40 protein-coding genes, 2 tRNA genes and 1 pseudogene (1 of these 43 only partly in view) are annotated in these 55061 nt (G+C 69.4%); 36 read left to right on the top strand and 7 right to left on the bottom strand.

What is annotated here, in order from left to right:
* Positions 1–194: 194 nt before the first annotated feature.
* A complete protein-coding gene (locus ACH4DZ_RS06305; protein ID WP_398285773.1) occupies positions 195–1124 on the top strand; it encodes an Fpg/Nei family DNA glycosylase in 930 nt (309 codons plus the stop codon).
* On the opposite strand, the pseudogene ACH4DZ_RS06300 reads toward ACH4DZ_RS06305, so the two are convergent.
* Positions 1055–2227, bottom strand: a pseudogene (locus ACH4DZ_RS06300) (GNAT family N-acetyltransferase); the annotation flags it as partial. The gene ACH4DZ_RS06305 and the pseudogene ACH4DZ_RS06300 sit on opposite strands and share 70 nt — an antisense overlap.
* Positions 2228–2413: 186 nt before the next feature.
* On the opposite strand from ACH4DZ_RS06300, the gene ACH4DZ_RS06295 reads away from it, so the two are divergent.
* Positions 2414–3595, top strand: coding sequence for a PP2C family protein-serine/threonine phosphatase (locus ACH4DZ_RS06295; protein ID WP_384813782.1), 1182 nt, complete (start codon positions 2414–2416; stop codon positions 3593–3595).
* 150 nt (positions 3596–3745) lie between these two features.
* Here ACH4DZ_RS06295 and ACH4DZ_RS06290 read toward each other — a convergent pair whose 3' ends face one another.
* Positions 3746–4939: a cation:proton antiporter gene (locus ACH4DZ_RS06290; protein WP_398285771.1), complete on the bottom strand. Its 1194-nt coding sequence runs from the start codon at positions 4937–4939 to the stop codon at positions 3746–3748.
* A gap of 291 nt (positions 4940–5230) precedes the next feature.
* On the opposite strand from ACH4DZ_RS06290, the gene ACH4DZ_RS06285 reads away from it, so the two are divergent.
* The 3 genes from ACH4DZ_RS06285 to ACH4DZ_RS06275 are packed head-to-tail and all read left to right on the top strand — an operon-like array spanning position 5231 to position 8999.
* Entirely contained in the window at positions 5231–6076 is an 846-nt protein-coding gene (locus ACH4DZ_RS06285; protein WP_398285770.1) for an ABC transporter ATP-binding protein, read from the top strand.
* Positions 6076–8526: an ABC transporter permease gene (locus ACH4DZ_RS06280; RefSeq protein WP_398285769.1), complete on the top strand. Its 2451-nt coding sequence runs from the start codon at positions 6076–6078 to the stop codon at positions 8524–8526. Before ACH4DZ_RS06285 ends, ACH4DZ_RS06280 begins: the two co-directional genes overlap by 1 nt.
* Positions 8523–8999, top strand: a complete 477-nt coding sequence (locus tag ACH4DZ_RS06275) for an HD domain-containing protein (RefSeq protein WP_398285768.1) — start codon at positions 8523–8525, stop codon at positions 8997–8999. The genes ACH4DZ_RS06280 and ACH4DZ_RS06275 overlap by 4 nt, the downstream gene beginning before the upstream one ends.
* A 120-nt stretch (positions 9000–9119) precedes the next feature.
* Here the strand turns inward: ACH4DZ_RS06275 and ACH4DZ_RS06270 are convergent, their stop codons facing one another.
* Complete coding sequence (locus ACH4DZ_RS06270; protein WP_398285767.1) at positions 9120–10292, bottom strand: acyltransferase family protein; 1173 nt, start codon at positions 10290–10292, stop codon at positions 9120–9122.
* 590 nt (positions 10293–10882) lie between these two features.
* On the opposite strand from ACH4DZ_RS06270, the gene ACH4DZ_RS06265 reads away from it, so the two are divergent.
* Together ACH4DZ_RS06265 and ACH4DZ_RS06260 are read left to right on the top strand one after the other, a co-directional pair.
* Positions 10883–11077, top strand: coding sequence for a hypothetical protein (locus ACH4DZ_RS06265; protein ID WP_107016269.1), 195 nt, complete (start codon positions 10883–10885; stop codon positions 11075–11077).
* Between the two features lie 301 nt (positions 11078–11378).
* A complete protein-coding gene (locus ACH4DZ_RS06260; protein ID WP_398286215.1) occupies positions 11379–12230 on the top strand; it encodes an alpha/beta fold hydrolase in 852 nt (283 codons plus the stop codon).
* A 111-nt stretch (positions 12231–12341) separates the two neighbouring features.
* Here the strand turns inward: ACH4DZ_RS06260 and ACH4DZ_RS06255 are convergent.
* Positions 12342–12412, bottom strand: a tRNA-Gly gene (locus tag ACH4DZ_RS06255).
* Between the two features lie 153 nt (positions 12413–12565).
* Between ACH4DZ_RS06255 and ACH4DZ_RS06250 the strand changes: the two genes are divergently transcribed.
* The 6 genes from ACH4DZ_RS06250 (at position 12566) to ACH4DZ_RS06225 (ending at position 17969) form a co-directional block, all read left to right on the top strand.
* A tRNA-Pro gene (locus tag ACH4DZ_RS06250) sits at positions 12566–12642 on the top strand.
* Between the two features lie 187 nt (positions 12643–12829).
* The gene (gene tig / locus ACH4DZ_RS06245; RefSeq protein ID WP_398285766.1) at positions 12830–14227 is read left to right on the top strand and encodes a trigger factor; all 1398 of its coding nucleotides are present in this window, start codon (positions 12830–12832) and stop codon (positions 14225–14227) included.
* A 464-nt stretch (positions 14228–14691) separates the two neighbouring features.
* Positions 14692–15297 carry an ATP-dependent Clp protease proteolytic subunit gene (locus ACH4DZ_RS06240; RefSeq protein WP_398286214.1) on the top strand — a complete coding sequence of 202 codons (606 nt, stop codon included), beginning with the start codon at positions 14692–14694 and terminating at the stop codon, positions 15295–15297.
* A 99-nt stretch (positions 15298–15396) separates the two neighbouring features.
* Complete coding sequence (locus ACH4DZ_RS06235; RefSeq protein ID WP_398285765.1) at positions 15397–16077, top strand: ATP-dependent Clp protease proteolytic subunit; 681 nt, start codon at positions 15397–15399, stop codon at positions 16075–16077.
* Positions 16078–16237: 160 nt separating this feature from the next.
* On the top strand, positions 16238–17524 hold the full coding sequence (clpX, locus tag ACH4DZ_RS06230; protein ID WP_398285764.1) for an ATP-dependent Clp protease ATP-binding subunit ClpX: 1287 nt from the start codon (positions 16238–16240) through the stop codon (positions 17522–17524).
* Positions 17525–17591: 67 nt separating this feature from the next.
* Positions 17592–17969, top strand: a complete 378-nt coding sequence (locus ACH4DZ_RS06225) for a hypothetical protein (RefSeq protein WP_398285763.1) — start codon at positions 17592–17594, stop codon at positions 17967–17969.
* Between the two features lie 92 nt (positions 17970–18061).
* Here the strand turns inward: ACH4DZ_RS06225 and ACH4DZ_RS06220 are convergent, their stop codons facing one another.
* Positions 18062–19003: a hypothetical protein gene (locus ACH4DZ_RS06220; protein ID WP_398285762.1), complete on the bottom strand. Its 942-nt coding sequence runs from the start codon at positions 19001–19003 to the stop codon at positions 18062–18064.
* A 134-nt stretch (positions 19004–19137) separates the two neighbouring features.
* On the opposite strand from ACH4DZ_RS06220, the gene ACH4DZ_RS06215 reads away from it, so the two are divergent.
* The 11 genes from ACH4DZ_RS06215 to ACH4DZ_RS06165 all read left to right on the top strand — a co-directional run bounded on the left by ACH4DZ_RS06215 (position 19138) and on the right by ACH4DZ_RS06165 (position 35237).
* Positions 19138–21768, top strand: coding sequence for a valine--tRNA ligase (locus ACH4DZ_RS06215; RefSeq protein ID WP_398285761.1), 2631 nt, complete (start codon positions 19138–19140; stop codon positions 21766–21768).
* 171 nt (positions 21769–21939) lie between these two features.
* On the top strand, positions 21940–23445 hold the full coding sequence (locus ACH4DZ_RS06210; RefSeq protein ID WP_398285760.1) for a bifunctional folylpolyglutamate synthase/dihydrofolate synthase: 1506 nt from the start codon (positions 21940–21942) through the stop codon (positions 23443–23445).
* Positions 23446–23448: 3 nt separating this feature from the next.
* Positions 23449–23793 carry a DUF4233 domain-containing protein gene (locus tag ACH4DZ_RS06205; protein ID WP_398285759.1) on the top strand — a complete coding sequence of 115 codons (345 nt, stop codon included), beginning with the start codon at positions 23449–23451 and terminating at the stop codon, positions 23791–23793.
* A 452-nt stretch (positions 23794–24245) separates the two neighbouring features.
* On the top strand, positions 24246–24659 hold the full coding sequence (gene ndk / locus ACH4DZ_RS06200) for a nucleoside-diphosphate kinase (RefSeq protein WP_107016276.1): 414 nt from the start codon (positions 24246–24248) through the stop codon (positions 24657–24659).
* Positions 24660–25029: 370 nt separating this feature from the next.
* Complete coding sequence (locus ACH4DZ_RS06195; RefSeq protein ID WP_398285758.1) at positions 25030–26049, top strand: rod shape-determining protein; 1020 nt, start codon at positions 25030–25032, stop codon at positions 26047–26049.
* Between the two features lie 232 nt (positions 26050–26281).
* Positions 26282–27226, top strand: a complete 945-nt coding sequence (gene mreC, locus ACH4DZ_RS06190; protein WP_398285757.1) for a rod shape-determining protein MreC — start codon at positions 26282–26284, stop codon at positions 27224–27226.
* A 14-nt stretch (positions 27227–27240) separates the two neighbouring features.
* On the top strand, positions 27241–27912 hold the full coding sequence (mreD, locus tag ACH4DZ_RS06185) for a rod shape-determining protein MreD (RefSeq protein WP_398285756.1): 672 nt from the start codon (positions 27241–27243) through the stop codon (positions 27910–27912).
* Positions 27909–30167, top strand: coding sequence for a penicillin-binding protein 2 (mrdA, locus tag ACH4DZ_RS06180; protein WP_398285755.1), 2259 nt, complete (start codon positions 27909–27911; stop codon positions 30165–30167). Before mreD ends, mrdA begins: the two co-directional genes overlap by 4 nt.
* Positions 30164–31363 (top strand): rod shape-determining protein RodA, encoded by a 1200-nt coding sequence (gene rodA, locus ACH4DZ_RS06175; protein ID WP_398285754.1) that lies wholly within the window; start codon positions 30164–30166, stop codon positions 31361–31363. The genes mrdA and rodA overlap by 4 nt, the downstream gene beginning before the upstream one ends.
* A 201-nt stretch (positions 31364–31564) precedes the next feature.
* Complete coding sequence (locus ACH4DZ_RS06170) at positions 31565–33079, top strand: CHAD domain-containing protein (RefSeq protein ID WP_398285753.1); 1515 nt, start codon at positions 31565–31567, stop codon at positions 33077–33079.
* Positions 33080–33275: 196 nt separating this feature from the next.
* Positions 33276–35237: a TIGR03960 family B12-binding radical SAM protein gene (locus ACH4DZ_RS06165; protein WP_398285752.1), complete on the top strand. Its 1962-nt coding sequence runs from the start codon at positions 33276–33278 to the stop codon at positions 35235–35237.
* Positions 35238–35491: 254 nt separating this feature from the next.
* Here ACH4DZ_RS06165 and ACH4DZ_RS06160 read toward each other — a convergent pair whose 3' ends face one another.
* Positions 35492–36040 (bottom strand): hypothetical protein, encoded by a 549-nt coding sequence (locus ACH4DZ_RS06160; RefSeq protein WP_398285751.1) that lies wholly within the window; start codon positions 36038–36040, stop codon positions 35492–35494.
* A gap of 180 nt (positions 36041–36220) precedes the next feature.
* Between ACH4DZ_RS06160 and ACH4DZ_RS06155 the strand changes: the two genes are divergently transcribed.
* The 11 genes from ACH4DZ_RS06155 (at position 36221) to obgE (ending at position 51569) form a co-directional block, all read left to right on the top strand.
* Complete coding sequence (locus ACH4DZ_RS06155; protein WP_398285750.1) at positions 36221–36406, top strand: hypothetical protein; 186 nt, start codon at positions 36221–36223, stop codon at positions 36404–36406.
* 275 nt (positions 36407–36681) lie between these two features.
* Complete coding sequence (locus ACH4DZ_RS06150; protein WP_398285749.1) at positions 36682–37092, top strand: hypothetical protein; 411 nt, start codon at positions 36682–36684, stop codon at positions 37090–37092.
* 753 nt (positions 37093–37845) lie between these two features.
* On the top strand, positions 37846–38577 hold the full coding sequence (locus ACH4DZ_RS06145; protein ID WP_398285748.1) for a hypothetical protein: 732 nt from the start codon (positions 37846–37848) through the stop codon (positions 38575–38577).
* Positions 38578–38630: 53 nt separating this feature from the next.
* Positions 38631–40256 (top strand): hypothetical protein, encoded by a 1626-nt coding sequence (locus ACH4DZ_RS06140; RefSeq protein WP_398285747.1) that lies wholly within the window; start codon positions 38631–38633, stop codon positions 40254–40256.
* A 322-nt stretch (positions 40257–40578) separates the two neighbouring features.
* Entirely contained in the window at positions 40579–41943 is a 1365-nt protein-coding gene (locus ACH4DZ_RS06135) for a hypothetical protein (protein ID WP_398285746.1), read from the top strand.
* A gap of 48 nt (positions 41944–41991) precedes the next feature.
* A complete protein-coding gene (locus ACH4DZ_RS06130; protein WP_398285745.1) occupies positions 41992–42807 on the top strand; it encodes a TIGR03936 family radical SAM-associated protein in 816 nt (271 codons plus the stop codon).
* A gap of 249 nt (positions 42808–43056) precedes the next feature.
* Positions 43057–47454, top strand: a complete 4398-nt coding sequence (locus ACH4DZ_RS06125; RefSeq protein WP_398285744.1) for an Rne/Rng family ribonuclease — start codon at positions 43057–43059, stop codon at positions 47452–47454.
* A 352-nt stretch (positions 47455–47806) separates the two neighbouring features.
* Positions 47807–49153, top strand: a complete 1347-nt coding sequence (locus ACH4DZ_RS06120; RefSeq protein WP_398285743.1) for a phospholipase D-like domain-containing protein — start codon at positions 47807–47809, stop codon at positions 49151–49153.
* A gap of 205 nt (positions 49154–49358) precedes the next feature.
* Complete coding sequence (rplU, locus tag ACH4DZ_RS06115; RefSeq protein WP_006374708.1) at positions 49359–49679, top strand: 50S ribosomal protein L21; 321 nt, start codon at positions 49359–49361, stop codon at positions 49677–49679.
* Positions 49680–49693: 14 nt separating this feature from the next.
* Positions 49694–49948 (top strand): 50S ribosomal protein L27, encoded by a 255-nt coding sequence (gene rpmA, locus ACH4DZ_RS06110; protein ID WP_189775945.1) that lies wholly within the window; start codon positions 49694–49696, stop codon positions 49946–49948.
* Between the two features lie 184 nt (positions 49949–50132).
* A complete protein-coding gene (obgE, locus tag ACH4DZ_RS06105; RefSeq protein WP_398285742.1) occupies positions 50133–51569 on the top strand; it encodes a GTPase ObgE in 1437 nt (478 codons plus the stop codon).
* Positions 51570–52165: 596 nt separating this feature from the next.
* Here the strand turns inward: obgE and ACH4DZ_RS06100 are convergent.
* Positions 52166–54250 carry a hypothetical protein gene (locus ACH4DZ_RS06100; RefSeq protein ID WP_398285741.1) on the bottom strand — a complete coding sequence of 695 codons (2085 nt, stop codon included), beginning with the start codon at positions 54248–54250 and terminating at the stop codon, positions 52166–52168.
* Positions 54251–54580: 330 nt separating this feature from the next.
* Here ACH4DZ_RS06100 and proB point away from each other — a divergent pair, with 330 nt between their 5' ends.
* Positions 54581–55061 carry the 5' end (the start) of a glutamate 5-kinase gene (gene proB / locus ACH4DZ_RS06095; RefSeq protein ID WP_398285740.1) on the top strand. The gene runs 674 nt beyond the window's last position, so the window shows 481 of its 1155 coding nt (coding positions 1–481); its start codon is at positions 54581–54583; its stop codon lies beyond the right edge, outside the window.

The following is a 55061-nucleotide window of genomic DNA, read 5'->3' as shown; positions in this document are numbered from 1 at the left end:
CCGGGCCCCCCCCCGGCGGGGTTTGCCCCCCCCGGGCGGGGCGGGGGGCCCCCCCCCCCCCCCCCCCCGGGGGGGGGGCCCCCCCCCCCCCGGGGGGGGGGGGGGGGGCCCCCCCCGCGACAAGCCCCCACCGAACCCGCAGCCGAACGGGGGTCTGGGGCGCAGCCCCAGTTTCGGAACCCTTGGAGGACCCCGTGCCGGAGGGGCATACCATCCACCGGCTGGCCGAGGACTACCTCGGCGGATTCGGTGGCCGCAAGGCCCACGTGACCAGCCCCCAGGGCAAGTTCGCGGACGCCGCGGCCCTCCTGGACGGCACGGCCCTCACCACGGCCGAGGCCCACGGAAAACACCTCTTCCTCCGCTTCGAGACGGACGACTGGATCCACATCCACCTCGGCCTCTTCGGCAAGGTGAACTTCGGCGCGGCCCCCGCGCTCCCACCCACCGACACGGTCCGCCTGCGGCTCAGGAACGACACCGCCTACGTGGACCTCCGCGGCCCCACCACCTGCACCCTCGTCGCGGACGCGGAGAAGCAGGCGATACACGACCGACTGGGCCCCGACCCGCTGCGCGAGGACGCCGAGCCGGCCCGCGCGTACGAGCGCGTCTCCCGCAGCCGCACGACGATCGCCGCCCTGCTCATGGACCAGAAGGTCATCGCGGGCGTGGGGAACGTCTACCGCGCGGAGGTCCTCTTCCGGCACGGCATCGACCCGTACCGGCCGGGCCGGGACATCACGCGCGGCGAGTGGGACGCGATGTGGGCGGACCTGGTGGCGCTCATGCGCGAGGGGGTCCGCAACAACCGGATCGACACGGTCCGGCCGGAGCACGAGCCGGAGGCGATGGGCCGCCCGCCGCGCAAGGACGACCACGGCGGCGAGGTCTACGTGTACCGCAGGGCCACCCTGCCCTGCCTCGTCTGCGGCGGCGGGATCCGCACCGCAGGTCTCGCCGCCCGCAACCTCTTCTGGTGCCCCACCTGTCAGAAGCCGTGCGGCAGCCAGGGTGCCACGACGGAGGCGAAGCCGAGCGAGGCCTCCGCGAGGGCGCCCCGGCGCAGTTCCCGCACCCGTCCCGCCGCGGCCAGCGAGGCGAGGGACACCCCGCCGAGATAGGCCGCCCCCAAGTCCCGTACGGACAGGCCGATGTCGGCCGTCTCGGTGGTCCGCGCGCAGGACGCGCCCTTCGCGTCGCCGGAGAGCCGCCAACGCCCCTCGTTCCAGGGGCAGAAGGCGTCCTCGACCTCGAACACCACGTCCACCGGCGCCTGGTACGTCCGGGCCTCCAGCGCCGCGCCGACCTCGACGAGCCGCACATGGAGCGAGTCGCGCGGGGCCAGGTCGCACCGCCGGGTGTCGGAGACGAGGTGCTGCCAGGCGTCGTCGAGAGGCCTGTTCCACACCTTCACCTTCGACGTCAGGTCGATGCCGAAGAGGTGCTGCCACAGCGCCGCGTACGCGGCCGGGTCCAGCGCCTCCAGATCGCGCAGCTCGATCGTGCCCTTCGGCCCGGCCGCGTCCCAGTCCGGCTTGATGAAGTAGCGCGCGTAGCCGAGGACTTCGTCGCCCCGCTGCGCGAGCACGCACTGCAGGGGCGAGGAGCCCTTGCGGTCGCTCTCCGGGTCGAGCAGCGCCAGCCGCTCCCAGCCGGGCCGCCGCGCCAGCATCCCGGGCCGGACCGCCACATGCCGCGCGTACACCGCCTCGCAGGCTTCGGGCACACCCGGCGCGTCCGGCTTCACCAGCCGCAGCCGTACGTCGTCCGTGCCGTCCGGCACCGACAGCCGCACCCGGTCCGTGTCTATCTCGGCACGCAGTTGCTGGGTCGCGATGCCGTAGCCGAAACGCCCGTAGATGGCCGGTTCCGACGCCGTCAGGGCGGCGAGGGGCTCACCCCAGGACCGTACGTCGTCCAGTTGGCGACGCATCATCGAGGTGAGCACCCCGCGCCTGCGGTGCGTCGAGGCGACGCTCACCATCGTGACGCCGGCGGTCGGTACGGACGCCCCGCCCGGCACCGTGAGCCGGAAGCTGAAGGCGCCCGCCGTGCCCGCGCACTCGTCACCGTCCCAGACCCCGAGGGAACGGTCGTGCTCCGTGAGGTCGCTCCACAGAGCGCGCTCCTCGGCCGATTCCGCGACCCCGCCGAACGCGAGCTCCAGTTTCCCGTACCACGCGTCCCAGTCGGCGGGGGTCAGCGCGCGCAAGTCTGTCGTCATGTCCCCATGCCTACCAGGGCAATCCGGGATGAGCGAGCGGATTTCTCCCAGGTGGGCGGTGCCGGGTCCCCATCCGGCCGTACGCTCTGCGATGACCGGGCTTCCCTGTGACTTCCGTCCCCGGACGGGGGACAAGTGGGACCTCCCGTGCCAAGCACCTGGTCCGATGGATAGGGTCCCGAACTAATGGCAGCAGGACGAGAGCGGCGCGCAGAAGCCGATACGTTCACGGCCCGGTTGAAGAAGCAGGTACACCGGGTCCGCACAGGGCTGCGCAGATCCGCCGTCGACTACTTCCGCGGCGACGGTTCGGACTGGGTCGCGCTCGCCGGGCTTCTGCTGACCATTCCCGTGATCGCCTTCGTCACACTCATGAACTCCGTCTGGTGCTCGCCGGCGATGCTCGTCCTGCCGATCGTCGCGGGCGGCCTGCTGCTGCGCCCCTCCAGCCTGCTCAGTCTCTACGCCGCCGCCGCCACCGCGCTGATCGTGGAGTCCGTGCGGCTGGGCCCCTATACCGAGGGCCCCTCCCGGGTGACGCCCGGAATCGTGCTCGTGGTCGCCGCGTGCGGGTTCTTCGGGCTGCTGATCGCCCAGTTCCGCAGCCGGGTCGGGGTGCCGTGGCGGCGCGGCGGAACGATGCTGTTCGACCTGCGCGAGCGGATCCGGGTGCAGAGCAAGCTGCCGAAACTGCCGATGGGCTGGCACCGGGAGATGGCGCTGCGGCCGGCCGGCGGCCAGTCGTTCTCCGGCGACTTCGTCGTCGCGGCCCGCACGAACGGCGGGCGCACCCTGGAGGTCGTCCTCACCGACGTCTCCGGCAAGGGCATGGACGCGGGATCGCGTGCGCTGCTCCTGTCCGGCGCGTTCGGGGGCCTGCTGGGGTCCCTGCCGCCGCACGCCTTCCTGCCCGCGGCGAACGGCTATCTGCTCCGCCAGGACTGGGACGAGGGCTTCGCCACCTCGATCCACCTGGTCCTCGACCTGGACTCGGGCGACTACGAACTCTTCTCCGCCGGACATCCGCCGGGCCTTCAGCTCAGCGCGGGCAACGGCCGCTGGGAGGAGAAGGTCGCGGAAGGACCGCTGCTCGGGGTGTACGGCGGGGCGCAGTTCGACTCCGTGAAGGGATCGCTGCGCCCCGGCGACGTACTCATGCTGTTCACGGACGGCCTGGTGGAGACGTCCGAGCGGGACATCGTCGAGGGCATAGACCGCCTGACCGGGGAAGCCGACCGGTATGTGGCGGGCGGCTTCCACGGGGCGGCCTGGCATCTGATCGAAGCGGTCGCGAAGGACGTGAACGACGACAGGGCGCTGCTGCTGATCTGCCGCGAGGGCGCCACGACGGGGCCCGCGACGCTCTGAAGTCCTTCCGTCCGCCACCCGGTGGGGGCGGGCCGCGCAGTTCCCCGCGCCCCTCTCAGGGGCGCGGGGAACTGCGCACCGGGGGTTAGGGGGCGGAGCCCCCAGTTAGTGACGGGGAGGGTAGGGGCGGCGGGGGCGAGGAAAAGCCCCTCAACCGACCGGCGCGGACTCCCGCGGCTCAGCGGCCCGCTCGGCGGCCCGCTCGGCCCTGCCCCCAGGCAGAACCCGGGCCAGCCACCCCGACCGCCCCGCGGCCAACGGCCCCAGCACGGCCAGCACCAGCACATACCCCGCGATGAACGGCGACAGCCGCTCGTCGAGCCCCGCCACCGCCGCCATCGTCGCGAGGATCAACGCGAACTCCCCCCGAGCGAGCAGCGTGGTCGAGATGTTCGCGGCGGGCCCGGGCCCGAACCCGTAGATCCGCGCGGCCCCCAGCCCCGCCAGCACGTTCATGACCAGCGTCACAGCGACCGCCGCCAGTACCGGCCACAGCACGGTCGGCAGATCCCCCGGGTCGATGGACAGCCCGAACGCGAAGAAGAACATCGCCCCGAAGGCGTCCCGCAGCGGATGCACCAGCTTGAGGATCCGCGGACCCGACGTCGTGCTGCCGAGCATCAGACCGACCATGAACGCCCCGATCGCGTCCGCCACCCCGAACCACTCCGAGACCCCCGCCATGAACACGGCCGCACCGAGGAAGGAGATGACGAGCAGCTCGTCGTCCCTGGTGTCGAAGAGCCGCCCCACGATCCGCGTACCGAAGCGCGCGGCGAGCGCCAGCAGCAGCAGGAAGGCGAAGGCCTTGCCGCCGTCCAGGACCGCCGAGCCGAGGGAGTCGGCGCCGGACAGGATCGGCTGGAGGGCCGCCAGATAGAGGGCGAGGAAGATGTCCTCGACGACGATGATGCCGAGGATCGGCTTGGTCTCGGCGTTGCCGAGCCGCCCCGTGTCGACCAGCACCTTCGTGACGATCGCCGACGAGGAGATGCCGAGCACACCGGCGAGCACCAGCGCTTCGGACGTCCCCCAGCCGAGGGCGAAGCCGAAGCCCAGGCCTGCGCCGACGTTCAGGGCGAGGTAGGTCCCTCCGGAGAGCGCCATCCGGCGCCCGCCCGCCTTGAGGTCGTCCAGGTGGAATTCGAGGCCGAGGTAGAAGAGCAGCAGCACCAGGCCGAGCGCGGAGAGCATCTCCATCTCGTGCGGGTCGGAGACGAGCACGAAGCCGGGGGTGTGGGGGCCGAGGAGTATCCCGGCCAGGATGAAGAGGGGGATGGTGGGGAGCCCGATCCGGGCACCCACGCGGGCGAGAACGGCGGCGGCCAGAAAGGCACCGCCCATGGCGATCAGAAGCTCTGCGTGTCCGATGGGCCCGTTCCTCCTTGGTCGAGGGGGTGGTCGGCTGAACAAGACAAGTGGGTCAAGGCAAGTGGGTCAAGAGAACGTCAAGAAAGCGTCAGTACTTAGTTTACCAAACGATTAAGGGGTGCCGACAAGGGTGGGGTTCTCCCCACCCGGACCCGGCGGCCGTCCTCATGGTCCCGAGTGGTCCCGGATCCGTAGCGTCGAGGCATCGGTGGCGATCGCCGCGACGAGCGGGACACGACGGACGACGAAGGGGCGGACCCGGCCATGGGGCTGCGCAAAAAGCGGTACGAGGACCGGGACGCCGTACCCGGCGTGGCCGGTCACCCGGCGAGCGCGGCCGGCCCGGCGGGCGACCAGGCCGTCGAACTCCGGGGCGTCCGGCGCCGGTACGGCCGCGGCTCCTCGGCGGTCCACGCCCTGCGCGGCATCGACCTGGCCCTCCCGCGCGGCAGCTTCACCGCCGTCATGGGACCCTCGGGCTCGGGCAAGTCCACGTTCCTGCAGTGCGCGGCCGGCCTCGACCGGCCGGACGCGGGGACCGTCCGCCTCGGCGGCACCGAGATCACGGGCATGAGCGAGAACAAGCTGACGGCACTGCGGCGCTCCCGCCTCGGATTCGTCTTCCAGGCGTTCAACCTGCTGCCGTCCCTGACCGTCGAGCAGAACGTCGTGCTGCCCATGCGCCTCGCGGGCCACCGGCCGGACCGGCGCAGGGCGGCCGACGTACTGCGCCAGGTCGGCCTCGACGGGCTGGGGCGGCGACGCCCCGGGCAGCTCTCCGGCGGGCAGCAGCAGCGCGTCGCCATCGCCCGCGCCCTGGTCACCAGGCCCGACGTCGTCTTCGCGGACGAACCCACCGGCGCCCTCGACACGACCACCGCCGCCGAGGTGCTCGGACTGCTCCGGCAGGCCGTGGACGGACAGGCCGCCACCGTCGTCATGGTCACCCACGACCCGACGGCCGCCGCCTGGGCCGACCGCGTGCTCTTCCTCGCCGACGGCTCGATCACCGACCACCTCGAAGGTGCCTCGGCCGACCGGATCGCCGCCCGCATGACCGCCCTGGCGGCCCCCGCCCGCATCCACTCCGGCACGCGAGCGGCAGCCTGATGTTCGTGCCCAACGGGCTCGCCCGTGCCGCCGTCCGCTTCAAGCCCGCCGCGTTCGTGGGGACGTTCGTCGCACTCGCGATGGCCGCGCTGATCGTCTCGGCCTGCGGCATCCTCCTGGAGACCGGCCTGCGCGCCTCGGTCCCGCCCGTGCGTTACGCCGGCGCCCCCGTGGTCGCCGCAGCCGACCAGCGCGCCCACCTCGTGACCGGCCACGGCGAGGACCGCGAGGACGACCCCGTCCCGGTCCCGGACCGGGCCCGCCTCGACGACTCGCTGGTCGCGAAGGCCCGCTCGGTGCCCGGCGCCCGTACCGCGGTGCCGGACGTGACCTTCCCCGTGCGGACGCGTACGGGGGAGCCGGTCACCGCGCACGGCTGGGGCTCCACCGCCTTCACCGGCGAACGGCTGACGGCGGGCCGGGCTCCCCTGCACGGCGAAGTGGTCCTCACGAAGGGCACGGTGGGCGAGCGCGTCACCCTCACGACCGCCGACGGCCCCCGCACCTTCCGCGTCTCCGGCCTGGCCGGTACGGGCGAGCCCACGGCGTGGTTCTCCGACACCGAAGCCGTACGCGTCTCCGGGCACCCCGGCCGCATCGACGCCGTCGCCGTCCTGCCGAAGGACGGAACCTCCGCCGACACCCTCAAGTCCCAGGTGGCGCACGCCCTCGGGAACCGCGCGCAGGTGCACACCGGCGACGACCGCGGAGCCCTGGAGGACTCCTCCCTCGCCGAGGCCAAGGAGATGCTCATCGCCCTCGGCGGCTCCTTCGGCGGTGTCGCCGCGACGGTCGCCGTCTTCACGGCCATGGGCACGGTCGCCCTGTCGGTGGCCCAGCGCGCCCGCGAGTTCGCCCTGCTGCGCGCCATCGGGACGACCCCGCGCCAGATCCGCCGCTCCGTCGCCACCGAGACCCTGCTGGTGGCGCCCCTCGCGGGCCTGCTGGGCTGTCTGCCCGGAATCGCCCTGGCCAGCTGGTGGTTCGGGCAGCTCAGGGACAAGGGCGCCGTCCCGGAGGCCGTCGGTCTGTCCGTCTCCTGGATCCCGCTGCTGTCGGCCGTCGGTACGGTCCTGGTGGCGGCGCTGGTCGCGGGTTACGCCGCCGCCCGGCGCCCCGCCCGTACCAAGCCGGGGCAGGCGCTCGTCGAGGCCTCGGTGGAACGGCTGCGCCCGGGCTGGATCCGTACCCCGCTGGGGATCGCGGCGGCCGTCGGAGGCGCGGTCTGCGCGGGCTTCGCCGCCTCGCTGACCGGCGAGGAAGCGGCCAACGCGGCGCTGGGCATCGTGATGCTGTTCATGCTTGCCGTGGCCCTGCTGGGCCCGCTGGTCGCCCGCGCCTGCGCCGCCCTGTTCGGGCTCCCGCTGCGCGGAGCGGGAGCGTCCGCGTCGCTCGCCGCCGCCAACTCCCGTACCAACGCCCGCCGGATGGCCTCCGCGATCACCCCGATCGTCCTCGCGATGGCCTTCTCGTCCGTCCTCGTCTTCATGCACACCAGCGAGGAGCGGGTCACCCGGCAGCAGCAGCGGGACGGCATCGTGGCCGACCACATCGTGACGTCCGGGACGGGCCTCGCCCCCGACGCCGTACGCAAGGCCGCCGGCGCCCCCGAAGTCACCGCGGCCGTGGGCCTTCTGAGAACAGAGGTGCTGTTCCGGGCGAACGGAATGCTCGACTCGGCCTCCACCCAGGGGGTCACGGGCACGCCCCGCGACCTGGCCCGCGTGCAGGACCTGAAGGTGGAGAAGGGCGCCCTGTCCCTCCGACGGGGCGAGGTCGCGCTCGACGCCTCCCTCGCCGCGAACGCCGGCGTCAGCGCGGGCGACCGCATCGAACTGCGCCTGCCCGACGGCACGAAGACCTCGCCGCGCGTCGTGGCCACGTACGGGCGGGGCATGGGCCTGTCCCAGGTCACCATGGCCCACGCCGACCTCGCGACCCACGTCACCTCCGCCTTCGCCACCGAGGTGTGGACGAAGGGCGGGACCGCCGACGGCCTGGCGACGGCTGCGGGGAGGACGGGCACGGTCCTGGCCCGTGGCGACTACACCGCCGCACGGTCCCTCGACCTCGAACTGAACGAGTGGGCGAACACCGTCATGGCGGCCGTCCTCGGCGGCTTCGCGGCCGTCGCCGCCGCCAACACCCTGGTGATGACCGTGCTCGACCGCCGCCGGGAACTGGGCACCCTGCGGCTCATCGGCTCCACCCGCCGCCAGGTGATGCGCATGATCCGCTGGGAGGCGCTGCTCGTCGCACTGGCCGGCATCACCCTCGGCACGGCCATCGCGCTGGCCACCCTCGTCCCGATGATGAAGGGCCTGACGGGCCAGGCACCGTACATACCGCCGCTGGTGTACGGATCGTTCGTGGCGGCCGTGGTGATCCTCGGGCTGACGGCGGTGACCGTACCGGCCAGGGCGGCGCTACGGGGCACACTCGACGCATGACCGACAACGAGCGCCGCCCGCCGCTGACCCTCACCGAGGTCGAGGCCCTGGCGCGCAACGCGCACGCCGCCCAGACGGACAAGGCGGGCCGCCCGTACGCCGAGCACCTGCGGGCGGTGGCCGAGGGGGTACGCGACCGCGGCGGCGACGAGGACCAGATCGCCGCCGCCTGGCTGCACGACTCCGTGGAGGACGACGCACTCTCCGAGGACTGGCTGCGCGGGGCCGCGCTGTCCGCGCGTACGAAGGCGATCGTGCTGGCCGTCACCAAGCGGCCGGGCGAGTCCCCGCAGGCGTACGCCGCCCGCATCCTGGCCACGCCCGGCGCCCTCCTGGTGAAGGAGTCGGACCTGGCCCACAACACCAACCCGGCCAGACTCGCATCCCTGGACCCCCCGACCCGCACCCGCCTGAAGGAAAAGTACAAAAAAATGCACGACCTCCTGACCCCACCACAGCCCCCACATGCCTGAAACACACCCCGCAGGATGCCTTTCAGGGGCGCGGGGAACGGCGCGGCCAGCCACGTCCGGCCCGCGGGCTGAGTCGACACCCCGGGCCGGCAGGCCACAGGCCCTGTTCGGGCCAACCCGTCAGGACTTGGCCCGCTCGCGGGCGAGCTCCGTGGCGTCCCGCCGAAACGCCCACTCCATCTTCGGCTCCATCGCGAAGCGAAACACCCGCTGCACCACAGGCGTGCACAGCGCCGTGATGACCGCCGCCGCGAAGACGGACACGAGAACCTCCCCGACCGGATGGTTCAGCCAGGTGTAGTCGTCGTACCAGCCCCAGAAACGGGAACCCTTGGCGAGGAAGCCGTGCAGCAGATAGCCGTACAGCGTGCCCGCGCCGAGAACCGTGAACCACATCTTGCGGCGCGGCACCCACGCGAAGAAGCACGACGTGAGCACCATCGAGCAACCGAACATCGCGAGCGTCATCACGACACCGGCCCACCAGGGCGCACCCAGCTCCTGGGCACTGTCACGGTGGTAGAACCAGGCCGAGTTCATCCGCGGCCCCGCCCAGTACGCGAAGGCCAGCGTGATCGCGAGGACCGGCACCGACAGGATCCGGACCTCGCGGCGCCGCATCATCTGGAAGTGCTCGGGCTTCATGAACAGACCCACGACGAAGAACGGCAGGAACTGCAGGACCCGTTGGAGGTCCAGGTCGTCGCCGATGTCGGGGGAGACGGAGGCGAGGACGGCGATGGCGAGCGCGAGCGGTACGGGCCAGCGCACGACCTTCCACAGCGGCACGGTCATCCGCCACACGAACAGCGCGACCAGGAACCAGGTGAGATACCAGGGGTCCAGCAGACTGATCGGATGGCTCGGATCGTCGTCGGCCCACCTCTTGAAGAGGGAGTACGCCACCTCGAAGAGGACGTACGGCACGACGACACCCGTGATCAGCCGGCGCAGCCGGTCGGGGCGCATGTCGAAACTGCGGGAGAAGTAGCCGGAGATGATGATGAAGGCCGGCATGTGGAAGGTGTAGACGACCATGTAGAGCGCCTCGGCGGCGCGGCTGTGGTCGGTCAGCGGTTCCCAGGCGTGACCCATCGCGACGAAGACGATCGCGAGGTACTTGGCGTTGTCGAAGAACGCGTCACGCTGCTTGCCGGGTCTGACGTCCGGCGCGGCGGCGGCGCCCGCGTGCGGCGTTCCCGGTGGTCGCGGGCTGGGTACTCCTGGGGCCGGTGACTGTGCCGGTGGGAGTGGAGCCCTCTGTTGGCCGTGCGGACGGAGCGAGTTCGTCACAGACCCTCCCACCAGGAGCCGGGGGAGACGATCCGCGACCTCGCCGCACATGCGGGGGACGAGGCGGCGTAGGACATCTGAAGCACCCTAGCGTTGTCTGTGGGATTCCGTAAAACCCCTGAGTCGATTCCTGCTTATCGTCCCTCGGGTACCCAGGATTTGGTGAAGTTGACAGGGCAACGACTATGGCGAGCGCCACATTCGGCATGGGCGTTACGTCCTGATTCGTCATGACTAAACGTCGCATACCACCCGCGGGCGACTCTGGTGAAATGTCCGATCGAGTCGGCTTTAACGCCCTGTTGATGCCCCGCCCGGCAGGGTGCGGGTGTGGCTGTGCCGACAATTCGAATTACCTGCGAACAGGTTGTGTGCGCAGATGTGTGGGCATGGAAACGATCTTTCTGAATTTCCCGTGAGAGGGATACCTCGAATTGCCGTGCGGGGCACGGCCGTTCGCGCCGGTGACCGATGGATGCCCCACCAGCCGCATACGGCGGCCCTGTTGGTGGCACGATGGTTCTGGCGGGGGTGTGCGGGGTTGCACCTCCGGGCCGGGAGAGCGGACCGACCGTAGGGTGTGATCAGTTGTGGCCATTTCGCTGTCAGTGGTGCTGCTGTTGGCGATCGTCCTGGTGGTGTTGATCCGGGGTGGATCGATCAAGGCGGGGCCGGCGGTAGTCGCCGTGCTCTTCGGCTTCTTCCTTGCCTCCACGGGCATGGCGGACGACATCCAGCGCTTCCTCAACTCGATAGCGGAGACCATCAACTCGATCCAGTTCTGAGCGGCGTCCGGGCCCGGCGATCCATGGGCGCGCGGCGCGGGAGCGGACGTGACGGGGCTGCCCGGACCCGTTGCCCGGCGGAGCCCGCGCACGGCCGGCCCGCCGACGACCCCGAAACCGGCCCCTCGCCTTCGCTACTGCCACCGCTTCTGCCACTCCCACTCTCACTGCCACTGCCACTGCCACTGCCGCGGTCGTGCTCGCGCCCCCGCATCGGGTGCCCGGTGGGGGCGCAAGGGAATTCAGCGCGAAGGAGCACACCGGCGTGTACGGGACGGACCGGATGGATGAGACGGACCGGATGGACGGGGTGGACGGGAGGGCGACCGCCTGGCGGTTGCGTGAGAGCTGGGACAGCCCGATCGGGACCCTCCGCTGGGACCGCCTCGGACCCGGGAACGGCCCCCCGGTGGTGCTGCTGCACGGCACCCCGTTCTCGTCGTACGTATGGCACGAGATCGCTCCCGCACTGGCCGCCGAGGGACACCGGGTCCATGTCTGGGACATGCCGGGCTACGGCAGCTCCGCGAAGAGGGAAGGCCAGGACGTCTCACTGAAGGCCCAGGGAGAGGTGTTCGCCGGTCTGCTCGACCTCTGGGGGCTCACGAGTCCCTCGGTGATCGCGCACGACTTCGGAGGCTGCGTCTCCCTCCGCGCGCATCTGCTCCACGGGGCCGGTTACCGGCGCCTCGCGCTGGTCGACCCGGTCGCGCTCGCGCCCTGGGGCTCGCCCTTCTTCCGTCTGGTCGCCGGGCACGCCGACGTTTTCGGACAGCTCCCGCCCCCGCTGCACGAGGCACTGGTCCGTGAGTACGTCAGCTCCGCGAGCCATCGCGGACTGCGGCCCGACGTGCTGGCCGGACTGGTCGCCCCCTGGACGGGAGAGGCCGGGCAGGCGGCCTTCTACCGCCAGATCGCCCAGGCCGACCAGGCCCACACCGACGAGATCCAGGGCCTGTACCCCTCGATGGACCTGCCGGTCACCGTCTGCTGGGGCGCGCGGGACACCTGGATCCCACCCGCCAAGGGCGAGGAACTGGCCTCCCTGATCCCCGGCGCCCGCCTGCGCACGATCCCGGACGCCGGCCACCTCGTACCCCTGGACGCCCCGGCCCGGCTCCTCGCGGCCCTGCTCACGTTCCTCGGCGACTGACCGCCGATCAACCGGCGGCTGACCGGCGATCAAGCAGCGACCGGCCGGCGACCGGAAACGCGTCAGGGCCAGGCGGAGGAATGAACCTCCGGCCTGGCCCTGAACCGTGAGAGCGGGCGACGGGAATCGAACCCGCGTAGCTAGTTTGGAAGACTAGTGCTCTACCATTGAGCTACGCCCGCACAGCACGCACCGCAGGTCAGTGACCCGCGGCACTGAAGCATCGTAGCGGGTCGCACCCCCTCGCCGCACACCCCGTTCCGGTGGGCGGCGACGCCCCGGGAAATGCGGGCGTGGCACGGTCCGCGGGCATGTACCCTACGTGTCGCACCAGACGGGGTGTGGCGCAGCTTGGTAGCGCGTCCGCTTTGGGAGCGGAAGGCCGTGGGTTCAAATCCCGCCACCCCGACCACCGTGCCGGACCACCGGCGAGATCACCTTTTTGGGGCGTGTACCGCCTGCGGCTAGTATGCAAACTGCGCGCCCGTGTGTCTGCATTTTTACGTCCCTCAAGGGCCGCCAGTCCGCTGAGGCTCCGCCGTATCCGGCGGAGACCGTCAGTAGAACCCAAAGAAGTCAGCCCCCAAGGAGACCGAACCGTGAAGAGCGCCGTGGAGACCCTGAACCCGACCCGGGTTCGGCTCAGCATCGAGGTGCCCTTCGAGGAGCTCAAGGACAGCCTCGACGCGGCGTACAAGAAGATCAACCAGCAGGTCACGGTGAAGGGGTTCCGGAAGGGCAAGATTCCGGCTCGTGTCATCGACCAGCGGTTCGGCCGCGGTGCGGTTCTTGAGGAAGCGGTCAACGACGCGCTTCCGAAGTTCTACACCGAAGCGGTCAACGAAGCCGAGCTGAACGTCCTCGGCCAGCCCGAGGTCGACATCACGGATCTGAAGGACGGCGAGACGCTGAACTTCACCGCCGAGGTCGACGTGCGCCCGACGATCGAGATCCCGGACTACTCCGGCATCGAGGTCGAGGTCGACGCCGTCGAGGTCGGCGAGGAGGACATCGACAAGGCCGTCGAGGAGCTGCGCGAGCGCTTCGCCTCGACCGCCCCCGTCGAGCGTGCCGCCGAGGAGGGTGACGTCGTCACCCTCGACCTGGAGGCCAAGGTCGACGGCGAGGTCCTGGAGGACGGCGTCGCGAGCGGCGTCTCCTACACCATCGGCTCCGGTGAGCTGCTGGACGGCATCGACGAGGCCGTGAAGGGCCTGGAGGCCGGTGGCGAGGCCACCTTCGCCTCCGAGCTCAAGGGCGGCTCGGCGGCCGGCAAGGAGTCCGAGGTCACCGTCAAGGTCACCCAGGTCGCCAAGCGCGAGCTGCCCGAGCTGGACGACGACTTCGCGCAGCTCGCGTCGGAGTTCGACACCCTCGAAGAGCTGCGCGCCGACAGCCGCAAGCGCCTTGAGAACATGAAGCAGTACGACCAGGCCACGCAGGCCCAGGAGCGAGTCCTGGAGAAGCTGCTTGAGCTCGTCGAGGTGCCCGTCCCCGAGAAGCTTCTTGAGGACGAGATCAACACCCGCAAGCACAACCTGGAGCACCACCAGCTCGGCCAGATGGGCCTCGACCTCGAAAAGTACCTGGAGATCCAGGGCAAGACGGCCGAGGAGTTCGACGCCGAGACCAAGGAAGCGGCGGTCAAGGGCATCAAGACGCAGTTCGTCCTGGACGAGCTCGTCAACAAGGAGAAGCTGAACGTCAACCAGGAGGAGCTCACCGAGCACCTCATGCGGCGTGCCGCCTCTTCGAACATGTCTCCCGACCAGTTCGCCCAGCAGGTCGTCGAGGGCGGCCAGGTTCCGCTGCTGGTCGGCGAGGTCGCCCGCGGCAAGGCTCTCGCCGTGGTCGTCGAGGCCGCCACCGTCAAGGACACGAACGGCGAGGTCGTGGACCTCGACGACGAGGACGAGGACGAGACCTCCACGGAGGCCTCTGCCGAGGAAGCGGCCGAGGCCGCCTCCGAGGCCGCCCCGGAGAAGACCGAGGCCTGACCGCCTCGCAGTACGCGCTACGGGCCCCCAGGACACGTCCTGGGGGCCCGTAGCCCCTTCCTGACCCGCGACCCGTACCGGCGCGCCCTCCCAGGGGCCCGAGGGCCCCTCCAGGGGCGCGGGGAACTGCGCGGCCGACCCACCACGACCCGCACCCGCCGTTCCACCGCCGGAGGCAGACGCGTCCGCGGCCCGGCGGGGGTGGGCCGCGCAGTTCCCCGCGCCCCTTACGGGGCTGCCCGTAACCCCTGCTCACCCAGCGGAGCGCATGCGCTCACAGCGAACAGTTCCTTCTGCGGGATTCCCCGGAGGGACCCGCGCGTTAGGGTCCATGAGTACGAGGGCAGGGGAGTCCCCGGAGCCGTCCGACACGGCACGCACACGGGGTCCCACGCCCCCAGCAGAAGACGTGTAGACGGCCCGGCGCCGTCGTAAGACGAGCAGGTGGATACGTGACGAATCTGATGCCCACAGCCGCCGGCGACCCCATCGGTGGTGGCCTCGGCGACCAGGTCTACAACCGGCTGCTCGGCGAGCGGATCATCTTCCTCGGCCAGGCGGTCGACGACGACATCGCCAACAAGATCACCGCACAGTTGCTGCTCCTTGCCTCCGACCCGGAGAAGGACATCTTCCTCTACATCAACAGCCCCGGCGGCTCGATCACCGCCGGCATGGCGATCTACGACACCATGCAGTACATCAAGAACGACGTGGTGACGATCGCGATGGGCATGGCGGCCTCCATGGGCCAGTTCCTGCTGAGCGCGGGCACTCCGGGCAAGCGCTTCGCGCTGCCGAACGCGGAGATCCTGATCCACCAGCCCTCGGCCGGTCTCGCCGGTTCCGCGTCGGACATCAAGATCCACGCCGAGCGGCTGCTGCACACCAAGAAGCGGATGGCGGAACTGACCTCGTTCCACACCGGCCAGACGGTGGAGCAGGTCACCCGTGACTCGGACCGGGACCGCTGGTTCGACCCGGTCGAGGCCAAGCAGTACGGCCTCATCGACGACATCATGCCCACCGCTGCCGCGATGCCGGGCGGCGGCGGCACCGGGGCGGCGTAGGGCGGCCTGTCGCCGACCGGTGCCGGCGCAGGCCGGCACCAGCCCCTCCGAGCCCCCAGCCGACCGCCCCAGCCCTTATCAGGCTCTTCAGGAGACACAGTGAACGACTTCCCCGGCAGCGGGATCCACACCCGCGCGCAGGCCGAGTACACGGGTCCTCGCGCGGAGTCCCGCTACGTCATCCCGCGCTTCGTCGAGCGCACCTCGCAGGGCGTGCGTGAGTACGACCCGTACGCGAAGCTGTTCGAGGAGCGCGTGATCTTCCTCGGCGTGCAGATCGACGACGCCTCCGCCAACGACGTCATGGCGCAGCTGCTGTGCCTGGAGTCGATGGACCCCGACCGTGACATCTCGGTCTACATCAACAGCCCCGGTGGCTCCTTCACGGCGCTCACCGCGATCTACGACACGATGCAGTTCGTGAAGCCGGACGTCCAGACTGTTTGCATGGGTCAGGCCGCCTCGGCCGCCGCGATCCTCCTGGCGGCCGGTACGCCGGGCAAGCGCATGGCACTTCCGAACGCGCGCGTGCTGATCCACCAGCCCTACAGCGAGACCGGCCGCGGCCAGGTGTCGGACCTTGAGATCGCCGCCAACGAGATCCTCCGGATGCGCGGTCAGCTGGAAGACATGCTGGCCAAGCACTCGACGACGCCGATCGAGAAGATCCGCGAGGACATCGAGCGCGACAAGATCCTCACGGCCGAGGACGCCCTCGCGTACGGCCTGATCGACCAGATCATCTCGACCCGGAAGATGAACAACGCCGCGGTCGCGTGACGCATCGCTGTATCGTCTGCCGCTCCTTGACGCGGTTCACGACAAAGTGAACCGCGCCAAGGGGGGCCCGAACGGAGGGCTAGGCAAGGTACCGTCGGACATAAGGCAGCACCAGGAGCCGCTGGACCTAGGCGTCTCCCAGGCGAAGGGGAAGCACACCGTGGCACGCATCGGTGACGGCGGCGATCTGCTCAAGTGCTCGTTCTGTGGCAAGAGCCAGAAGCAGGTCAAGAAGCTCATCGCAGGCCCTGGTGTGTACATCTGCGACGAGTGCATCGATCTCTGCAACGAGATCATCGAGGAAGAGCTCGCGGAGACGAGCGAGGTGCGCTGGGAGGAACTTCCCAAACCTCGCGAGATCTACGAGTTCCTTGAGGGTTACGTCGTAGGCCAGGAGTCAGCCAAGAAGGCCCTCTCGGTCGCGGTGTACAACCACTACAAGCGGGTCCAGGCCGGCGAGCACAGCGCGGGTCAGAACCGCGAGGACGCCATCGAGTTGGCGAAGTCCAACATCCTCCTGCTCGGCCCCACGGGCTCGGGCAAGACGCTGCTCGCCCAGACGCTGGCCCGCATGCTGAACGTCCCGTTCGCCATCGCGGACGCGACGGCGCTGACGGAGGCGGGGTACGTCGGCGAGGACGTCGAGAACATTCTGCTGAAGCTGATCCAGGCGGCGGACTACGACGTCAAGAAGGCCGAGACCGGCATCATCTACATCGACGAGATCGACAAGGTGGCTCGTAAGAGCGAGAACCCGTCGATCACGCGAGACGTGTCGGGCGAGGGCGTCCAGCAGGCCCTGCTCAAGATCCTGGAGGGCACCACGGCCTCCGTGCCTCCGCAGGGCGGACGCAAGCACCCCCACCAGGAGTTCATCCAGATCGACACGACGAACGTCCTGTTCATCGTGGGCGGTGCCTTCGCGGGTCTGGAGAAGCTCGTCGAGTCCCGTGCGGGTGCCAAGGGCATCGGCTTCGGCGCGACGATCCGCTCCAAGAAGGAACTTGAGGCCAAGGACCGCTTCGAGGACGTCATGCCCGAGGACCTGGTGAAGTTCGGGATGATCCCCGAGTTCATCGGCCGCCTCCCGGTCATCACCTCGGTCCACAACCTCGACCGCGAGGCCCTCCTCCAGATCCTGGTGGAGCCGCGCAACGCCCTGGTGAAGCAGTACCAGAAGCTGTTCGAACTGGACGGCGTGGAGCTGGACTTCGAGCGCGAGGCCCTCGAAGCCATCGCGGACCAGGCCATCCTCCGCCAGACCGGCGCGCGCGGCCTGCGCGCCATCATGGAAGAGGTCCTCCAGGCGGTGATGTACGAGGTCCCGTCCCGCAAGGACGTGGCCCGGGTCGTCATCACCTCGGAGGTGGTCCGCTCGAACGTGAACCCGACACTCATCCCGCGGGACGCCCGGGGCCGGGGACCGGGCGAGCAGAAGACGGCGTAGCACTTTTGCGCATGTGAGGCTAAGGGCGCTCGGCGAGTTTCGGCGGGCGCCCTTAGCCATTTTCCTCGTGGATCAAGCCAATGGCATTTCATCAGCCTTGGCATGTGCACGTCCCGTGATCTACTTGCTTGCTGCAAGACAGACCATCTTGCGGTATGTGAAAACGGGAGGAAAGAACGTGAAACTCAAGCGTGCCTTAACGGCATTGGGTGTGGCTGTCGCGGCTGGGGTTGTGCCCATGGTGATGGCTGTCCCCGCCCAGGCGGATCAGGTCGACTGTGTCAATTACCTGAGCTCCAAGGGCTACACCATCGGTTCGGGCGTCCGGACAGCGTGTAGTTACGACACTTGGGCCACTAAGCCGTTCTGTGAGGCCAAGCTGGCTTCTCTGGGGATCACCAACACGTCGCACATAATTGAGGCGTGCAACAGAGCGAACAACTGATGGCTGCCTAAACCCGTCAACAGCTCTGTGCTGACGGCTGAGTGCGGCGAAGGGGCCCGGGGCGACGGCCCCTTCGCCGTTGTACGCGTCGGTCAGATCTTGACGCGGACCTCCTTGCGGAACTTGGCCGTCAGCTCCGCGGCGGTCTGGAGGTCGGCGCCCTTGCCCGCCATGGCGTTGGCCATGTCGATGTTGATGATGACGCCGAGCGTGCTGTGGTCGCCCCAGATGCACACCGGCATGCTGATCGAGGACGGACCGGAGGCCGCGTCACCCGTGGCGTCGTCGTTCGTGATCTTGGTTTCCTGGCACTTCAGGACCGCGCCGTCGAGACCGCTGGGCGAGTAGCTCTTGGGACTGCCGACGACCTCGCCCTCGTCCGCGCCGTCCTTCTCGGAGCCTTCCTTCATGTCGACGAACATGGCGTCGACGACCTTTTCCGGGTCGTCGATCTCGCCGTACACGCCCATGAACTGGATCATCTGCAGGGCGAGCGGATTGTTCTCGTCTCCGGCCTGGTAGCCCGCGTTGACGTCCTTGGCGCCCTTGACGCCGTGCTTCTCGGCCTTCTTGATGTCGCTCTCGTCGAAGCCGCCGCTGTCGGCCGACTTGCTCTTCTTGTACTCGGTGAGCACCGTCGCCGGCGTCGTCAGTTTGTGCGGGCCGTCGTCGGCGACGTCCGCGCCCCCGCCGCTGCCGCCGATGATGAAGTACGCGCCCACCGCGATCGCGGCCACGACCGCCACCGCGCCGACGATCAGGCCCGTCTTCTTCTTGCCCCCGCCGGGCGCCGGCGGCATCGGGGCTCCGTAAGGGGCGCCGGGCGGCTGCTGGCCGTAGCCGGGCTGCTGCTGCGGGACTCCGGGAGGGGCCTGCTGGGGGTACCCGTAGCCGGGCTGCGGCGGGGGAGCCTGCTGCGGGTAGCCGTAACCGGGCTGGGGGGCCTGCGGCTGCTGGCCGTAAGGACCCGGCTGACCGTACGGTCCGGGCTGCTGCGGCTGCCCGCCGTACGGGCCCGGCTGGTTGTAGCTCATCTGGGTTCCCCTCCAGGTACTTATGTGTTCCGAACATCCTCACCCAGGCCGGGGGGCGCCGGAGCCGCGGGGGCCGCACCGTTACCAACTAATCGAGTTTCGGAGCAAGCCTGTGACACCTCTAAACTGAGGGAGTGACCGAGAACGCTCAGCAGCAGCCCACAGCGCCCACCTCCGAACTGCCGACCCAGTACGCGCCGGCCGAGGTAGAGGGGAAGCTGTACGAGCGCTGGGTCGAACGGGGTTACTTCGCCGCCGACGCGAACAGCGAAAAGCCGCCGTACACCATCGTCATCCCGCCGCCGAACGTCACCGGGTCCCTGCACCTCGGGCACGCCTTCCAGCACACGCTCATGGACGCCCTGACCCGCCGCAAGCGCATGCAGGGGTACGAGGCGCTGTGGCTGCCCGGCATGGACCACGCCGGTATCGCCACCCAGAACAAGGTCGAGCAGCAGCTCGCCGAGGAGGGCAGGTCGCGGCAGGACCTCGGGCGCGAGGAGTTCGTCGAGCGCGTCTGGCAGTGGAAAGAGGAGTACGGCGGCAAGATCCTGGGCCAGATGCGCCGGCTCGGGGACGGTGTGGACTGGGACCGCGAGCGGTTCACCATGGACGAAGGGCTTTCCAAGGCCGTCCAGACCATCTTCAAGAAGCTGTACGACGACGAGCTGATCTACCGCGCCGAGCGGATCATCAACTGGTGTCCCCGCTGTCTGACGGCCATCTCCGACATCGAGGTGAACTACCAGGAGGACGACGGCGAACTCGTCTCCATCAAGTACGGCGAAGGTGACGAGACCCTCGTCGTCGCCACCACGCGCGCCGAGACCATGCTCGGTGACACCGCTGTCGCCGTTCACCCCGACGACGAGCGCTACCGCCACCTCGTCGGCAAGCGCATCAAGCTCCCGCTGACCGACCGCACCATCCCGGTCGTCGCGGACAGCCACGTCGACCCCGAGTTCGGCACGGGCGCCGTCAAGGTCACCCCCGCCCACGACCCGAACGACTTCGCCATCGGCCGGCGCCACGGCCTGGAGTCGCTCACGATCATGGACGAGCGGGCGGTCATCACGGTCCACGGCCCCTTCGAGGGACTCGACCGCTACGAGGCCCGTTCCGCCGTCGTCGCCGCACTGCGCTCGCAGGGCCGGATCGTCGCCGAGAAGCGTCCGTACGTCCACAGCGTCGGGCACTGCTCGCGCTGCGGCACCACCATCGAGCCGCGGCAGTCCCTGCAGTGGTGGGTCAGGGTCGGCCCGCTCGCGCAGGCCGCCGGGGACGCGGTCCGCGACGGCCGGGTGAAGATCCACCCCGAGGACATGTCGAAGCGGTACTTCGACTGGGTCGACAACCTCAACGACTGGAACATCTCGCGTCAGCTCTGGTGGGGCCACCGCATCCCGATCTGGTACGGCCCGAACGGCGAGACGGTCTGCGTCGGCCCCGACGAGCAGCCGCCCGGCACGGAGGCCGAGGGGTGGAAGCAGGACACGGACGTCCTCGACACCTGGTTCTCGTCCGGCCTGTGGCCGTTCTCCACGCTCGGCTGGCCCGAACAGACCCCGGACCTCAAGAAGTTCTACCCGACCGACGTCCTGCTCACGGGCCACGACATCATCTTCTTCTGGGTCGCCCGGATGATGATGTTCGGTCTCTACGCGATGGACGGCGAGGCCCCCTTCAAGACCATCGCGCTGACCGGTCTGGTCCGCGACGAGCGCGGCAAGAAGATGTCGAAGTCGTTCGGCAACGTCGTCGACCCGCTCGACTGGATGGACAAGTACGGCTCGGACGCCGTCCGCTTCACCCTGGCGAAGGGCGCCAACCCCGGTACGGACGTGCCCATCGGCGAGGACTGGGTCCAGGCGGCCCGTAACTTCGCCAACAAGATCTGGAACGCGACGCGGTTCGCGCTGATGAACGGCGCGACGGTCGAGGGGCCGCTGCCGGACGCGTCCGCGATGTCGGCGACGGACCGGTGGATCCTGTCCCGCCTCAACGAGACCGTCGCGGAAGTCGACGCGTTCTACGAGGACTTCCAGTTCGCGAAGCTCTCCGACGCGCTGTACCACTTCGCGTGGGACGAGGTCTTCGACTGGTACGTCGAGCTGTCGAAGACGACGTTCATGGCGGGCGGGGCCGCGGCCGATGTCAGCAAGCGGGTCCTCGGCGAGGTCCTGGACGTCACACTGCGGCTGCTGCACCCGGTCGTGCCGTTCGTCACGGAGACGCTGTGGACGACCCTCACGGGCGGTGAGTCGGTCGTGATCGCCGACTGGCCCGTGGACAGCGGTTTCCGGGACGCCGGTGCGGAGCGGGAGATCGAGGCGCTGCAGCAGGTCATCACGGAGGTCCGTCGCTTCCGTGCCGACCAGGGGCTGCAGCCGGGGCAGCGGGTGCCGGCGAGGCTGAGCCTCGACGGGACCGCTTTCGCTCCGCACGAGGCCGCCATCCGGCAGCTGTTGCGGCTGCAGCCGGAGGGGGACGACTTCTCCGCGACGGCGACACTGCCGGTCGCCGGGGCGTCCGTCGCGCTCGATCTGTCCGGCACGATCGATGTGGCGGCCGAGCGGAAGCGGCTCGCGAAGGACCTGGCTGCCGCGGAGAAGGAGAAGGTCGCGGCCAACGCCAAGCTCGGTAATGAGGCGTTCCTTGCGAAGGCTCCGGACCAGGTGGTCGACAAGATCCGGGGGCGGCTTGCGAAGGCCGACGAGGACATCTTGCGGCTTTCGGCCCAGCTGGACGCGTTGCCACAGGCGTAGCTGTTCTTGAGGGCCCTGGGACCTTGATGGTTCCGGGGCCCTCGTGCGTTCGTCTTCGGCTGCGGGCCGGTGGGGGCCGTTCGCGCAGTTCCCCGCGCCCCTGAAGAGGGCTGGTCGCGCAGTTCCCCGCGCCCCTGAAAGCCCGGGTCGCGGGCTCCGTAGACTGGGGGTGTGAGTGAGCTTCCGCAGGACAGCAGTGGGTCCGATCCGTTCGATGCGATCGTCGAGGCCGAGACGGAGCGCGATCCCGACCTCGCCGTGATCGAGGCCGGCAGCCGCACCCTGCGTACACAGGGCCCGGCGCCGCAGTCCGACATCCCCGGGCGCCCGGACGACCCGGAGGCCGACAAGGCGCTGCGCCAGGTCGAGACCGAGCTCGCCACGCGGTGGGGCGAGACCAAGCTGGAGCCGTCCGTGGCCCGGATCTCCGCGCTCATGGACGTACTGGGGGAGCCGCAGCGCGCGTACCCCTCGATCCACATCACGGGAACGAACGGCAAGACGTCCACCGCCCGCATGATCGAGGCCCTGCTCGGCGCCTTCGAACTGCGCACCGGCCGGTACACCTCGCCCCACGTCCAGTCGATCACCGAGCGGATCAGCCTGGACGGGGCGGCGATCCCGGCCGAGCGGTTCGTGGAGACGTACCAGGACATCAAGCCGTACGTCGAGATGGTCGACGCGGCCCAGGAGTTCCGCCTCTCCTTCTTCGAGGTGCTCACGGGCATGGCGTACGCGGCCTTCGCGGACGCGCCCGTCGACGTGGCCGTCGTGGAGGTCGGGATGGGCGGCAGCTGGGACGCCACCAACGTGATCGACGGGGATGTCGCCGTGGTGACCCCCATCGACCTGGACCACACGGACCGGCTCGGGAACACCCCGGGGGAGATCGCCAAGGAGAAGGCCGGGATCGTCAAGCAGGGCGCGACGGTCATCCTGGCCCAGCAGCCCGTCGACGCCGCGCAGGTGCTCCTGAAGAAAGCCGTCGAGGTCGATGCCACCGTGGCCCGCGAAGGGCTTGAGTTCGGCGTGATCAGCCGGCAGGTCGCGGTCGGCGGGCAGCTGCTGACGCTGCGCGGTCTCGGCGGGGAGTACGAAGCGGTGTACATCCCGCTGCACGGGGCGTACCAGGCACACAACGCGGCCGTGGCGCTCGCCGCCGTGGAGGCGTTCTTCGGCGTCGGGTCCCAGCGGCCCGAGGCGCTCGACATCGACACGGTCCGCAAGGCGTTCGCGTCGGTGACCTCGCCGGGACGGCTGGAGATCGTGCGCAAGTCGCCGACCGTCGTACTGGACGCCGCGCACAACCCGGCGGGCGCCCGCGCCACCGCCGAGGCGGTGCAGGAGGTCTTCGACTTCAGCCGGCTGATCGGCGTCGTCGGGGCGAGCGGCGACAAGAACGTACGGGGGGTGCTCGAAGCCTTCGAGCCGATCTTCACCGAGGTCGTCGTGACACAGAACTCCAGCCATCGCGCGATGGACGCGGACGAGCTGGCGGGGATCGCCGTCGAGGTGTTCGGGGACGACCGCGTGCAGGTCGAGCCCCGGCTGGACGACGCGCTGGAGGCCGCGATCACGCTGGCCGAGGAAGAGGCCGAGTACGCGGGCGGCGGCGTCCTCGTGACCGGTTCCGTCATCACGGTCGGCGAGGCCCGGCTGCTGCTGGGAAGGGGCTGAGGCGTGCGGACGCTCTGTGCTTCGACGCTGATCGGTGAGTTCTTCGTGATCGGGTTCGCCGGACTCGTGGCGATGAAGGATCCCGATCTGTCCATGGCCACGGTCTGGACGGTGTGCGGGATCGCGATGGTGCTGTGTCTGCTCCTGTGCGGGGTGATCACGCGGCCGGGGGGTGTCCAGCTGGGCTGGGCGCTGCAGGTGCTGCTGATCGCGAGTGGGTTCGTGGTGCCGGTGATGTTCTTCCTCGGTGTGGTCTTCGCGGCGCTGTGGTGGGCTTCGGTGCACTACGGGCGGAAGGTGGAGGAGGCGAAGGCGCGGTTTGCTGCGCAGGCGGGGGTGGGTGGGTAGTTCGGGGTTCCGTCCTTTCCTCGGGGTGGCCCCGGGGCCCCTTCTGTCCTCAGGCGCCGGACGGGCTTGATCGTTGCGGGTGTGTTCGTCGGGTGCGGGGTCGGTGGGGGCTGGTCGCGCAGTTCCCCGCGCCCCTGAAAGCTGGGGCTTCGCCCCTGGGCGCCGGCGGGCTGGATTGCTCGGGTGCGGGGTCGGTGGGGGCTGGTCGCGGAGTTCCCCGCGTCCCTGAAAGACGGGGCTGCGCCCCTGCCTTTCGGCGCGGTCGGTGTGGCGTGCGGCCCGGTTGCGTGCCTGCTTTTCAGCCTGTCCGGCGTTTGAGGACGAGCGCGGCAGCGCGAACGGTGCGTACGGGTCGGGGGCGGAGCCCGTGAACGGGGGCGGGGGCGGAGCCCCCAGGGACACGCCCTGTAGCCTCTTCATCCGCACATCTGTGACCTGAAGGAGCCACCACTGTGAGCCAGCGCACCCTCGTCCTTCTCAAGCCCGACGCGGTCCGTCGCGGCCTGACCGGCGAGATCATCAGCCGTATCGAGCGCAAGGCCGGCTGGCAGATCACCGCGCTGGAACTGCGCACGCTGGACCAGGAGACGCTGGAGCAGCACTACGGCGAGCACAAGGGCAAGCCCTTCTACGAGCCGCTGGTCACCTTCATGGCCTCCGGCCCGGTCGTGGCGCTGGTCGTCGAGGGCGAGCGCGTCATCGAGGGCGTACGGGCGCTCGCGGGTCCGACCGACCCGATCGCCGCCGCCCCGGGCTCCATCCGTGGTGACTTCGGTGTGATCGTCCGCGAGAACCTGATCCACGCCTCGGACTCCGAGGAGTCCTCCGAGCGCGAGCTGAAGATCTTCTTCCCCGGTCTGGCGTAACCGTCCGACCGGCCGGGGCCGCCTCGCCCGGCGGCGGCCCGGGCCGCGGTGAAAATCTTGTGAAGCGAAATGCCCCTGAAGCTTTGTCAGGCAGGTAGCGTCTGACCTGCGGCCCACCCACAATGGGGCGCACAATGACGGCCGTCTGCGGGCATATGCGTGCCGATCGGGGGAACGCGTTCCCCCGATGGCCCGTCTCCAGAAGCGAGGCGGCGCGTCATCTGCTGACAATGGCGAAGACCCTCGCGCAGTGTTCGTGCAGGCGAGACTACGATGGAAGTCTTCACGTCACAGCGCTCACCCTCGCCATCCTGAAAAGCCATCAAAAGCTCCACTTGGGAAGGCCAGACGAATCCTGATGGGGAACTCAATGTCGTTCATCGGCCGTGACATGGCTGTCGACCTCGGGACCGCCAACACGCTGGTGTACGTCAGGGGTCGCGGGATCGTACTCAACGAGCCGTCCGTCGTCGCGATCAACACCAACACCGGTGGCATCCTCGCGGTCGGCGCGGAAGCGAAGAAGATGATCGGGCGGACGCCGGGCAACATCGTTGCCGTACGGCCGCTGAAGGACGGTGTCATCGCCGACTTCGAGATCACCGAGCGCATGCTCCGCTACTTCATCCTGAAGATCCACAAGCGGCGCTACCTCGCCCGCCCCCGCGTCGTCGTCTGCGTGCCCTCGGGCATCACGGGCGTCGAGCGCCGTGCCGTCATCGAGGCCTCGTCCCAGGCCGGCGCCCGCCAGGTGCACATCATCGAGGAGCCCATGGCCGCCGCCATCGGCTCCGGCCTGCCGGTCCACGAGGCCACGGGCAACATGGTGGTGGACATCGGCGGCGGCACCACCGAGGTCGCGGTCATCTCGCTCGGCGGAATCGTCACGGCACAGTCCATCCGGGTCGCCGGCGACGAGCTGGACAACGCGATCATCCAGCACATCAAGAAGGAGTACTCGCTCCTCCTCGGTGAGCGGACGGCCGAGCAGATCAAGCTCACGATCGGTTCCGCGTACGACCTCGACAATGACGAACACACCGAAATCCGCGGCCGGGACCTGGTCTCCGGCCTTCCGAAGACCGTCGTGATCTCGGCGGCCGAAGTCCGCAAGGCGATCGAGGAGCCGGTCAACGCGATCGTCGACGCCGTCAAGACCACCCTCGACAAGTGCCCGCCGGAGCTGTCCGGCGACGTCATGGACCGCGGGATCGTGCTCACCGGCGGTGGCGCCCTGCTGCGCGGCCTCGACGAGCGGCTGCGGCGCGAGACGGGCATGCCGATCCACATCGCCGAGGACCCGCTGGACAGCGTGGCGCTCGGGGCCGGCAAGTGCGTGGAGGAGTTCGAGGCGCTCCAGCAGGTGCTGGACGCCCAGCCGCGCAGATGACGTAACTCTTCGATTCCGCCGTACGAGATGATCCCTTCTCGTACGGCGGATCGTTGATATCGAGGCATAAGCTCCCCCATAACACCGCGGGTTCCGCCCGATCGGGCGCCGAACGGGTGCTCAACCGGATGCTCCGGGGTTCCTTCGGGGTTCCCGGAGTTCGTCAGGACCCCCGGGAACCTGTTGAGTGAGCCATACATGAATTCCGACGAGGAAGGCACGGCCGTCGCACGTGAGGGACACACGAGAGAGCCGGCTGCTCCTGGTGCTGCTGATCGCCATCGCGTTCGCCTTGATCACGGTGGACATCCGCGGGGGTGAGGACTCCCCGGTCGACGGTGCCCGCCGTGGCGCCGCCACGGTCTTCGGCCCGATCGAGGACGGGGTGTCGACCGCCGTCGACCCCGTCGGCAACGCGATCCAGGCCGTGAGGGACTCCGGTGACCGCCACGACCGCGTCACGCGACTGGAGCGGGACAACGCCGAGTTGAAGGCGAAACTGGGCAGCGACGACCGCAACCGCAGCCGCGGCGCGCAACTCGACAAGATGCTCAAGACGGCGGGCGCCGGTCAGTACGGCATCAAGGGCGCCGAGGTCATCGCCATAGGAGCGGCCCAGGGCTTCTCCTGGACCGTCACCATCGACGTCGGCGCGAACGACGGCATCAAGCGCGACATGACCGTCCTCAACGGAGACGGACTGGTCGGGCGCGTCACCACGGTCGGCCCCGGCACCGCCACGGTGCTGCTCGCCAACGACCCCGACTTCACGGTCGGTACGCGCATGGAGTCCACCGACGAACTCGGCTTCGCCTCCGGACAGGGCGACCGCCCGCTGCGCGTGGAACTGCTCAACGGCAAGGCCAAGATCAAGAAGGGCGACCGGCTGATCACCTTCGGCTCCCAGGCCGACAAGCCGTTCGTCCCCGGCGTGCCCGTCGGCCTGGTCTCCCGCGTCGACCCGTCCGGCGGCGACCTGACCCGCACGATCTACGTCACGCCGTTCGTGTCCTTCTCCAAGCTCGACATCGTCGGTGTCGTCGTCCAGGCCCCGCGCAAGGACCCGCGCGACGAGGTGCTGCCGCCCAAACCCAAGCCAACGCCCACGCCGACCGTGACCGTGACGGTCACGCCCTCGGCCGACGCGCCCGCCGACGGCCTGCAGCAAGAGCAGTAGGAGCTGACTTCCCCATGCGCTTCAACCGAATGCTGCTCTCCGCCACGCTGGTGATCGTCGCCCTGGTGATCCAGGTCAGCGTCCTCGCCCGCCTGCATCTGCCGGGTGCCGTACCGGACCTCCTGCTGCTCACCGTCCTCGGCCTCGCCCTGGTCTACGGCCACGTCGGAGGCGCCCTCGTCGGCTTCGGCGCGGGCCTGCTCGCCGACCTGGCCCCGCCCGCCGACCACGCGGCCGGCCGCTACGCCCTCGTGCTGTGCGTCATCGGCTACCTCGCCGGACTCGCCAAGCCCGAGAACGGCCAGCTCAAGTCCGCCACGGGCCCCATGGCCGTGGTCGTGGCCGCCTCGATCGGCTCCACCCTCCTGTACGCGGGAGTGGGCGCCCTCGTCGGCGACACCGCCGCCCGCCATGTGGGCCTCGGCGGCCTGCTGTTCACGGCCGCCCTGTACGACCTGCTGCTCGCCCCGTTCGTGGTCCCCGGCATCATGGCCCTGGCCCGGCGCGCCGAGAACGATCCGCTCGCCGACACCGGCGGCCCGGGCAAGTCGACCGACGTCGCCGCGGGCTGGATCAGCTCGGGCACGGGCCTGCGCATCGGCAGCCAGCGCGGCGGACTGAGAGTGAAGGCCGCCAGGGCACGGATGGCCCGCGCGGGACGCATCAAGGGGGTCAAGCGACTGTGACCAATATTCCTGAGACCGGCCGGACCCCGCGGGTCCAGATCCGGCTCATCGTCATCCAGATCCTCGTCCTGTCCCTCCTCGGCACCCTCGGCGGACGCCTCTGGTACCTCCAGATCCGCAACGGCGACGAGTACGCCAAGGAGGCGTCCGGCAACCACGTCCAGCAGGTCGTCAGCCCCGCCGTGCGCGGCTCGATCCTGGACGCCCGGGGCGTACCGATCGCCGACAACGAGACCCGGCTCGTGGTCTCCGCCTCCCGGACCGACCTGCTGAAGATGAAGGACGACGGCGACGCCGTCCTCGCCAAGCTCGCGGACGTCCTCGGCATGAAGGCCGCGGACGTACGGGACAAGGTCCGGCTGTGCGACGCCAAGACGCCGCAGCCCTGCTGGAACGGCTCGCCCTACCAGCCGATCCCCATCACCGACGAGGCCACCCCCAAGCAGGCACTGCAGATCCGCGAGCGCGCCGAGGACTTCCCCGGCATCACCGCGGAGCCGCAGGCCGTGCGCCGCTACGCCGCCCCCGGCAAGGCCAACACCGCCCAGGTCCTCGGCTACCTCTCGCCCGTCACCGACGAGGAGATCACGAAGGCCGAGAACACCGACTCGCCGTATCTGCGCTCCGACCAGGTCGGCCGCTCCGGCCTGGAGCGCCAGTACGACAAGCAGTTGCGCGGCAAGGCCGGCGTCACCCGCTACGAGGTCGACAACCTCGGCCGGGTCATCGGCCAGGCCGAGAGCGACGAGGCCCAGCCCGGCGCGAACGTCGTCACCAGCATCGACTCCCGCGTCCAGCGCGTCGCCGAGTACGAGCTGAACGCGGCGATGAAGGTCGCCCGTACCGAGTTCGACAAGAACACCGGGGAGAACTACAAGGCCGACTCCGGGGCGGTCGTCGTCATGGAGAACAAGACCGGCCGGGTCGTGTCCATGGCGTCCAACCCGTCCTACGACCCGAACGCCTGGGTCGGCGGAATCTCCGGCAAGGACTACACACAGCTCACCGGCAAGGCCTCCAACTACCCGCTCCTGAACCGCGCCATCCAGGGCCAGTCGGCCCCCGGCTCGGTCTTCAAGGTCATCTCGACGGCCGCCGCCATAAAGGCCGGCTACTCCTTCAACGGCCCCTACCAGTGCGGCGCCTCGTACTCCATCGGCGGTCAGGTCTTCAAGAACTACGAGTCCAAGGGGTACGGCCCGATCAGCCTCGGCCGCGCCCTGGAGGTCTCCTGCGACACCGTCTTCTACGGCCTCTCCCACGCGGAGTGGAAGAAGGACGGCGGCATCAAGCCGAACAAGAACGCCAAGGACTGGTTCTACACGACGGCCCACCAGTTCGGCCTCGGCAAGGAGACCGGCATCGACCTGCCGAACGAGGTCACCGGCCGCGTCCCCGACCGCCAGTGGAAGTCGGACTACTGGAAGGCCAACAAGGACGCCTGGTGCAAGTACGGCAAGAAGGGCGGCTCGTACGCCCAGCAGATCGCGTACGAGAACTGCCTCGAAGGCAACCGGATGCGCGCCGGTGACTCCGTCAACTACTCGATCGGCCAGGGCGACACCCTCGTCACCCCGATACAGATGGCGACGATCTACGGGGCCATCGCCAACGGCGGCACGATGTACGACCCGACCGTCGGCAAGGCGATCGTCAGCGCGGACGGCAGGAGCGTCCAGGAGATCGAGCCGAAGGCGCACGGCAAGCTGCCGATGACGAAGAAGACCCGCGACGAGATAGACGGTGCCCTCGCGGGAGTCGCGACCCGCGGATCGGCCGCCTGGCGGTTCGGCGGCTGGCCGCAGGACGAGATCCCGATGCACGCCAAGACGGGTACGGCCGAGGTCTACGGCAAGCAGACGACCTCGTGGTTCGCCACCTACACCAAGGACTACACGGTCGTCATGACCATTTCCCAGGGTGGTACGGGTTCCGGCGCCTCGGGCCCCGCCGTGCGCAAGATCTACAACGCGCTGTACGGGGTCTCCGAGGACGGCAAGATCGACAAGAAGAAGGCGCTGCTCTCCACACCGCAGAAGAACCTGCCGAAGGTCGAGAAGGACGGGTCGATCGACTCCCCGAAGGCCGAGGTGTACCCGCCCAAGGCGGACGAGCAGGCCACCGAGGAAGGGCAGCAGCAGGTGGCGGGCGACAACCCGGCCGCCACCGTGCCGAACACCGGCACCGGTACCAACCGGGACACCCGCAGGCGCTCGGCGCGCCGCTCGAAGAAGAGGCGGAGGTCGCTCGTATGACCGGCGGAAGCGGCTTCTCCGTCTCCGGATACGGGCCCGAGCGGGCCAGTTGGACGCGGGTGTTCGCCCGTGACTCACTGGCCCGCAGGCTCGACTGGCCGATACTGTTCGCGGCCATCGCGCTCTCCCTCATCGGCGCGGCCCTCGTCTACTCGGCGACCCGCAACCGCACCGAGCTGAACCAGGGCGACCCGTACTACTTCCTGTTCCGGCATCTGCTCAACACGGGCATCGGCTTCGGCCTGATGATCGGCACGGTCTGGCTCGGCCACCGCACCCTGCGCACGGCCGTACCGATCCTGTACGGGCTCTCCGTCTTCCTGGTCCTGCTGGTGCTGACCCCGCTCGGCGCGACCGTCAACGGCGCCCACGCGTGGATCATCGTCGGCGGCGGCTTCTCGCTCCAGCCCTCCGAGTTCGTGAAGGTCACGATCATCCTGGGCATGGCGATGCTGCTCGCGGCCCGGGTCGACGCGGGCGACAAACCGCACCCCGACCACCGCACGGTCCTCCAGGCGCTCGGCCTGGCCGTCGTCCCGATACTGATCGTCCTGCTCATGCCCGACCTCGGTTCGGTCATGGTCATGGTCATCATCGTGCTCGGTGTGCTGCTCGCGTCCGGCGCCTCCAACCGCTGGATCTTCGGTCTGATCGGGGCCGGCGCGCTCGGGGCGGTCGCGGTCTGGCAGCTCAAGATCCTCGACGAGTACCAGATCGCCCGCTTCGCCGCGTTCGCCAACCCCGCGCTGGACCCGGCGGGCGTCGGCTACAACACCAACCAGGCGCGGATCGCGATCGGCTCCGGTGGGCTGTTCGGCACCGGCCTCGGCAAGGGCTCGCAGACCACCGGGCAGTTCGTGCCCGAGCAGCAGACCGACTTCGTCTTCACGGTCGCGGGCGAGGAGCTGGGCTTCGTCGGCGCCGGGCTCATCCTGATCCTGCTGGGCGTCGTCCTGTGGCGGGCCTGCCGGATCGCCCGCGAGACGACGGAGCTGTACGGGACGATCGTGGCCGCGGGGATCATCGCGTGGTTCGCGTTCCAGTCCTTCGAGAACGTGGGGATGACCCTCGGGATCATGCCGGTGGCGGGGCTGCCGCTGCCCTTTGTCTCGTACGGAGGGTCGTCGATGTTCGCGGTGTGGGTGGCGGTGGGGTTGCTGCAGTCGATCAGGGTGCAGCGGCCCATGTCGGCGTGAGCGTTCCACTGGGTTTGGCGTTGCCCGGAGGGGGCGGTTGTTCTTCGGGTGCCGGTCCGTTGTGGCTGAGCGCGCAGTTCCCCGCGCCCCTTACGGGGCTCGGGTGCCGCGGCCCTTACAGGGCTCGGACGCCGCGGCCCTTACGGGGCTCGGACGTCCCGGCCCTTACGGGGGGTGGGGTGGTGCATCTAAATTCAGGGCATGGCGGACATCAAGCGGGAGATCGAGCGTAAGTACGAAGCCGATGAGAATGCCGGACTGTCGGATCTGCCGGATCTGACGCGTGTGCCGGGCGTCTCGGCCGTCATCGACAAGGGCGTGGCCGAACTCGACGCCACCTACTACGACACGGCCGACCAACGCCTCGCCGCCGCGTCCCTCACCCTGCGCCGCCGCACCGGTGGCGACGACGCGGGCTGGCATCTGAAACTCCCCGTCTCCGACGGAGTACGGGACGAGGTCCGCGCCCCGCTGTCCGACACCGTGCCCCGCGCCCTCGCCGGACTGGTCCGCTCCCGGGTGCGCGACGCCGAACTGGTCCCCGTCGTACGGCTGCTGTCGGCCCGGGACGTCCGCCACCTCGTCGACGAGTCCGGGGGCCTGCTCGCCGAGGTCAGCGTCGACCGCGTACGGGCCGAACGGCTCAGCGGCGGCGACGGCACCGCCCGGTGGACCGAGATCGAGGTCGAGCTGGCGGACGACGGCGACCCCGCCTTCCTGGACAAGGTCGAGAAGAAACTGCGCAAGGCCGGCGTCTCCCGCTCCGCATCGGCGTCCAAGCTCGTCAGGGCGCTGGGGGAGACGGGCCGCAAGGCGCGCAAGGAGGCCGTCGTGGAGGCGGCACCGGTCACCGCGGGCGACCACGTCCTCGCGTACGTCCGGGCCCAGCGCGACGCGATCGTCGAACTGGACCCCGCCGTCCGCCGGGACGTCTTCGACGCCGTGCACAGCATGCGGGTCGCCACCCGCAGGCTGCGCAGCACGTTCCGCTCGTACGGCAACGTCCTGGACCGGGGCGTCACCGACCCGCTCCGCGACGAACTGAAGTGGCTGGCGGGGGAGCTGGGTGTCGACCGCGACCAGGAGGTCCTGACCGAGCGGCTGACGGAGGCGCTCGCCGGACTGCCGCGCGCCCTGGTCGTCGGCCCGGTCCGCGGCCGGCTGCGCACCTGGGCGCACGCCCGCCGGGCCGGCTCCCGGCGCCGCCTGATCGCGGTCCTCGACGGCGGCCGCTATCTGGACCTCCTCGTCTCCCTCGACGCGCTGCTCGCCACCCCACCGCTGCGAGGGGCCGCCGCGGACACCACGGGGATGGCGGTCACGAAGGCGGTGCGCAAGGACTTCGACAAGCTGTCCGGCCTGGTCGCCCAGGCCGTCGACCTGCCGCCGGGGGAGGGCCGCGACCTCGCGATCCACGAGGCCCGCAAGAAGACCAAGCGCACCCGTTACGCGGCCGAGCTGGCCGCTCCCGTCCTCGAGAAACCCGCGAGGACTCTGGTGAGCGACATGAAGTCCCTCCAGGGCCTGCTCGGCGAGCACCAGGACAGCGTGATGGCCAGGCTGGCCCTGCGCGACCTGGCGACCCAGGCCCACGCGGCAGCCGAGAACGCCTTCACGTACGGGGTCCTGCACGGCCACGAGGAGCGCGTCGCCGCGTCGGCGGAGGCCGGTCTGCCGGGGGCGTGGGAGACGATCAGGAACGGGACGATCGTCTAGGGAGCCCCTCAAGGGGCGCGGGGCAGTGTCCATATGCGGCTCCGCCGCGTGGGCGCGACCAGCCACGACGGGCCCGCGGACGCAGGACGGACCGCCGCCGCACGTCCACCGGAGCGCACAGACGGCAGGACAGCGCGCACCCACAGGCACGTTAGGCTGGAAAGTCATCCCCTGTCGGCTCGCAAAGGTTCGTGAGATGTCTGCCGAAACCGCTGTGTCGGTCTTTCCACAGCTCGAAGCTCTGCTCCCGCATGTGCAGAAGCCGATCCAGTACGTCGGCGGAGAGCTCAACTCCACGGTCAAGCCCTGGGAGGAGTGCGACGTCCGCTGGGCGCTCATGTACCCGGACGCGTACGAGGTAGGACTGCCCAACCAGGGCGTCATGATCCTCTACGAGGTCCTGAACGAGCGTGAGGGCGTCCTCGCCGAGCGCACGTACAGCGTCTGGCCGGACCTTGAGGAGCTGATGCGCGAGCACGGCGTCCCGCAGTTCACGGTCGACGGCCACCGGCCCGTGAAGGCCTTCGACGTGTTCGGCCTCTCCTTCTCCACGGAGCTGGGCTACACGAACATGCTGACCGCGCTCGACCTCGCCGGCATCCCGCTGGAGTCGAAGGACCGCGGTCTCGACGACCCGATCGTGCTGGCCGGCGGCCACGCCGCCTTCAACCCCGAGCCGATCGCCGACTTCATCGACGCGGCGATCATCGGCGACGGCGAGCAGGCCGTGCTGGACATGACCGAGATCATCCGCGCCTGGAAGGCGGAGGGCCGGCCCGGTGGCCGCGAGGAGGTCCTGTTCCGCCTCGCGAAGACGGGCGGGGTGTACATCCCGGCGTTCTACGACGTCGAGTACCTGCCGGACGGCCGTATCGGCCGCATGGTCCCCAACAAGTCGGGCGTCCCGTGGCGCGTGTCCAAGCACACGGTCATGGACCTGGACGAGTGGCCGTACCCGAAGCAGCCCCTCGTACCGCTCGCCGAGACCGTCCACGAGCGCATGTCGGTGGAGATCTTCCGCGGCTGCACCCGCGGCTGCCGCTTCTGCCAGGCGGGCATGATCACCCGCCCGGTCCGCGAGCGTTCCATCACGGGCATCGGCGAGATGGTCGACAAGGGCCTCAAGGCCACGGGCTTCGAGGAGGTGGGCCTGCTCTCCCTGTCCTCGGCGGACCACTCGGAGATCGGCGACATCGCCAAGGGCCTCGCGGACCGCTACGAGGAGGACAAGGTCGGCCTCTCCCTGCCCTCCACCCGCGTCGACGCGTTCAACGTCGACCTGGCGAACGAACTGACCCGCAACGGCCGCCGCTCCGGTCTGACCTTCGCCCCCGAGGGCGGCTCCGAACGCCTGCGCAAGGTCATCAACAAGATGGTCTCGGAAGAGGACCTGATCCGGACCGTCTCGACGGCGTACGGCAACGGCTGGCGCCAGGTCAAGCTGTACTTCATGTGCGGCCTCCCGACGGAGACGGACGAGGACGTCCTCCAGATCGCCGACATGGCGACGAGGGTGATCGCCGAGGGCCGCAAGGTCTCCGGCCAGAACGACATCCGCTGCACGGTGTCCATCGGCGGCTTCGTCCCCAAGCCCCACACCCCGTTCCAGTGGGCCCCGCAGCTGTCGGCCGAGGAGACGGACGTACGCCTCGGCAAGCTCCGCGACCGGATCCGCGGCGACAAGAAGTACGGCCGCTCCATCGGCTTCCGCTACCACGACGGCAAGCCCGGCATCGTCGAGGGCCTGCTCTCCCGCGGCGACCGCCGTATCGGCTCCGTCATCCGCGCCGTCTACGAGGACGGCGGCCGCTTCGACGGCTGGCGCGAGTACTTCTCGTACGACCGCTGGATGCGGTGCGCCGACAAGACGCTCCCCGCCTTCGGTGTGGACGTCGACTGGTACACCACCCGCGAACGCACCTACGAGGAGGTCCTGCCCTGGGACCACCTCGACTCGGGCCTCGACAAGGAATGGCTCTGGCAGGACTGGCAGGACGCGCTCGACGAGACCGAGGTCGACGACTGCCGCTGGACCCCCTGCTTCGACTGCGGCGTGTGCCCGCAGATGGATACTTGGCCACAAGTAAGCGACAGCGGTAAGAAGCTGCTCCCACTGTCGGTCAAGAAGGACGCCACGACCAGCGGACACACCCACTGACGTGAGTGAGGCGTTGGGGCGCATCGTGGAGGTGCTGGGGGACGGCGGTGAGGAAGAGGTAGCTGCCGCCCTCAGGGCGCTCGGCGCTCAGAGTAGGCGGCAGGCGAATGTGCGGGAGGCGCCGAGAACGCCCCTGCCGCCGCCTGGAGGCTCGGTGACTGTGCAGTCCGAGGTGGAGTGGGTCTGAGGTTCGCGAAGCCTTAGCCTGAGATCTGAGGCGCTGCATGGCTTGAAGTTCGGCCCGGTCCATGCGCTCAGTCGGCAGCTCGGTCCTGCCGCTGCCATTCACGAGGCCAGTTCCCGGATGGCGGTGGAGGCCCAGTAACCCCCAGGTCGCGCCGGGCGGAGGCGTAGAACGCGTCGCGTTTCTGGCTGACCCGCTGTGAGTCGCGGATCCATCCCTCCGGGTCTTGCCTCTGCTCTCGTGCATGCAGTTCCAGCGTCCAGATTGCCTCGTGCCACGAGCGCGCGGCTGTGACCGTCTCGGCGTCGCCGACGAGGAGCACCGATTCCCAACGTGTTGACCGGCGGGCCTCGGCTTCAGCAAGTAGGCGCAACCCTTCGGTGGGTTCCAGCGGATCCACGACGTGGGCGTACCCCAGCGCAGCGCCGATACGTTGGGTGATCCAGATCTGTTCCTTCAGCGCGTTGCCGTACTGCGCGTACACGTCGAATTTCTTCTCATGCCAGCGCTCGGCTTGTGTCCGGCGCCATCGTGCTCGCTCGGTCAGAGTCGTCGCGGTGTACGAGCCGGCCGCACCGACCGCCACGCTCAAGAGTGTGGCCAGCTGATCCAGAAACACTGCATCCCCTCGTGCAGACGACGGTCTGTGAGCAGCATGACCCGCCGGATGATCCGTGCCCAGTGTGAGTGTTGCCTTGGCCGCAGATGCTTACTTGGCCACAAGTAAGCAACAGCGGCAAGAAGTGGCTGCCGCTGACGGTCAAGAAGGATGCTGCGGCCAGCGGTCACACGCACTGACGTGAGTGAGGCGTTGGGGCGCGTCGTGGAGGTGCTGGGGGACGGCGGCGAGGAAGAGGTGGCTGCCGTCCTGAGGGCGCTCGGTGCTCAGAGCGGACGGCAGGGGATCGTGCGGGAGGCCTCGAGGACGCCCCTGCCGCCTCCTGGAGGCTCGACGAGTGTCCAGTCCGAGGTGGAGTGGGTCTGAGGGGCTGACGGCCGAGGAGAGCCGTTCTTGGCGCCGGTGTCACCTGAGTGGCTGCTCTCAGATCGCGAGGCGCGCCTTTGCTTCCTAGCGTGGCGATATTCGCTACGGAGGAGGCAGACATGCCGGCGAGTGAGCCGCCTGCCGACGGTCCTCGGTGGGGAAGTCGGGGTAGCGGTCCTGCCCCGTCCGGGCAGTGGACGTCTCCCGCTGGGCCAACTCAGAAGAAGCAGCGGGGTCGTGCCTGTCTCTGGGGGTGCTCCGGCGCACTGGCCGTGGTGATCGTCATCGTCGTGGTTGTGCTGGTGATCGCGCAGGGGGATGGCAACGACAGCACCACACCTGCCCCCAGTACGGCCACCACCGGCACGACGTCGCGAGAGAAGACGCAGGAACCCCGGGGCGAACGAGCGGACCTCATTGGCTTCCAGCTGGACGACCGCTCAGACGCCGCTATCACCAATATCTGGGTCGCCTGGACGATCAAGAACAGCAGTGGCGGGCAGTCCGACTACTCATGGGACTGGGAGGCGGTCGACGCCGGCGGCACCCGACTTGCGAACGGTTCCCAACTGGAGACCGGTGTACAACCCGGCCAGACCGCCCGGGGCGAGTACCCCACGACGCTCAAGAGCGTGAAGGGCGTCAAGCTCAACATCACCAGCTTCAACCGCACCGCCAGCTACTGAACAGGGCGGCGGCTCCTGAATAGACCCAGTTGCGGTGGTTGAAAGCCACTCCCGCTGCGTCAGTTGCTGTTGGTCGTACCTCGAAGTTCGATACATGGCCACAACTGAGTGACAGCGGGACGTAGCTGCTGCCGCTGATGGTGAAGAAGCCTGTGACTTCCAGCTGAAACGGGCGTTAACGCTAGTGATCCGTGGCGGCGGATCGCTGATGCCCTGGCGGGTGCCGAGGTCGAAGGGGGTGCTGCGCTGATGTGCTAGGTGTGCGCCACTCGGCACGGCCGGAACTTGAAACGCCAGCGGGCCACCTCATCATTCGGGTAGCCCCGCGGGCACACGGCCCCTCCCCGTCCAACACGACATCGCTGATCTTCCCCCGCGTTCAGGGTCGGTGATTTTTTTCGGAGGCCTTCATGGGGCTCCATCCTGGACGGGCCTAATGACATCGGACGTTCCGATTAGCTCCATTCCGGTCGAATCGAGCTGGGTTTCACAGTAGGGTCAAGGTGTTTGCGTTGCCCGACCACAACATCAGCTGGCTGGTGTCGCGTTAGTCAAGGGGGAGTTGATGAGCGCTATGCAGTTCCCGTGCAAAGAGCCGAACTGCGAACAGATGGTCGAATACAAGCCGCAGCTATTGTCCGGCGCCTTTCGCGAGCGATCACCTCAAGAACTTCCTGACCGGTTCGCGGCATATCTTCCCTGCCCGGATGGACATATCCACCGGTACGTCATAACGACTGGAAGTTCCCAGCCGTGACCGAGCCAACGCCGTTCAGTGGAATGGTCGTGGGGGAAGAGTTCTGGCTGATAAAAGGCCGGGAAATGGTGGAGGCTGCTGTCACTAAGCGTGAGGTTGCGGCTGAACGCATCCTTGCCGCCTTGGCGTGGTTCTGGACCGTGTATTCCGCGGCTGCTCTGTTGGGGGTGGCCGTAGCGAAGCCTCAGTCGACATCTGTGACCGCACTTCTGGCGATGCCGATCATTCTATTGGTGGTGGCTTATGCTGTGGCGACTTCCGTTACTTTACCGGTAAGAGTGACGTTTGATCCGCGCATCCCTGTTCAAATTGAGAGCGAATTTCTGGCTGCAGCCGACGAGAAGAAGAAGCGACTACTCTTGGCCCAAGGCCTGATGATCTTGTCTGCGTTGTGCATCGCTGCTGGAGTCGTCGTATCGTTGTCGCTTCCTTCGAGGCCGGTGGGGGAGGAATTTTCTCTCGTTGCTCGAAGCGCTCCACGGTCTTCCGGAACGACAGTAGTCGTGTCCGGAAATATGTCGCCTGGTTCGAATGTGCTGGTAACGGTGACCGTGAAGAGCAGTGAAAAGCCGACAGCTGCAGCACAGAAATTAGTCACTATCCCCAAGTCTGGTCGGCTGAACGTGGCGCTGACCCTTTCCAAGGCCCGTGGTTATCAGGTGTCGGCGAACTGGATAAAAAGCGGTCTCACTCAGATTCTGACACGTGAAGTTTCCGGGGCTAGATGAGTAGACACGGGCCGGCCTACACCGCTGTGGGCGGCGCCTGAGAAGGGCCCGACATGCGATGGAAAGATCTCCTGTGGTGCGTCCAGACTCCGCCCAGCACGGCTGCCTGGCTCGACTGGCCCACAGGCCTGGTGCACATCAACGCAACCAAAGCGGAGTGGGATGCCGCCGCAGCGGAATCGGCAGCGACCGGTTCAAACGCCCCGGGCGCCCATCCTGAGTGGGAACTGCTTGCTCAGAGTCTGAGTCATGAGAATGTCCATTTCATGCAGTGCGTCACAACCGGATATATGTATCGCTGGGCATTTGAGCACTTTCGACTGCTCGCGGATGGCCTTACTGAGCTCGGCTATCCCTTCGCCGAAGTCGGCGACGCCCAAAAGGCACTGCTCGCGGCCGAGCAATTTGTTAGCACGGGGACCGCTGAAGCGTTGAGGGGGCACACAGCCAAGCTCAATATTAAGGGACCTTATGGGCTCACCGTCCGTCATCTGGTCGAGGCTCATGCCTTGTGCGTTGAGCAGCTCATGCACACCGAGCCGGTCGATGCGAAGATCCTGTTGCATCGTCTCGACACCACAAGCCCCAACGCCGACTATCGGCTTGCCTACGACATGTGTCGCTTCTGGCTGGGGAATGCGCGAGCGTTCGATTCATTCCCGGCTCTCATTACAGTCAGCCTGTGCACTGACTCCCCTCCCGAAGCGTTTGTCAGACTCCTCACGGAGGTCGCCGCTCATGGTCTCACGGATAATGCCGGAGAAAATGTAGAAATAATCCATCGGATAGCCAACGAAGTCACCAGCGACCTGCTTATCGGTTCAGCTGTCGAAGTCTGGAGTCAGCACCGGGGTGAACATCCCGTGTATGGGCCGGCAGTGCGGCGCCTCAACGAACTCGCTGGAACCGGTGACTTCAGCATGCGCGCTTTCATGGTCGACCCCGTGAGTTCGATCGAAACACTGGTCGACGAGGTGGTCCGCCCCACGCTGTTCCGGCCGAGCGAAGAGGGAGTCTTCGCGATCCAGTTGCCGACTAAGATTTTTGAAAGGGGGCAGGAAGCTGAAGAGGAGATGCAAGTTCTTCTTCTCGTCTCGGCCTTGGGGAACAGAATCCATCAGGTCGCTCACGAGGAAACGGAGGGCGACACATGGTCGGTGCCGGAATTGTTCTGGTTGTGTGAAGCTGTTCCGGATATCCGCCTGCTCGAGATCAGTCGCGAATGGCTTCAAGATGTTGAGGAGGAGACTCTCACGGCAATCCTTGACGCTCGACGAATCCCCCTTGAGAAGCGGCAGCAGACCGTCAGGATCTGGGGTTGCTGTGTTCTCGACTTTCCAACTGCCGCAATGGGAACGTCACCGCGAGACACAGATGTTAGGCGCTTTGTGCGAACACTGCACTCGCGCATGCCATCCTTCCCGTTGTATCTGGAATTCACGGATTCGATGGGAATGTTCTTTCTTTGGTTCGGTGCCTTGGCGGATTCGGATGCATGGTCAGGTGTGACGCAACTGAACATTGCCCACCCAAGCGTGGTACTGCGGGTGGGCGAAGCGGTTTCCTGCATGCGAGAAGCCGGGCGGATGTTGCACCATGACGTAAGCCCACAGGTCGACAGAATGCTTTCGCACTATCCGCCGGAGATGAGTCGAGAACTGTTGGTGGCGCTGGACTAGCCGCCCTTCGAGTAGTAGCAGCCGGTGTTCAAACCTAGGCCTCGATGACGGCTCCCGTGGATCCAGGAGCATTTCTTAAGCACTGTGTCCGCAACTGGACCTCGACATCCAGGTCGGCCCGACCGGCAAGAAGCTGCTGCCGCTGACGGTCAAGAACGCCGCGACCGCCACGGCCGGCGGCCACAGCCACTGAGACGGGGCCGGACACCGGGCCGGACACGGTGTGGTCCGGGACGAGCGTGATCCGGGGCGAGTGCGGAGGAAAGCTCCGTTCCCGGACCGTTCGTGCATCCATCCGGACAGTTGACGCGTCCGTGTGGGTATGGACCTGGAGAAGTCGCCGCAGCCCGCGCCGTCCGTGATGCCCGCGCGGCAGCGGGACGCCGCTCCCGAGGGGTGTCTCGCCGTCGCCGTCCGCATCCCGGTGCGGATCGTGGTGTTCGTGCTGATCGTGCCCGTACGGATGGCCTGGGACGTGCTCGTCGTCTGCGGCCGGCTCCTCAACGACACGCTGTTCCGGCCGCTCGGCCGCGCCCTCATGTGGGTGCTCGCGCCGGTCGGCCGGGCCCTCGTGTGGCTGCTGGACGGCGTCGCGACCGTCCTCGCATGGCTGTTCACCGGCCTGGGGTACGCGCTGAAGTGGCTGTGCATGCTCCTGTTCGTCTGGCCGTGGGTGGGCCTGTGGCGTTACGTGGTCGTGCCGGTGGGCCGGGCACTGGCCTGGCTCGGACACGTGCTGCTGGTAGTCCCCGCCCGGTGGCTGTACGAGCGGCTGCTGACGCCCCTCGGCCACGGCATCGTATGGACGCTGCGGGGCCTCGGGGCCGGCTGTGCCTGGCTGTGGCGGACGGCGGTGCTCACTCCGACGGGTCGGCTGTACCGGGCCCTGCTCGCGCCTGCCGGGAGAGGTGTCACGTGGGTCGCCGCGGGGCTGTGGTCCGGGGTCGTGTGGGTCTTGCGGGGACTGTGGGCGGGAGTTGTATGGGTCTCCCGGGGGGTGTGGGCGGGCATCACATGGGTCGGCAGGGGACTGTGGGCCGCCATGACATGGGTGGGCCGAGGGCTGTGGGCCGGTACGACATGGGTCGGCGGAGGGCTGTGGGCCGTGGTGGTCTGGCTCGGCAAGGTCGTCGGAACCCTCCTGCGCTGGATCTTCGTCGTACCCGCCGTCGCCCTGTGGCGTTGGGTCCTCGCACCGGTCGGACGGGGCATCGCCGTCATCGCGCGGGAGATCGGCGAGGCCCTGGGACACGCGTGGCGGGTCGCCGGACACGTGTCCCTCGCCGTCGGCCGCTTCCTCGGACGACTCTTCCGGTGGATCTTCGTGGAGCCGGTGCGGTGGGCGTACAGGAGCGTGTTCACTCCGATGGGGCACTTCGTGCGGGACGTCTTCTGGAAGCCCGCGGCGGAGGCCGCGCGGAGTGTGGGCCGCGCCACCCGGCAGGCCCTGGCGAGCGCCCGGGAGACGGCACGGCAGACCAGGGCGGACATCCGGCGCGCGCTGTTCGGCGCACCGCGCGAGCCCGAGCCCGTACCCGTGGCCGGACCCCGTGCCGAACCGGAGCCGGTACGCCTGGTCGAGCCCGGCGGGCCCCCGCGGAGCGCGCCCGGCCCCTCCCGAAGGGAACGCACGGGCGCCGACACACGTACTCTAGGTAGTAGTACGACCGCACTCACGAAGGACTGAACGACACTGGGCAAGCGACAGCCCGAAGGCCCGCCGCCCGCACCCGCGGTGCAGCGCATCCGACTGCGCTACACCAAGCGCGGCCGCCTCCGGTTCACCAGCCACCGTGACTTCCAGCGTGCCTTCGAGCGCGCGTTGCGCCGAGCCGAGGTGCCCATGGCGTACTCGGCGGGGTTCACGCCGCACCCGAAGGTGTCGTACGCCAATGCCGCACCCACCGGCACGGGCAGTGAGGCGGAATACCTGGAGATCGCGCTCACCGACGCGCGCGATCCGGGCAAGCTGCGCGCACTCCTCGACGAGTCGATGCCCGCGGGGCTCGACATCATCGACGCCGTCGAGGCCCGTACCTCGGGTCTCGCCGACCGGCTCACCGCGTCCGTGTGGGAGATGCGCCTCGACGGCGTGTCCCCCGAGGACGCGCGGCGCGCGGTCGACGCCTTCACGGCGGCCGAGACCGTCGAGGTGCAGCGCAAGGCGAAGAACGGCATGCGCACCTTCGACGCCCGCGGCGCCGTCGCGAGTCTGGAGGCGCACAGCGCACAGTCGACGGCGCACAGTCCACAGTCGACGGCACTCAGTCCACAGGCTGATAGGCCGACCGACCAGGCCTGTGCGATACTGCGGCTGGTTGTTCGGCACGTGACGCCTGCCGTTCGACCTGACGACGTCCTGTCCGGTCTCCGAGCTGTGGCCGACCTGGCGCCGCCGGTCCCCGCAGCGGTGACCAGGCTGGCGCAGGGGCTTTTCGATGAAGAGACCGGCACGGTGACCGACCCGCTCGCGCCCGACCGCGAGGCAGCAGCACCTTCCCCGGAGATCTCCGGGGACAGCGCAACTGCCGCCGCGAAGGCGCTGGCGTAAGGAAGGTCCCGCGTAGGGACGGACGTCGAAGCGCCGCCCTCGTATCCGGGAGCCACCTGGGTCGGGCAGCGCACCGACCAGAAGACTTTCGCCAGGCCGTATGCACACATGGCATACGGAACCGGCGAGACAGGACACAGAGAGCTCCCGTGCGGCGCCCGCGCCCCGGACGGCGGCACCGCGCAACGCGCGAGCCGCGGACGTCACCGGATCCGCGGCGCCCGGGAGCCTGACGGGAGATCCACCCGCATGCTTGAGCCGACCGACCCCACCGAGCCTTCCACGGGCTCCGACAACAGCACTCCGAGCGACACGCTGCCGCCACGCCGGCGCCGTCGTGCCGCTTCGCGCCCCGCCGGGCCGCCGTCGGCGGACGCCGAGGGCACGGCCGTGGCGGAGACCACGGCGCCGGCCGTACCGGCTGTGACCTCCGCGGACCTCGCGACAGAAGAGGCGCAGGAGAACGAAGAGGCGACCGTGACCGCCGCTCCCAGGAAGAGGGCCGCGGCGAAGGCGCCGGAGGCCGCCGCGGATGAAGCGGCGGAGGCACCGGCCGACGAGGCCGCCCCCGCCCCGCGTGCGCGCCGTCGTGCCACCCGCCGGGCCTCCGCCCCCGCGGGAGCCCCGCAGGGCGCCGAGGCCGCTGAAGCCACCGAGGCCACAAGCGTCGAGACCGCCGCGCCGGCCGTGGCGGCGGAGCCCGAGGCGCCCGCCGAGGCCGAGGCGGCGCCCGCTCCGCGTGCGCGCCGTCGTGCCACGCGCCGGGCCACCGCGCCCACGGGTGCGCCGCAGGCGGCTGAAGCTGCTCCGGCGACCGCTGAGGCTGTCGAGGTTCCGGCTGCCGCTCCAGTCGCAGAGGAGACACCGGCTGCCGAGGAGACATCGGCCGTCGAGGAGGCGCCTGCTGCCGAGGCGGCGCCCGCCCCGCGTGCGCGCCGTCGTGCCACCCGCCGCGCCACCGCGCCCACGGGTGCGCCGCAAGCCGCTGAGTCCGCTCCGGCGACCGCTGAGGCCGTCGAGGTTCCGGCCGCCGTCCCGGTCGCCGAGGAGTCGTCGGCCGTCGAGGAGACGACCGCTGTCGAGGCTGAGGCCGATGCGGCGCCCGCTCCGCGTGCGCGCCGTCGTGCCACCCGCCGCGCCACCGCGCCCGCCGGTGCGCCGCAGGCGGAAGCGGAGGCGGAGAGCGAGGCGCCCGGGACGGTGCCCGCCGAGGCCGCCGCCGAGCCCACGCGTCGCGTCGCCCGGCAGAAGGCGGAGCGCGCCGAGACCCCCACCGCGACCGAGCCCACCGAGGCCGTTGCTCGCGACGAGCGCAGGGAGGCCCCCGTGGCCGCTGCCAGGAACGACCGGTCCGCCGAGACCGAGACCCCCGCCGACGACGAGGACGCCACCCCGCGTCGCGCCCGCCGCCGGGCCACCCGCAAGGCGGCCGGAGGCTTCTCCGCGCCCGCGCCCCGCAAGACCGCCGAGGAGGGTTCGGCCCGGCGCCCCGCGCGCCCCGCCGTCGCCGTCTTCCAGGCGCCGGTCTTCGCCGAGCCGATGTTCCAGACGCCGGAGCGTGCCGCTGCCGCCGCCGCGGCCGAGGCCGCCGAAGAGGTGGAGGAGGTCGCGGAGCCGGTCCAGCAGGCCGCCCCCGTGGCCGCCGCCGAGGAGGAGACGGGCGGTTCGCGCCGTCGCCGCCGCCGGGGCAAGGCCGAGGAGCCCGCCGCCCCCGCCGAGCGGACCCCGGTGGAGCGCGCCCCCGAGGCCGAGGAGCCGGCCGACGAGGAGCCCGCCGAGGAGGAGTCCGCGGAGGACGCCGCCGACGGTGACGACAGCGAGGAGACCGGTTCGCGCCGCCGTCGCCGCCGCGGTGGCCGCCGTCGCCGCCGGGGCGAGTCCGCCGACGCGGACGACGACTTCGCAGGCGAGCAGAGCGAGCGCGGTGAGCGCGGTGAGCAGGCCGCCGGGACCTCCGACGACACCGAGGACACCGCCGAGCAGGCCGAAGAGGACTCCGCCGACGCGGAGGACGACCACGACGACGCCGGCGGCTCCAGCAGCAGCCGTCGTCGCCGTCGCCGCCGCCGTCGCGCCGGTGACTCCTCCGGCGAGGCCGACGCGGGCGAAAGCGACCCCGAGCGCACGGTCGTCAAGGTCCGCGAGCCCCGCAAGAAGGACGAGCACCCGAGCGACGAGGTCCAGTCCATCAAGGGCTCGACCCGCCTGGAGGCCAAGAAGCAGCGCCGCCGTGAAGGGCGCGAGCAGGGCCGGCGCCGCGTCCCGATCATCACCGAGGCCGAGTTCCTGGCCCGCCGTGAGGCCGTCGAGCGCGTGATGGTCGTCCGCCAGAGCGGCGAGCGCACGCAGATCGGTGTCCTTGAGGACGACGTGCTCGTGGAGCACTACGTCAACAAGGAGCAGTCGACCTCGTACGTAGGAAACGTCTACCTGGGCAAGGTCCAGAACGTGCTGCCGTCGATGGAGGCCGCCTTCATCGACATCGGCAAGGGCCGCAACGCGGTCCTGTACGCCGGTGAGGTCAACTTCGAGGCGCTGGGCATGGCCAACGGCCCCCGCCGCATCGAGAGCGCCCTGAAGTCCGGCCAGTCGGTCCTCGTGCAGGTCACCAAGGACCCGATCGGCCACAAGGGCGCCCGTCTGACCAGCCAGGTCTCACTGCCCGGCCGCTACCTGGTCTACGTGCCCGAGGGCTCCATGACCGGCATCAGCCGCAAGCTGCCCGACACCGAGCGCGCCCGTCTGAAGACCATCCTCAAGAAGATCGTCCCCGAGGACGCGGGCGTCATCGTGCGCACCGCCGCCGAGGGCGCGAGCGAGGACGAGCTGCGCCGTGACGTCGAGCGGCTGCAGGCCCAGTGGGAGGACATCGAGAAGAAGGCGAAGAGCGGCAACGCTCCGACCCTGCTGTACGGCGAGCCGGACATGACCGTCCGCGTCGTCCGCGACATCTTCAACGAGGACTTCACCAAGGTCATCGTCAGCGGCGACGAGGCGTGGGACACCATCCACGGATACGTCGCCCATGTGGCGCCCGACCTGGCGAACCGGCTGTCGCGGTGGACCTCCGAGGTCGACGTCTTCGCGACGTACCGGATCGACGAGCAGCTCGCCAAGGCGCTGGACCGCAAGGTCTGGCTGCCGAGCGGTGGTTCGCTGGTCATCGACAAGACCGAAGCGATGATCGTGGTCGACGTCAACACCGGCAAGTTCACCGGTCAGGGCGGCAACCTCGAAGAGACGGTCACCAGGAACAACCTGGAGGCGGCCGAGGAGATCGTGCGCCAGCTGCGGCTGCGCGACCTCGGCGGCATCGTCGTCATCGACTTCATCGACATGGTCCTTGAGTCCAACCGGGACCTGGTGCTCAGGCGCCTCCTGGAGTGCCTGGGCCGCGACCGTACGAAGCACCAGGTCGCCGAGGTCACCTCGCTGGGCCTCGTCCAGATGACCCGCAAGCGGGTCGGCCAGGGCCTGCTGGAGTCGTTCTCGGAGACCTGCGTCCACTGCAACGGCCGCGGCGTGATCGTGCACATGGAGCAGCCGACCTCCGCCGGAGGCGGCGGCAAGCGCAAGAAGCGCGGTCGCGGCGGCGCCGAGCAGACCCACGAGAACGAGCACACGCACGAGCACACGTACGAGACGGAGACGGCCGAGGCCGCCGAACCGGACGAGACGGCCGCCGAGGTCGCCGCGGAGGCCGCCGAGCCCGTCGCGCTTCCCGAGCCCGAGTTCGTACCGGACGAGGACCTCTACAGCAGCGCCGCCGAGGCGGAGGCCGCGGCCACCCGTGGTGGCCGTTCGCGTCGCCGGTCGGGTCGGCGGGCGTCGGCCCCGGCCGGTGCGCCGAGGTCCGAGTCCCGCAGGTCCGAACGGGCCGAGCGCGCGGAGCGGGCCGAGCAGGCCGAGCGCAGGGACGAGGTTCCGACCGCGCAGTCCGTGACGCCGGAGGAGGAGATCGCGCGCCCGGTCCAGCAGGAGCCGGCCGAGGTCGCGCAGACGGCGCCCGTCGCCGCCGAGGACCCGGTGGTCGAGGCGCCGGCCGCGGCCGAGGCCCCGGCCGTCGACGACGCGGCTCCCAAGGGCCGTACGCGCCGTCGGGCGACCCGCAAGGTGTCCGCGCCCGCCGGTTCGCCCACGGCGGCCGAGGAGACCGTGGTGACGGTCTCCGAGCCGGCCGCCGCGCCTGTCGCACCCGCCGAGCCCGTGGAGCAGGCCGCCGAGGCCGTCTCCACGGAGCCCGTCGCCGACAGCGCCGCCCCGGCCCGTCCGAGGCGTCGTGCGGTCCGTAAGGCCACCGCGCCGACCTCGTCCGCCGAGACCGCTGTCGTGGTCGTCCCGTCGGCGCAGCCGGAAGCCCCGGCGCAGGCCGCCGAGGCGCCGGTCGAGGCACCCGCGGAGTCGTCCGGCGAGGACGGCGACGCACCGGCCAAGAAGACGGCCCGCAAGGCGGCCAAGAAGGCGCCCGCGAAGAAGGCCGCCGCGAAGAAGACGACGACGGCGGCCAAGAAGACGGCCGCCAAGAAGACCACGGCCAAGAAGGCGACGAAGACCGCCAAGACGGCCGCGAAGTCGACGTCCAAGAAGACCGCGGCGGCGGAGCAGCAGACGCCGTCCACCGTCACTGCCTCGACCGACGAGGACTGACGAGGACTGACGAGGGTCGGCAGCGGCGGAGGCGCGAGCCTCGGCACGACGCCCCCCGACCGGCGCTCACCGCGCCGGTCGGGGGGCGTCGTCGTGCCCGGCGGGGGCACGGCCGTGGCCGGCGTGGAGGCCGCCGCCGTCACTCGTACGGCCAGCGCGGTCACCCGAACTGTCGTGCAGGGCGCCCGATCCGACATACCGTGACGCGGTTCGGGAAGCATCACGGACATCACATTCATCCCCCGCCCCTTGGAACGGGATCCCTTACCTGTAAAAATCGGGCGGTCATTGATTACACATACACGGGTGTGCGTCGGGGAGGACGCCCACACGTGTCAGGGGAGGGGATCTCATGGCGCGCGTGCGGCTGCAGGGCACCGGGCGGCACCGCGCTGTAAAGCCGGTCAGGGGAAGCCGGCAGGCCGTCGCCCTGGCGACCGTGCTGTCCGCGGCGGGTATCCAGGCCGGCGCGACGGCGGGTACGGCGCAGGCCGTCGACAACCCCACGTGGACCGAGGGGCCGATCTTCAACGACCCGCTCGGCACCACCGACCAGCAGTACGCGATCCGCGCCCGGCTGGTCGAGCTGACGAACTCCGCGCTGCCCGGCTCCACGATCAAGGTCGCGGTCTACCACGTCTGGGAGGCCGGTGTCGTCGACGCGCTCGTCGCCGCCAAGAACCGCGGTGTGCACGTACAGGTGCTGCTCGACGAGTCCAGCATCAGTGACCGGCCGACGAACACCGCCTACGGGACGCTCGCCTCGGGTCTGGGCACGGACCGCACGCAGGGCTCGTACGTCTCGACGTGTCCGGAGAACAGGTCGTGTCTCGGCGACCCGAAGTTCGGGCAGTCGATCATGCACAACAAGTTCTGGCTGTTCTCGGCGGTCAAGGGCGCCACGAACGTGGTCGTGGAGACCACCTCGAACTCCACGCCGTCCGCGCACACGCGCTTCTTCAACGACGCGCTGCTGCTGCCGAACAACCCGACGATGTACGACGCGTACGCGGACTACTTCGACACGATGGTCGCGCAGGACTGGGAGTCCTGGAACTACCGCACGGTGAGCAACGGCCTCTACAAGGCGTACTTCTTCCCCCGCGCGGGCAATTCGCGGGCCACCGACACGGTGTACTCGACCCTCAACAACGTGACCTGCAAGTACAAGGACACCGCCGGCGTCACGCAGTCGACCAAGGTCCGGGTGGCGATCTTCAAGATCACACGGCTGGCCATCGCGGAGAAGCTGGTCGACCTGAAGAAGGCGGGCTGTTCCGTGAGCATCGTCTACGCGGAGTCCGACAGCGCCAAGAGCAGCGGCGGGATCAAGGGCACCTGGGAGAAGATGCACACCACGGGGGGCCCGACCGTACGCTGCTACAACGACGACCGGGACCCGCTGAACCCCGGCAAGAAGCTGGTCACGCCGTACATCGTCCACTCCAAGTACATCCTGGTGGACGGCGTGTACGACGGGGTGCGGAACAAGGTCAGCTTCACCGGCTCCGGCAACTACACGGGCCCCGCGCTGCGCGAGAACGACGAGTCGATCGTGAAGGTCGACGACGACGCCGTGCACGACATGTACAGGATCCACTTCGACCGGGTGACCAAGGTCGCCTACCCGGGCACCGCGGACACCACGGATCTGTGCAAGGGCGTGAAGCCGCTGCCTGCGGACGGCGAGCCCACGTAGGTTGCCTGGTCAGGGTGTGGTCGGGGCCCGGTTTGACCCCTAGGTCGGGGCCCCGTAACCTTGACCCTCGGTGTGTTTCTTGATGCACCGCATTCCCGTAAACCTCTTCCTCCTGGTGGCTCGCGCCCCGGGAGAGGCTGCCTGCTTCGCTTTCTTCGGTGGCTGGACTGCGGGGATTCCGATTTCGAGTGAGAGAGAGATCCGCGTGTACGCCATCGTGCGCAGCGGTGGTCGCCAGCACAAGGTTGCTGTCGGCGACATCGTTGAGGTTGACAAGATTTCCACTGCCAAGGTTGGCGACACGGTCGAGCTCTCGACCCTGCTCGTTGTCGACGGCGACGCTGTCACCAGCGACCCGTGGGTGCTGGCCGGTATCAAGGTCCAGGCCGAGATCGTGGATCACCACAAGGGTGTGAAGATCGACATCCTTCGCTACAAGAACAAGACCGGCTACCGCCGTCGTCAGGGCCACCGCCAGCAGTACACGGCGATCAAGGTCACTGAGATCCCCGCGGCTGCGAAGTAAGGGACTGAGGAGAGATGGCACACAAGAAGGGCGCATCGTCCACCCGGAACGGTCGCGACTCCAATGCTCAGCGGCTCGGCGTGAAGCGCTTCGGCGGTCAGGTCGTCAACGCCGGTGAGATCCTGGTCCGCCAGCGTGGCACCCACTTCCACCCCGGCGTGAAGGTCGGCCGTGGCAAGGACGACACGCTGTTCGCGCTGGCCGCCGGTGCGGTCGAGTTCGGCACGCACCGTGGCCGCAAGGTCGTGAACATCGTTCCGGTCGCCTGACCGGATCTTTCGCGAGGCGGACCTCACTTCCCGTACGGGAAGCGGGTCCGCCTTTCGCGTGTTTCAACTGGTGGAGAGACGTCTGTCGGACAGATGCCGCCACCGAGTAGTGATCATCGGGCGGCGATGACCGCGCGGTGCTCATCGATGAGAGATTTTCCGTACGTAACTGGAGGCACATCCCATGACCACCTTCGTGGACCGCGTCGAGCTGCACGTCGCCGCGGGTAGCGGAGGTCACGGCTGTGCCTCCGTCCACCGGGAGAAGTTCAAGCCCCTCGGTGGCCCGGACGGCGGCAACGGCGGCCGTGGCGGTGACGTGATCCTGGTCGTCGACCAGTCCGTCACCACACTCCTCGACTACCACCACTCCCCGCACCGCAAGGCCACCAGCGGCCGGCCCGGTGAGGGCGGCAACCGCTCCGGCAAGGACGGCCAGGACCTGATCCTGCCGGTGCCGGACGGCACGGTCATCCAGGACAAGGACGGCAACGTCCTCGCGGACCTGGTGGGCCAGGGCACGACCTACGTGGCCGCGGAGGGCGGCAGGGGCGGCCTCGGCAACGCCGCGCTGTCCTCGGCCCGCCGCAAGGCGCCCGGCTTCGCCCTGCTGGGTGTTCCCGGTGGCCTGCAGGACATCGTCCTGGAGCTGAAGACGGTCGCGGACGTGGCGCTGGTCGGCTACCCGAGCGCGGGCAAGTCCTCGCTGATCTCGGTCCTGTCGGCGGCCAAGCCCAAGATCGCCGACTACCCCTTCACGACCCTCGTCCCCAACCTCGGTGTGGTGACGGCCGGCTCGATGGTCTACACGATCGCCGACGTGCCGGGACTGATCCCGGGAGCCAGCCAGGGCAAGGGCCTGGGGCTTGAGTTCCTGCGGCACGTGGAGCGCTGCGAGGTGCTGGTCCACGTCCTGGACACGGCGACCCTGGAGTCGGACCGTGACCCCGTCTCCGACCTCGACATCATCGAGGAGGAGCTGAACCAGTACGGCGGGCTCGGCAACCGGCCGCGCCTCGTCGTCCTGAACAAGATCGACGTGCCCGACGGCAAGGACCTGGCCGAGATGGTGCGCCCCGACCTGGAGGCGCGCGGCTACCAGGTCTTCGCGATCTCCGCGGTCGCCCACATGGGCCTCAAGGAGCTTTCGTTCGCGCTGGCCGAGCTGGTCGGGCAGGCGCGTGCGGCGAAGCCGAAGGAGGAGGCGACGCGGATCGTCATCCGCCCGAAGGCGGTCGACGACGCCGGCTTCACCGTGGTGCGGGAGGACGACGGGCTGTACCGCGTGCGCGGCGAGAAGCCGGAGCGGTGGGTCCGGCAGACCGACTTCAGCAACGACGAGGCCGTCGGGTACCTGGCCGACCGGCTCGCCCGCCTCGGCATCGAGGCCTCACTGATGAAGGCGGGTGCCCGTACGGGTGACGGCGTCGCCATCGGGCCCGAGGAGAACGCGGTCGTCTTCGACTGGGAGCCGACGGTGATGGCGGGGGCGGAGATGCTCGGGCGCCGTGGTGAGGACCACCGCTTCGACGCGCCGCGGCCGGCTTCGCAGCGGCGCCGGGACAAGCAGGCTGAGCGGGACGAGTCGGACCAGGAGTTCGACGACTTCAACCCGTTCTAGCCGATCCGCCCTCCGGGCCGGGGCGTGTTTGTACACGGCGGCCCGGCGGGGGCTGATCGCGCAGTTCCCCGCGCCCCTGAGGTGGGTGGGGTCTGAGGTCGGTGTGTCCACCGGGGCGGGTGGGGGTTGCCCGCGCAGTTCCTCGCGCCCCTTGGGGGGTGCGGCTTGCGGTGGTGCTTCGGCCGCGGGCCAGTGGGGGTTGGCCGCGCCGTTCCCCGCGCCCCTGGAGGGGCGCATCCCCGGGCGCCCGCTTCCAGGGCACGGCAAGCCCTACCATCCCGCAGCGAAGGCACCCACCCCAGCTCCCCGAGGGGCGCGAGGAACGGCGCGAGAAACCCCCACCGACCCGCGGCCAAAGCACCGCCCCAGCCCACCCCTCTCAGGGGCGCGGGGAACTGCGCGGGTAACCCCCACCGGGCCGGCGTGGAGGCAGCCGCCCCAGCCCACCCCCTAAGGGGCGCGGGGAACGGCGCGAGCAACCCCCGGCGGGCCCGCAGGCGGATGTCTGCCCGGCTTGGGGGTGGGGTGGGGCGAAGGTGAGGGGCCCGGAGAATTCTCCGGGCCCCTCACCTTTGTTCAGCGCTCACGCGGAGCGGTCACGCGTTGACGGAGTCCTCCGCCTCGCTCGCATCCTGCGCCCCCTCCTCCGCCGCGTCCTCCGACGCCGACCGCGGCGAAGGGATCTCGGCCGCGAGCCGCGACTCCATCCGCACCCGCCGCTCGTCGGCCTTCGTGCACAGGTCGTCGATCGCTCCGTTGAAGCGGACCATCGACGGCGGGTCGGACGGACCGAGCAGGTGCTCCTTCAGCGCGGCACGCGCCGCCGTGAACTGGTCCTTCTCGGGACGGCGTACCGACTCCAGGAGCGCCGCCACACCCTCCGCGCCGGGGGAGAGGACAACTCCCGCCGACACCGTCGGGAACCCCGTGCGGAACGCCGCCTCGGTCATCCCCGACGTGTTCGCCACCGCGTACGGCTTCTCGCTCGACAGCCAGTCGGACACCACCGACGACACATCGCTGACCAGCAGGTCCGCCTGGTTGAAGCAGGCGAAGATACCCGGCCGCGCGTCCGTGATGATCTGGTGCTCCCACTCCGGGAAGGACGCCCAGTACGCCTTCTCCCAGGCCAGCGCGGCCTCGGCGATGGCGGCCTCACGGTCGCCCCGCGGCGCGCCCTGGAGCAGCATCCGCTCCATCTCGTCGGCGCTGTTGCGGAAGTCGGTGGACGTCAGCTTGTCCAACTCGGCCGTACGACGCGCCAGTTCGGCGGCGGCACCGGCGTCGGGACGAGCGCCCGAGCGCAGCGCGGCGGCCTCGCGGATCATCGCCTTGATGCGCTCGTTCGCGGCGCCCGCGCGCAGATCGACGGAACCGGTCATCGGGTGCGGCTTGTAGAGCAGCCGTACACCGTCGTCGGCCAGCAGCTGCCGGACGATGTTCTCGCCGGCCAGGACCACCGACGTGTTGCCGGGGTTGCCGTCCCAGCCCTCCCACGTGGGGGCGTACAGCACGGTCGTGAACGCGCCCGTCGGCGCCCCCGAGTACGGGCGGATCGGCGCGAGCTGCGGGCGGCCGACCTCCACGATGTCCTTGTCCTCGACGCCGACCTCGGCCAGCGCGTACCGCTCGCGGGCCGCGGGACCGGCCACCCACACCTCGTCGTACGCCTTCGCGTACGGGTTGCAGGAGGACAGCTTGTCGCTCTCGCCGTGGTTGATGAAGGCGTGCTTGACCGTGGGGATGCGCAGGACCTGCGAGGTCTTCGCCGCGTTCGCCGGGTGCAGCATCATCTTCAGCGTCGAGTTCTCCAGCGAGAACATCGTCGAGACCTTCGGGAAGCAGATGACCGGCACGTCGGTGGCGTCGATCTTCTGCACCATGAACCGCTCGCGCAGCACGATCAGCGGCTTCGCGTCGACCGCGGAGACCGTGGAGAGCCACATGTTCGCCTGGTACGCGGAGGTCGTGCCGCCGGAGAAGTACATGGCGACCGTCGGCCGGTAGTCGGCCAGCCACGCGTCCAGCCACTCCATGACCTTCTGCTCGCTCAGGGCGCGCTTCTTCGGCAGCAGCCAGGTGGCGAGGTACGCGGTGCCGCCGCCGATCAGCACGAGGGCGACACCGAGGCCGATGGCGCCCCACAGGGCGTCCTCGGTGGCCGCGGTGACCATCAGGCCGATCGTGGTCGGGACGGAGAAGGTGAGCAGCCGGTGACCGGGGCGGCGGGCCAGGATGCGCGGCGGAGCGGCGGTGAGCCGCAGCGCGGACGCGTCGATGTTGCGGGTGACGATCGGCAGCGTACGGGTGCGGCGGACCATGACGGCGGCGGCCTGGCAGGCGAAGTGCAGGGCGTAGAAGACGCACAGCCCGACCATCAGCGGCGCCTGCTCGTGCGTCGGGCTGATGCCGTCGATCCGCAGGAGCCCCACCAAGATGATCATGTCGCGCAGCAGTTGCCGGACCGTGGCGTCGAAGCGGACCTTGCCGAGCAGCGAGAGCAGCCCGGGATCCCGGTACTGCAGGAACACGTCGAGGGCGAGGCCGGCGGCGCTCGCGGCGACGAACACCGGGACGTTCGGCAGCAGAGCGGAGACGATCTGAGCCGTGAAGAGCGCGAACATCGAGAGCAGCGCGGACAGCTGCACGATTCGGCGGGTGGCGAGTCCGGCGGAGGGCACGGAATGGGCTCCTGCGAGGGGTGCGGCGGATGGGGGGAGGCGTGGAGGTCGGGCCTCGCCGTACCTCCCTGAAGCTCGTACGGGAGAGGCCGATCCCTGACCGTATGACCTCTGCGGGTCGCCTAGCAATCTTGCGTGAGAACTATCACCGGATTTGGGTTTAAAACGACGAGAAGCTGTGACGCTCCCTTCCCGCCCTCCGCGCGCGCCCCCGCCGACCCGCCTCCCCACGTCCGCCCCTCGAAACACACGGGCGCCCGCCACCCGCCGTCCCGTAGATTGCACGAACCGGACAGGTCGCGGGTCGGACCATGGGGAACGTGGGAAACATTGGGGTACAGCGTGTCAGCGGCTGGGCGGGCGGCAAGCAGGCAGGGCGTCGTGGACGCCCGCAGGATCGTCGTCAAGGTGGGTTCCTCGTCCCTGACCACCGCGGCCGGAGGCCTCGACGCCGACCGCGTGGACGCCCTCGTCGACGTCCTCGCCAAGAGCCGCGGCGGCGGTGAGCACGAGGTCGTCCTCGTCTCGTCCGGCGCCATCGCCGCCGGTCTGGCCCCGCTGGGCCTGCGCCGCCGCCCCAAGGACCTGGCCCGCCAGCAGGCCGCCGCCAGCGTCGGGCAGGGCCTCCTGGTCGCCCGCTACACCGCCTCCTTCGCCCGGTACGGCGTCCGGGTCGGCCAGGTGCTGCTCACCTCCGACGACATGAGCCGCCGCGCCCACCACCGCAACGCTTCCCGCACCCTCGACAAGCTCCTCGCGATGGGCGCCCTGCCGGTCGTCAACGAGAACGACACCGTCGCCACGGACGAGA

This window comes from Streptomyces sp. NPDC017991 (assembly GCF_044328075.1).
In the GTDB taxonomy this organism is placed as follows: domain Bacteria; phylum Actinomycetota; class Actinomycetes; order Streptomycetales; family Streptomycetaceae; genus Streptomyces.
Note: the sequence above shows the minus strand (reverse complement) of the source record. Positions and strands in the feature narration are given on the sequence as shown.

Coding starts and splice junctions, on each gene's coding strand:
- mreD (WP_398285756.1), top strand. CDS start 27,241: ATGCGCTTCAACCGAATGCTGCTCTCCGCCACGCTGGTGATCGTCGCC.
- ACH4DZ_RS06125 (WP_398285744.1), top strand. CDS start 43,057: ATGCTTGAGCCGACCGACCCCACCGAGCCTTCCACGGGCTCCGACAAC.
- ACH4DZ_RS06285 (WP_398285770.1), top strand. CDS start 5,231: ATGGGGCTGCGCAAAAAGCGGTACGAGGACCGGGACGCCGTACCCGGC.
- ACH4DZ_RS06135 (WP_398285746.1), top strand. CDS start 40,579: ATGGACCTGGAGAAGTCGCCGCAGCCCGCGCCGTCCGTGATGCCCGCG.
- rodA (WP_398285754.1), top strand. CDS start 30,164: ATGACCGGCGGAAGCGGCTTCTCCGTCTCCGGATACGGGCCCGAGCGG.
- ACH4DZ_RS06140 (WP_398285747.1), top strand. CDS start 38,631: ATGCGATGGAAAGATCTCCTGTGGTGCGTCCAGACTCCGCCCAGCACG.
- ACH4DZ_RS06275 (WP_398285768.1), top strand. CDS start 8,523: ATGACCGACAACGAGCGCCGCCCGCCGCTGACCCTCACCGAGGTCGAG.
- rpmA (WP_189775945.1), top strand. CDS start 49,694: ATGGCACACAAGAAGGGCGCATCGTCCACCCGGAACGGTCGCGACTCC.
- ACH4DZ_RS06280 (WP_398285769.1), top strand. CDS start 6,076: ATGTTCGTGCCCAACGGGCTCGCCCGTGCCGCCGTCCGCTTCAAGCCC.
- ACH4DZ_RS06195 (WP_398285758.1), top strand. CDS start 25,030: ATGTCGTTCATCGGCCGTGACATGGCTGTCGACCTCGGGACCGCCAAC.
- ACH4DZ_RS06290 (WP_398285771.1), bottom strand. CDS start 4,939: ATGGGCGGTGCCTTTCTGGCCGCCGCCGTTCTCGCCCGCGTGGGTGCC.
- ACH4DZ_RS06260 (WP_398286215.1), top strand. CDS start 11,379: ATGGACGGGGTGGACGGGAGGGCGACCGCCTGGCGGTTGCGTGAGAGC.
- ACH4DZ_RS06240 (WP_398286214.1), top strand. CDS start 14,692: ATGCCCACAGCCGCCGGCGACCCCATCGGTGGTGGCCTCGGCGACCAG.
- ACH4DZ_RS06220 (WP_398285762.1), bottom strand. CDS start 19,003: ATGAGCTACAACCAGCCGGGCCCGTACGGCGGGCAGCCGCAGCAGCCC.
- ACH4DZ_RS06170 (WP_398285753.1), top strand. CDS start 31,565: ATGGCGGACATCAAGCGGGAGATCGAGCGTAAGTACGAAGCCGATGAG.
- obgE (WP_398285742.1), top strand. CDS start 50,133: ATGACCACCTTCGTGGACCGCGTCGAGCTGCACGTCGCCGCGGGTAGC.
- ACH4DZ_RS06295 (WP_384813782.1), top strand. CDS start 2,414: ATGGCAGCAGGACGAGAGCGGCGCGCAGAAGCCGATACGTTCACGGCC.
- ACH4DZ_RS06120 (WP_398285743.1), top strand. CDS start 47,807: ATGGCGCGCGTGCGGCTGCAGGGCACCGGGCGGCACCGCGCTGTAAAG.
- ACH4DZ_RS06165 (WP_398285752.1), top strand. CDS start 33,276: ATGTCTGCCGAAACCGCTGTGTCGGTCTTTCCACAGCTCGAAGCTCTG.